26 protein-coding genes, 1 pseudogene and 1 riboswitch are annotated in these 41,258 nt (G+C 49.2%); of the genes and pseudogenes, 18 read left to right on the top strand and 9 right to left on the bottom strand.

Translation table 11 applies throughout. The features are described from left to right. Positions 1–141: 141 nt before the first annotated feature. Complete coding sequence (locus FKW19_RS12380; RefSeq protein WP_035353756.1) at positions 142–417, bottom strand: SelT/SelW/SelH family protein; 276 nt, start codon at positions 415–417, stop codon at positions 142–144. 415 nt (positions 418–832) lie between these two features. On the opposite strand from FKW19_RS12380, the gene FKW19_RS12375 reads away from it, so the two are divergent. The 5 genes from FKW19_RS12375 to FKW19_RS12355 all read left to right on the top strand — a co-directional run bounded on the left by FKW19_RS12375 (position 833) and on the right by FKW19_RS12355 (position 7,895). Then, on the top strand, positions 833–1,816 hold the full coding sequence (locus FKW19_RS12375; protein ID WP_089179918.1) for an HlyD family secretion protein: 984 nt from the start codon (positions 833–835) through the stop codon (positions 1,814–1,816). Further along, on the top strand, positions 1,816–4,551 hold the full coding sequence (gene rbbA, locus FKW19_RS12370) for a ribosome-associated ATPase/putative transporter RbbA (RefSeq protein WP_089178996.1): 2,736 nt from the start codon (positions 1,816–1,818) through the stop codon (positions 4,549–4,551). Before FKW19_RS12375 ends, rbbA begins: the two co-directional genes overlap by 1 nt. Continuing rightward, positions 4,551–5,678, top strand: a complete 1,128-nt coding sequence (locus tag FKW19_RS12365; protein WP_089178997.1) for an ABC transporter permease — start codon at positions 4,551–4,553, stop codon at positions 5,676–5,678. The genes rbbA and FKW19_RS12365 overlap by 1 nt, the downstream gene beginning before the upstream one ends. Further along, a complete protein-coding gene (locus tag FKW19_RS12360) occupies positions 5,679–7,130 on the top strand; it encodes a TolC family protein (RefSeq protein WP_089178998.1) in 1,452 nt (483 codons plus the stop codon). It begins immediately after the preceding gene. A gap of 63 nt (positions 7,131–7,193) precedes the next feature. Further along, positions 7,194–7,895, top strand: a complete 702-nt coding sequence (locus tag FKW19_RS12355) for a hypothetical protein (protein WP_162870713.1) — start codon at positions 7,194–7,196, stop codon at positions 7,893–7,895. A gap of 118 nt (positions 7,896–8,013) precedes the next feature. Here FKW19_RS12355 and shc read toward each other — a convergent pair whose 3' ends face one another. The 3 genes and pseudogenes from shc to FKW19_RS12340 form a co-directional block, all read right to left on the bottom strand. Then, on the bottom strand, positions 8,014–10,176 hold the full coding sequence (gene shc / locus FKW19_RS12350; protein WP_089179000.1) for a squalene--hopene cyclase: 2,163 nt from the start codon (positions 10,174–10,176) through the stop codon (positions 8,014–8,016). Positions 10,177–10,231: 55 nt separating this feature from the next. Continuing rightward, a pseudogene (locus FKW19_RS12345) lies at positions 10,232–10,785 on the bottom strand (TetR/AcrR family transcriptional regulator). Between the two features lie 168 nt (positions 10,786–10,953). Next, complete coding sequence (locus tag FKW19_RS12340) at positions 10,954–11,535, bottom strand: TetR/AcrR family transcriptional regulator (RefSeq protein ID WP_089179002.1); 582 nt, start codon at positions 11,533–11,535, stop codon at positions 10,954–10,956. A 136-nt stretch (positions 11,536–11,671) separates the two neighbouring features. Between FKW19_RS12340 and FKW19_RS12335 the strand changes: the two genes are divergently transcribed. Together FKW19_RS12335 and nhaA are read left to right on the top strand one after the other, a co-directional pair. Beyond that, entirely contained in the window at positions 11,672–12,856 is a 1,185-nt protein-coding gene (locus tag FKW19_RS12335; RefSeq protein WP_089179003.1) for a lipase family protein, read from the top strand. Between the two features lie 100 nt (positions 12,857–12,956). Next, positions 12,957–14,192 carry a Na+/H+ antiporter NhaA gene (gene nhaA, locus FKW19_RS12330; RefSeq protein ID WP_089179004.1) on the top strand — a complete coding sequence of 412 codons (1,236 nt, stop codon included), beginning with the start codon at positions 12,957–12,959 and terminating at the stop codon, positions 14,190–14,192. Positions 14,193–14,256: 64 nt separating this feature from the next. On the opposite strand, the gene FKW19_RS12325 is transcribed toward nhaA, so the two are convergent. After that, a complete protein-coding gene (locus FKW19_RS12325) occupies positions 14,257–16,392 on the bottom strand; it encodes a catalase (protein WP_089179005.1) in 2,136 nt (711 codons plus the stop codon). A gap of 180 nt (positions 16,393–16,572) precedes the next feature. On the opposite strand from FKW19_RS12325, the gene arfB reads away from it, so the two are divergent. The 4 genes from arfB to FKW19_RS12305 all read left to right on the top strand — a co-directional run bounded on the left by arfB (position 16,573) and on the right by FKW19_RS12305 (position 27,473). After that, a complete protein-coding gene (gene arfB / locus FKW19_RS12320; protein ID WP_089179006.1) occupies positions 16,573–16,995 on the top strand; it encodes an alternative ribosome rescue aminoacyl-tRNA hydrolase ArfB in 423 nt (140 codons plus the stop codon). A 242-nt stretch (positions 16,996–17,237) separates the two neighbouring features. Then, a complete protein-coding gene (locus FKW19_RS12315; RefSeq protein ID WP_089179007.1) occupies positions 17,238–17,456 on the top strand; it encodes a hypothetical protein in 219 nt (72 codons plus the stop codon). 52 nt (positions 17,457–17,508) lie between these two features. Then, positions 17,509–26,067, top strand: a complete 8,559-nt coding sequence (locus FKW19_RS12310; protein ID WP_089179008.1) for a GH36-type glycosyl hydrolase domain-containing protein — start codon at positions 17,509–17,511, stop codon at positions 26,065–26,067. Between the two features lie 65 nt (positions 26,068–26,132). Further along, positions 26,133–27,473: an amidohydrolase family protein gene (locus FKW19_RS12305; RefSeq protein ID WP_089179009.1), complete on the top strand. Its 1,341-nt coding sequence runs from the start codon at positions 26,133–26,135 to the stop codon at positions 27,471–27,473. A gap of 101 nt (positions 27,474–27,574) precedes the next feature. Here the strand turns inward: FKW19_RS12305 and FKW19_RS12300 are convergent, their stop codons facing one another. After that, positions 27,575–28,108: a GNAT family N-acetyltransferase gene (locus tag FKW19_RS12300; protein ID WP_089179010.1), complete on the bottom strand. Its 534-nt coding sequence runs from the start codon at positions 28,106–28,108 to the stop codon at positions 27,575–27,577. A gap of 178 nt (positions 28,109–28,286) precedes the next feature. Then, positions 28,287–28,406: riboswitch (TPP riboswitch) on the top strand. A 63-nt stretch (positions 28,407–28,469) separates the two neighbouring features. Here FKW19_RS12300 and thiD point away from each other — a divergent pair. After that, positions 28,470–29,273, top strand: coding sequence for a bifunctional hydroxymethylpyrimidine kinase/phosphomethylpyrimidine kinase (thiD, locus tag FKW19_RS12295; RefSeq protein ID WP_089179011.1), 804 nt, complete (start codon positions 28,470–28,472; stop codon positions 29,271–29,273). Between the two features lie 73 nt (positions 29,274–29,346). Here thiD and FKW19_RS12290 read toward each other — a convergent pair whose 3' ends face one another. Beyond that, entirely contained in the window at positions 29,347–29,649 is a 303-nt protein-coding gene (locus FKW19_RS12290; protein ID WP_006115485.1) for a hypothetical protein, read from the bottom strand. Between the two features lie 326 nt (positions 29,650–29,975). Between FKW19_RS12290 and FKW19_RS12285 the strand changes: the two genes are divergently transcribed. Genes FKW19_RS12285 through FKW19_RS12260 form a run of 6 tightly spaced genes read left to right on the top strand, consistent with a single transcriptional unit; the run spans position 29,976 to position 37,301 of the window. Then, positions 29,976–30,413 carry a DUF2946 domain-containing protein gene (locus FKW19_RS12285; protein WP_035353767.1) on the top strand — a complete coding sequence of 146 codons (438 nt, stop codon included), beginning with the start codon at positions 29,976–29,978 and terminating at the stop codon, positions 30,411–30,413. Between the two features lie 57 nt (positions 30,414–30,470). Then, a complete protein-coding gene (locus tag FKW19_RS12280) occupies positions 30,471–32,798 on the top strand; it encodes a TonB-dependent siderophore receptor (RefSeq protein ID WP_089179012.1) in 2,328 nt (775 codons plus the stop codon). Beyond that, positions 32,728–34,488: an ABC transporter ATP-binding protein/permease gene (locus FKW19_RS12275; RefSeq protein ID WP_089179013.1), complete on the top strand. Its 1,761-nt coding sequence runs from the start codon at positions 32,728–32,730 to the stop codon at positions 34,486–34,488. The genes FKW19_RS12280 and FKW19_RS12275 overlap by 71 nt, the downstream gene beginning before the upstream one ends. Positions 34,489–34,513: 25 nt before the next feature. Further along, positions 34,514–35,260, top strand: coding sequence for a DUF72 domain-containing protein (locus FKW19_RS12270; protein ID WP_089179919.1), 747 nt, complete (start codon positions 34,514–34,516; stop codon positions 35,258–35,260). A gap of 20 nt (positions 35,261–35,280) precedes the next feature. After that, the gene (locus FKW19_RS12265; RefSeq protein WP_089179014.1) at positions 35,281–35,928 is read left to right on the top strand and encodes an SOS response-associated peptidase; all 648 of its coding nucleotides are present in this window, start codon (positions 35,281–35,283) and stop codon (positions 35,926–35,928) included. A 56-nt stretch (positions 35,929–35,984) separates the two neighbouring features. Next, positions 35,985–37,301 carry an Hsp70 family protein gene (locus tag FKW19_RS12260; protein WP_089179015.1) on the top strand — a complete coding sequence of 439 codons (1,317 nt, stop codon included), beginning with the start codon at positions 35,985–35,987 and terminating at the stop codon, positions 37,299–37,301. 19 nt (positions 37,302–37,320) lie between these two features. Here the strand turns inward: FKW19_RS12260 and FKW19_RS12255 are convergent, their stop codons facing one another. Together FKW19_RS12255 and FKW19_RS12250 are read right to left on the bottom strand one after the other, a co-directional pair. After that, positions 37,321–38,772, bottom strand: coding sequence for an efflux transporter outer membrane subunit (locus FKW19_RS12255; protein ID WP_238331357.1), 1,452 nt, complete (start codon positions 38,770–38,772; stop codon positions 37,321–37,323). Further along, a complete protein-coding gene (locus FKW19_RS12250) occupies positions 38,769–41,153 on the bottom strand; it encodes an efflux RND transporter permease subunit (protein ID WP_238331358.1) in 2,385 nt (794 codons plus the stop codon). The genes FKW19_RS12255 and FKW19_RS12250 overlap by 4 nt, the downstream gene beginning before the upstream one ends. Positions 41,154–41,258 lie beyond the last annotated feature (105 nt).

Raw genomic sequence — 41,258 nt, 5'->3', positions numbered from 1 at the left:
ATGACCGGTGCGCTCATACCTTCATGTCTGCAATCCATATCGCAGCAAGCGTCATCTTCTATCTCAAAGAATGAGTCCTGAGCCTAATATGGACTGGAAAGATAAAAACATCTCTCCAGCCTTGCTTCTGATGTAACTATTTTATCGATCTATGTGACCGAGGTCTTTTTCTGGATCGATGATGTTTCTTACCCTTTGCTTGAGTTCTTTAGGGTTGGGGAAGCCTCCGTCCCGCTTGCGCTCCCATATCATTTCGTGATCTACACGGATTTCAAACTTTCCGCCTGTATCAGGGCAAAGAGCGACCTCGCCAAGTTGATTTCCAAAAGTAGAAAGAAGCTCTTGCGCCATCCATGCGGCACGCAAAAGCCAATTACACTGCGTGCAGTAGTGAATAGAAACGCGGGGCAAAGGCATAAGTGTGTCTTCCAATTTTTGAGTGAGCAATATCATAAAGCGAATGAACGCATTATAGAATGGCCACAGTAGGATCTATTTTTAAATCCATATAGACGCTTTAATGTAATAACTTTGTTATAGTTTATAAGAATTACGCGCTGGAAAATCAGATTTATAAAAATGAACACAATGTCAAATTATATTTTGCACGATTTCATCTGTTTTCCCCGCCTTCTTGATCAAGATCATTGAGGTATTTTTACACTTCTCTTACTTTACATGACCAAAAAATTATAGGTCTATAGATTTTACGGTAAGGGTTCATATGTATAAAATAATAACTTGACTGACGTGTCATTATTTAATCATATTGCCTTGTCTGCATGCTGCGCTTTAACGCATTGTGATCCGCTTTTTTTCAGCAAGGTTTATTGTGAAAGCTCCTGCCAAAATTACAATTATCGCCATTTCTCTCTTTGCGGTCGCGGGTGGAGCCTTCGCGTGGCATGAGCATCAAGTGGCTCAAAGTGTTCCTGATGGCATTATTTACGGCAATGGGCGGCTGGAATTTACCCGTGTGGATGTGGCCGTAAAATACCCCGGACGCATTACGCAATTGCTGGTGCAGGAAGGTGATAATGTAACCTCTGGCCAAATTCTTGCGCAGGAAGATAAAGCCACCATTCAGGCACAATACGACCAGACAAGAGCGCAGCAAAACCGCGCCACAAATGCGGCTGGTCGGGCCTCGGCTGAGCTTGTAGCGCGGCAGGCCGCATTGCAACTTGCGCATGATGAACTGCGCCATGCCCAAAAGATGCGGCAACAGAACCTGATTTCCGATATGGAAGTGACACAAAGGCGCACACAGGTTGAAACAGCACAAGCAGCGGTAAATGCAGCCTCTCAGGCTGTGCAGGAAGCCTTGCATGCCAAGGAGGGAGCCGTAGCGCAGGTTAATCAGGTTCAGACCGTGCTGGATGATATGACTATCCATGCCCCTGTTTCTGGCCGTATCGAATACCGCGTTATTGAAACAGGTAGTGTTTTACCGCCAGGTGGGCGCGTGTATTCCATGCTGGATCCAGTTGACCCTTACATGACGTTGTTTTTCCCCACTGCATCCATCAATAATCTTAAAGTAGGTGATGAAGCGCGTATCCGGTTTGATGGGATGGATATGCCTGTTTCTGCAACCGTTTCCTTTATTGATAGTCAGGCTCAGTTTACGCCAAAATATGTGGAAACAGCCACCGAGCGTGAACAGCTTGTATACCGTGTAAAACTGCGTGTAACCGCGGATGAACAGAAACGTCTTGGCGCATTGTTAAAAGCTGGAATGACGGGTGAAGGCTATATCAAACAACGGCCAGATGCAGCATGGCCTAAAGCTGCACTGTCTGGCGATGCCAGATAATGGAGGTATCTGCTGCTGGAATTCGTGTTGAAGGCGTAAGCCATGCCTATAATGGGCGTGATGTTCTGCACGATATTTCTTTCACCCTTCCCGCAGGGCAAACCATTGCGTTTATTGGGCCAGATGGTGTTGGTAAATCAACACTTCTGGGGCTGATTGCAGGCGTTCGGCATCTTCAGCAGGGGTCTATTCACACGCTTGGGGTGGATATCAGCAATAGAGCCGAACGGGAGGCTTTTCTTTCCCGCCTCGCTTTTATGCCGCAAGGGTTGGGCAAGAACCTCTACCCTACCCTTTCCGTGCGCGAGAATATCGATTTTTTTGGTCGGCTATTTGCATTGGATGCCACAACCCGCGCCAACCGTATTACGCATCTGCTGGATGCCACGGGCCTTGCCCCTTTTCCCGATAGGCCCGCAGGCCATCTTTCTGGCGGTATGAAGCAAAAGGTCAGCCTGTGTTGCTCTTTGGTGCATGAGCCAGATCTGCTTATTCTGGATGAACCCACAACGGGGGTGGACCCACTTTCTCGGCGTCAGTTCTGGGCGTTGGTGGAGCAAATGCGGGCTGAACGGCCCTCCATGACGGTTATTGTTTCTACCGCGTATATGGATGAAGCCGAGCGCTTTTCATGGCTGGTGGCCATGAATGATGGGCGTATTCTGGCTTCTGGCCCTACGGAGGAAGTTAAAAAGCAGACCCACACCACAACGGTGGAAGCAGCTTATATCTCTCTCCTACCTGCGGCAGACCAAAAAGAAATTTCGGATTTTACAATTCCGCCTTATCAGGATGATGGCAGCTCTCCCGTTATTGATGCAGAAAACCTGACACGCAAATTTGGATCTTTCACAGCGGTAGATCACGTTAGCTTCCGTATCCGTCGGGGTGAGATTTTTGGCTTTCTGGGTTCTAACGGGTGCGGTAAATCCACTACCATGAAAATGCTGACAGGGCTGCTGGATATTACCAGTGGCACGGCAACCCTGTTTGGCCGCCCGATAACACCGGGAGACATGAAAACGCGCATGCGTATTGGCTACATGTCTCAAGGTTTTTCTTTGTATGAAGAACTGACGGTACGCCAGAACCTTATGTTGCAGGCAGAGCTTTTTCAGCTTCCGCCAGCCGAGGCCAAACAGCGTGTTGACAACATGCTCCAGAGCTTTCAGTTGGGGGCAGAGGCCGATAGTCGCCCAACAGGCCTGCCCTTGGGGTTTCGGCAACGGCTGCAACTTGCGGCCGCCTGCATTAACAACCCCGATATCCTTATTTTGGATGAGCCAACGTCTGGCGTGGACCCGGCTGCGCGGGACATGTTCTGGAAGCATCTTGTAGCGCTTTCACGCCAGAAACATGTGACCATTTTTGTTTCTACGCACTTCATGAATGAAGCCGCCCGGTGTGACCGCATTTCCCTTATGGATAAGGGCAAAGTGCTGGCCATGGGCACCCCGGCAGAAATTACGCAGGAGGAAGGTGCTTCCACTCTGGAAGATGCTTTTATTGCTTGTCTAGAAAAAGCGGGCAATTCCATAGCTGTTGCCAAGCCTCAACAGGCCGCTTCAGAATCAACTGCTGCAATGCGGACAATACCGCCCTATATACGCTGGTTTTCACGCTGCTGGGCTTTTGCGCGGCGTGAGGCTGTGGAACTGATGCGTGACCGCCTGCGGCTGATGTTTGCTATTCTTGGCCCGACTATTTTGCTGTTGATTTCAGCTTACAGTATTTCGTTCGACATCAATACCATTCGCTACACCGTGGTAGATTACGATCATACCCACGCCAGCCGTGAACTTGTGGAGCAGTTTCGGGGCTCCCGCTATTTTCAGGAAACTGCGTTCTCGCCAGATCGCGAAACACTGGAAACGCGCATACAGCATGGACAGGTTGCAATGGGGCTGGATATTCCCCCCGGTTTTGGGCGTGATGTTGCTGCACGCCGTAACCCTGCCATTGGTGTGGTGATTGATGGCTCCATGCCGTTTTTAAGCGCCAATGTGCGTTCTTATACAGATGCCGTGCTGTTAACCTATATGGCCAATATGCAGAAAACCCTGCCGACATCCGTAACATCTGGGTTGATACCCGTCAGCATTGTGCCGCGCTTTGTGTACAATCAGGAATTTCGCAGTATTTACGCCATGACTCCCGGCACTATCATGCTGGCGCTTATTCTTGTTCCCACCATGCTTACAGCCCTTGGTGTTGTGCGGGAAAAGGAGATTGGTTCCATTATGAACCTGTATGCCTCCCCCGCCAGTTCCGGGCAGTATCTGGTGGGCAAGCAACTGCCCTATGTGGCCCTGGCTGTTATGGCTTATCTGGTGCTGGTAGCACTTTCTGTTACCGTTCTGGGTGTGCCTCTTAAGGGCTCTTTTATCGGGCTGAGTATTGGGGCTACGCTGTATATTTTGGCCAGCACCGGGCTGGGGCTGCTGATTTCTACTTTTGTAAGTTCTCAGGTGGCTGCCATTTTTGGCACGGCCATTATCTGCCTGATTATGTCTGCCAATTTTTCGGGTTTGCTTTATCCGGTTTCAACACTTACGGGCTTTACCTACTATCTTGGTAAAGCTTTTCCGGCTTCGTGGTTTCAGCTTATCAGCCTTGGCAGTTTTACAAAGGGTCTGGGCGTTCAGTCCTTTCTTGGCATGTATCTGGCGTTGGGCGGGTTTGCGGCCCTTTACATGGTGGGGGCTCGCCTTTTCTTGAAAAAGCAGGATACGTGATGCTGCGCTGGCTTATGAATGTCGGCCTTCTGTGCCGCAAGGAATTTCATAGCCTGATGCGCGATTTTGTGCTGATGGGCCTGATTGTTTTTGCATTTTCTGCGGCTATTGTTCTTGTGGCGCATGGGGTGCGCGTAGATGTTGCAAACGCAACAGTTGCGTTTATTGATGAAGACCACTCAGCCCTTTCCCGTCAATTGCGGTCTGTTGTGCTACCGCCTTACTTCAAGCCCCCTACTCTAACCAACCGTATTGACGGCAAAACGGGTATGGATAACGGCACGTACAATTTTGTTATTGATATTCCGCCCCGTTTTGAGGCCGATGTTCTGGCAGGCCGCACGCCGCAGATACAGGAACTGATTGATGCTACAGCCATGACACAGGCTGGGCTGGGCAGTGTTTATCTGCAACAGATTTTTCTGGGTGAAGTACAGGCACAGCTTCATTCCCCCGATATCAATAAGCTGATGCCATTTCACCCTGAAAGCCGTATCCGTTTTAACCCGAATAGTGAATCTGCATGGTTTACATCTGTTATGCAGGTTGTCACCAATGCAACAATTCTTTCCATTGTGCTGGTTGGGGCGGCTGTTATTCGTGAGCGCGAGCACGGCACCATTGAGCATCTGCTTGTTTTGCCTGTTTCTGCCAGCCAGATTGCTATTGGGAAAATTCTGGCAAATGGTGCTGTTATCTTTGTAGCCAGTATGCTTTCCCTTTGGATTATCGTACATATTGGGTTGGCCGTGCCTATTTCTGGCTCGCCGTTATTGTTTGCTGCCTGCCTTATTCTATACCTGTTTTCTGTAACTTCGCTGGGGATGATGCTGGCCACCATTGCGCCCACCATGCCGCAATTTGGGCTTTTGGTGGTGCCTGTTTATGCTGTGGCCTATCTACTTTCTGGCGCAGCTACGCCGGTAGAAAGCATGCCAGAGGCTGTGCAATCTCTGGTGCGGTTTTTTCCGACCACGCAATTCGTCAAAATTTCACAATCCATTTTATATCGCGGTGCTGGGCTGGAAAGTATCTGGCCTTCGCTGCTGGCTATTGTGTTCTCTTCTACTCTTTTTCTTGCCATGGCGCTGCTTCGCTTCCGCTCCATGCTTGCCCGTCAGGATTGAATGCTGATGTCTCTTTCCTCATTTTCTGCGCGCCTATTGCTCAGCACTTTTCTCTGCGCTGGTTTGGTAGCGTGCTCTCCTTTCCATACCACGCTACCACCTTCGCATGTGGCTATTCCGGCTCAGTTCAATGCCGCACCACAGGATGCACAGCCTACGGACTTAACAAACTGGTGGACAACGTGGCAGGATCCGTTGCTTGATCAACTTGTGCAGAATGCGCTGGCTGCTAACCCCGAAATACGGATGGCGCAGGAGCGCGTGCAGGAATCTCGCGCCTATACACAAATGGCCAAATCTGCCTTGTATCCTACCATTGGAGCCACAGGCGGCATGATGGGCGGTGGTGTGGATTGGCGGCATCCGGTGCCTCCGCTCATGAAGATGGCAGATCCGGATATTCAGGACCCAGCAACAGATGGGCATTTGGCTGGCATAACCATGGCGTGGGAGCCAGATATCTGGGGCCGCAACCGTGCGCGTAAACGGGCTGCGCAACATATGGCTCTGGCAGCAGCAGACGTGCTACATGGTACGCATATGGCTATTGCAGCAGATGTGGCTGCCAACTATCTGACAGCCCGCGGGCTGCAACAACGCATTGTGCTGCTGGATCAATCTGCCCGCACGTTGCAGGAGCTTGTGCGGTATGCCACGGCCCGGTTTGATGCAGGCCAGACCACACGAGCTGATCTGGAAACCATAACAGCGCAGGTGCAGCAAGTGCAGGCGCAAAGGCCATTATTAGTTGCCGCATTGGATGCGTGCCGCCATCGGTTGGCTATTCTATCCGGCTTATCCCCAGAACAAGCGCCAGATCTCACCGCACCAGCTCAATACCGAGTGCCCGCGCCGCCTGCTACGGAACTGCCTTCTACAGTATTAGACCGCAGGCCCGATGTATTGCTGCAAAAAAACATTGTGCAGGCCAATCTAGAACGGCTGATTAGCACTAAAACAGACCTTTTGCCGCGGTTTGGGTTAGAGTTTTTTGGTGGTGATGGGCGTTTGCGGTTTGATGGCATTCCGGGTGTATCCGGTTCTGGTGGGCTTATGGCTGTGAATGCCTATCTGCCTCTTTTTACGGCTGGGCGCATACAGGCCAAGATACGCGCGGCGGACTCTCAGCTTAAACAGGCTGTGGCATCGTATGATCAAACTGTGCTGACAGCTTTGGCAGAAGTAGAAGATGCTTATGAAAGCCGTTCCAGCGCAGACCAGAATATTGCCAGCTTGAGCAAAGAAGTTTCATCCCTCACCCTCGCCACAACTCAGGCGCAGGGGCTTTATGAGGGCGGACAGTTTACCATGCAGGATATTCTGACAACCCGGATAAAAAAGATTTCTGCACAAGATGAACTGGTAAGTGCGCAAACTCGGCAGGCCCTCTCAACAGTGCGTCTTGCCCGTGCTCTTGGTGGCGGTTGGGATACGCAAACAACCAAACGGTAAGGCCAGCACCTGATTGTTGTATTTTTAGGTATACTGTTTGCCGGATTGTATCGGGAGCCCATATTGCATAATCTAGACTTTAGTTCATGGCACAGCTTCCTGTTCACCATGATCGGGCTCTCGCTTATTACTTTGATTGGTGTTGGCATCCGGCTTTTGATGATGGTGCTGATTCAGCAACGGCGGGAGCGTATGAACCGCCAGATCAATGAGCGTTTGCGCACATTGATTGCTGCTTACCGCACATTGGGTGGCTCTTTTACCGGAGATCTGGCCGTAGATCCTAGACATAAGCGAGATTTTCGCGTGGCGGCAGATACAGAAGCCATAACAACCACTTCTGTATTGGAAGATGCCAACACATCGGATCGTACGCGGCGTATTCGTGATGCTGTAGAGGCAGCTTTATCCGATATTATTCTTCTAGGTACGGAAGAGCATGTCCGCTTAGCGGAACGCGCTGCCCGAGAACTGGTGGCGGGCCAGCGGGTGCATACGCATGATCTGGTTGTATCCTTGCGCAATTTTGTAAGGCAGGCGCTGGATCTTGCCCCCATTCCATCTGATCTGAGTATTCCTACACAAGGGCCAACCCGCGTGCAGGCATCTGGCGGGAAAGGGAAAGATGGCGGATCAGAAAAAGCTGGTGGCGGTGGTGGTAATGGAGGAGGTGGTGGAGGCGGTATGCAAGGCGGTGGTGATATGGCTATGACAAGTAGCCAAGCTGCGGAGCATCAGGACCAGATAACGCCCTCTGGCCATTAAAGCTAAGATTTGTAGCTGCAACATTTCACCCGCGCTGCGCAGTGCTATGTGTGCAGTATTTCACGCAAAAAGGATACAGGAGAGTAATCCTGTATCCTTATGGGCCACCATTGCAGCATCAGTTCCCGATTTTGATTAAACGGGAAGCACGACTAAGTGCAATAATCGGGAAAAGCTGCCGGTAAAGATCATAACGCAGCATAAAGGCGCGTGAGAGTTCGGCCCCCTGCATCAGGCGCTTTGAAATGGCTGGATCATCCAGTTTGATGGTTTGGCCCACGCCGTAGCCGGGAAAGCCCGTGCCAGTGAATTCCTTTTCATTCCAGCTTCCGTCTTCTTCTTGCAAATCAATCAAATAACGGCAGCCTTTGGCGATGGCATCATAATCCTGCGGCCGGTTGGCGGCTATCAGCCCCATAAGCGCCCATGCCGTTTGAGATGGCGTTGTGGTGCCGCGGCCAATGGATTCCACTTCCATGTAGGAAGCGCAGCTTTCGCCCCAGCCACCATTTTCCTGCTGGGAGTTAATCAGCCAATCGCACGCCTTGGAAATGTAGGGCTGTGTCATGTCCTCACCCAAGGCAGCCAGAGCGGGCAGAACGGCCCCTGTGCCATACAGGTAATTCACACCCCAACGGCCAAACCACGGCCCTGTGGGGTCTTGCTCCTTGCGGATATACGCAAGCCCACGCTGAATACATGGCAGATCACGCGGGAGGCCCAACAAGCCAAACGCTTCCAGAACATGCGCTGTTACGTCTACCGATGGCGGGTCTAGCGCTTCCCCAAAATCGCAGAACGGAATTTTGGCAAGAATGCTCTTATTGTTGTCCTTGTCAAAAGCGCCCCAACCACCGCAAGAACTCTGCATAGCTACCAGCCACCGAACACCACGGCCAATGGCTTCTTCTACGCCTTTGGCTTTCCATTCTGGCCTGTTACGGCAGGATGCAAGGGCAATGAGTGCAACGGCGGTATCATCTGTATCGGGGTATCTGTCATTGGCGTATTCAAACGCCCAGCCGCCGGGTTCTGTGTTGGGGAGCTTAACAGACCAATCCCCTTTTACGCGCACTTGGCGGGATAGCAGCCAATCCAGTGCTTTATCCATTTCTGGGGTAAAGCGTTCTTCGGCATTGGCATCATGCAGCGCCATAAGGGAGAGCATAGTATCCCACACTGGGCTGTTTGTGGCCTGAATCCAGCTGGCATCTCCTTTATCATGCCGCCAACCGGGATCATTCAGCGCATCAAGGGCCTTGGCCATAACAGGATGATGGAATTGGTAACCCTCACCATGCAGGGCCATCAGACCATACACCCACGGCGGCTGAATGCCCCCCCATCCGCCATCTGCATCCTGATGCCAGATAATCCATTCCAGCACGTCTTTAATGGCGGCTTCCCGCGAAGGAGCGCGCTTGAGGAAAGAGGTTTGGAGCCAATGCAGCCCTTTGTCAGCCATACGGAAGAAATCGGCAATAACATCCCTGCCCTCTTTGGTGGGCAGTTCGTAATCAAAGTTTTCCCGGCCACCAGGGAAAAGGGCATCCAGCCGATCCTGCGGGCGCAATGGACGGGATGGACGACGCGCAGACAAAATAGCCAGCGGCATCATGGTAGCACGGGCCCACTGCGCAAAGTTGTAAATGGAAAACACAAAATTATTGGGGAACCAGATGATTTCTGGCGGAAGATTAGGTGTTTTCTCCCACGGCCATTCCCCAATCAGGGCCAGCCAGTAACGGGTGAATACACGCACATTCTTCAGGCCGCCTTTGCTGATAATCCACGCTGCGGCTTTACTAACTGTTGGGTCATCTTCTGCGTAACCCAAAGATCTGAGTGCTGCATAGGCTTCCACCGTTGCGTTGATATCACCACTACCAGCGCCATAATATGTGCCCCAAGATCCATCTGGACGCTGCATTTCAAGGAGCGCCTTACCCAGACGTGGCCGCAAAGGGTGGTCTTCCAGCCCCAAAAACCACAGGGCCAAACACCATTCAGCTTCCATGGAGGCATTGGAACCAACAGATCCAACCCAATGTCCATCGGGCTTTTGCTGTTTCATCAGCCATTCACAGGCAGAAGAAAGCGTATGGGTCAGGCTGTTTCCCATTGCCTTAAGGGCTGACAGATCTGCCGGAACCTGTGGAGCAGGTTTTTGACGCACAATATCCGAGCTTCCAGACGTAATAAGGGTGTTAACGTTTGTTCCCTGAGTGTCTGAACCAGAACGCAAAATCTTCTTTAATGAAAAACGGCTTGCCATATTCATTGTGTCATACCTGCGCGAAATATCATGAAAGACTCATTGGTTCCTGTTTTAAAGATCACGGTGTTTCTGCTTGGGGCGTAATAAGCCGCAGGCAATCTGTAAACACTGTATCCCATCCAGACTGATCCATAGCGATAAAGCCGAAGCTTCTGAGAAGAAAAGCCCCTTCCGCGGCAAAAATTGCCGTACGCGCCTGATGCGCATCTTCCGAGGTGGCGTTACAATCCCCAAACCATCTGGCGTACCATTCCCGTATCCGGTTGAGGTATTTGGGAGATTGCAGCAAGGTAATGAGCATTCCCACCATCTGGCTTGCGTGGCGGCATCTATCTGGCGGCAGGCCATAACATAGGCGCGTGCCCGCTCTGCCAGAGAAGCCTTGGGCCCCACATATTTGGCTATTTCCAGATCAAACGCTGCTATCCAGCGATCAATCATGGCGGTAATCAGATCATCCTTATTGCCAAAGCAATACTGCAGGCCGCCTTTGGTAATTCCTGCGGCCTTGGCTACGGCATCAAGCGTTAAAGCGGTTGCCCCGCCCTTCTGAACAAGCTGTTCCGCGCTGTCCAGAACGCTCTCCCGATCAATGGTTCTGCGGCGGCCCATGCACCGTCCTTTATTATTTCAATCCGTCTGGATGGAATTAAAATGGGAGCGATGATTGTGCAACCGCATTATTGGAATGCACGGATGCATTTTTAGAATAGCAGAAAGCTATTCATTCCAAATGAAGAATCATTCATAACTATATGATAATAAATATAAAAACAAAATTTACAGCCTAAGAGCATCTTCAATAAGCGCATCCGGAGTCATGCCCTCGCCTTCTCGCGTCAGCAAGGCTTCCAAAAGGCCGTCTATCGCCAATACAGCTAGGCCATGCACCTTGGCCCACAAGGCTGCGCGTGCGCCAGCACGTGTATGGGCGGAATGCTTGCCTTTTAGGTCTCCTACACATTGAGTGAGCATAGCGGATGTTTTGGCCGCAGCCGCAGCCAGATGCGGGTCTTTTCTATCAATTACATCGCTACGGAACATAAGGGTAAACAGGCCCGGATGTTGCATGGCGAATTGTACATAGGCCACGCCAACAGCGTGTGGCCCTTTATTAAGCAGCGGTGTAAGCGTTGCTGCCAGTTCTTCATATCCTATTGTTGCCAGCGCACTGAGCAAGCCTGTTAAATTTCCAAAATGCGGAATTGCGGCTGTTTGTGAGACACCCGTATGGCGCGTAATGGCCCGCAGCCCTAGGGCTGTAATGCCTTGTTCCTCTAGAATGACGCGCGCAGAACGCAAAAGAGCGGTTGGCAGATCTCCATGATGGTAAGCTTTTTTAGGCTGAGCAGGCTGGGCCATGATGTATTTTCCGGAATATTCGCGATAGCCATTAGAGCACTTGACTTTCTTTTCTCATGCTCCATTCTTAACGTTGTTAAGTTGCAGCGTATCGGGCGGTCAAACACAAGACCAATAGCCTGAAGAAGGATATCTCTTGCGTTTTCCCCCCTCTGTTTATCATGTTTCTCGTTTGGTTGCTGGTCTTTGCCTTATGGGTGCAAGTTCCGGTGCCATTGCTGCATCGGCAACTCCATCTGGTGCGGCTGGTACGTTGACATCGTCTCAATCTTTGCCTGTGGCTTTTACATTGCCTGATGCTGGGCGATCCTTGCGCATAACCTACCTTTCCACCAATGGTATTACGGGCAAAGGGCTGGTGCCGGTTACGGCAGAAGTTATTCTACCACAAGGCAAGCCGCCTGCTGGTGGGTGGCCCATTGTTGCATGGGCGCATGGTACGGTAGGTGTTGCAGGCCACTGCGCGCCCTCTAACAATCCGTGGAGTGCACGTAACAAGCGTTATCTCTCTGAATGGATGAAACGTGGCTTTGCCGTAGTAGGTACGGATTATCAGGGTTTGGGAACCTCCGGTATTCATCCGTATCTTAACGCGCGCGTGGAAGCCTATAGCCTGCTGGACAGTGTGAAGGCAGCCTTGGCCTCGGTGCCAGATTTGCAGAACAAAATCATGATTGTTGGGCAATCTCAGGGTGGTGGGGCAGCGTTTGCCTCTGCAGCGTTTGCACCAACATATGCGCCAGATTTGAATATCCGAGGCACTGTGGCCACGGGTGCCCCGTATATTACGCCAGAACTGCTTAAGCAAATAGCAACCGCGCCGGATAATGCGCCGTATAATCCTGTTATGGTTTATACGCTTTATCTGGCACAGGGGCTTTCTGGGTATGATACAGCCTTTAAGCCAGAAAGCGTTTTTACAGCTAAAGCCATGCCAGCCTACCGTGCCGCAGCCAATTTATGTGTGCATGAGCTGACAGATAAGGTGAAGGCAGATGGGTTGAATTTTAGCAATTCACTTCAGCCTGACTTTGCAAAAAATCTCGCTCCAGCCTTAAAGGCCATGCAATATCCTACCATGCATCTGGCGCAACCACTGTTTATGGGCACAGGAGAGCTGGATAAGGATGTGCCACCACCGCTTCAGCTCGGGCTGGTAAAAGCTGCCTGTGCTGCTGGCACAGTGGTGCAGGCACATGTTTACAAAAGCCTGAACCATGATCAGACGGTAAATGCCTCGTTGCCAGATTCAGCTTCTTTCACGCAGGATGTTATGAACGGGCAAGCTGTTACGCCCCAATGCACCCCAACGCCGGAATAAAATTACCCAGACATATTGGGGTTTGCTGATAGGAAGAGAAGCGGCGGTTTTACGCTTTTCTTCCCTTGTGTGGGGCATGTAACGCCTTCAATATGCACGCATGACAGATACTTCCGCTGCGTGTTTTCATCGTATCCAACGTTTTTTGCAATCTCCCGCAGGAGGTGCAACAGCCCTGCTCCTCGCCTCGCTTGCAGGATTTGCCCTAGCAAACTCGGTTTGGTCTGATGGTTATGAAACCCTGATTACAATGCCTATGCGGCTGCCTTTTTTAGAGCAGCATATGCCAGATACACTTACGGCATGGGTATCTGATGGGTTGATGACACTGTTTTTTCTGCTGATTATTCTGGAAATCAAGAAAGAGATGGTTTCGGGCCATCTTTCATCCATGCGCCAGATTGCCTTGCCATTAATTGGCGCATTGGGGGGGATGGTTGTGCCAGCGCTTACCTACCTTTTGGTAACGCATGGGCATGCAGAAGCATTTCATGGATGGGCCATTCCTGTAGCCACTGATGCTGCATTTACACTGCCCGTTATTATGGCGCTGGGGGCGCGTGTTTCTGCTGGGGCGCGTGCGTGGCTTATGGCTCTTGCCATTTTTGATGATGTGTTGGGCATTGTTGTTATTGCCCTGTTTTACGGTTCTGCCCTTTATTGGCCCGCGCTGGCAGGTGTGCTTTTTGTAACCATGGCCATGATTGCTGCAAATCGGTTGTTGGATTGCAGATCTGTGTGGGTTTACGCCCTTGGGTGCTTGCTGCTTTGGGGCATGCTTTTATCTTCCGGCCTGCACCCAACGCTTGCCGGGGTTATTACTGGTCTTTGCCTGCCCGCCCAACCATGTGCAAAAAATACAGAACAAATAACACCGCTTGAAAAAGTATCCTCCGCACTAACACCTTTTGTTACGTGGCTGGTACTTCCCCTATTTGGCTTTATGAATGTTGGGGTTTCTCTTGCTGGCGTGCATCTGGGCACGCTTCTTGCTCCTGTTCCCCTTGGCATCATATTGGGGTTGGTGGTGGGAAAGCCCGTTGGTGTGTTTGGAGCAACCATATTGTCATTCCAGTTGCGCATAGCCCCTGCCCCAGCGGCAACATCGGTGAAAATGCTTTTTGGGCTTTCCTTGCTATGTGGCATTGGTTTTACCATCAGCTTGTTTATTGCTGGTCTGGCATTTCAGGATATGGATACGGTAGTATCAGCAAAACTGGGGATTTTTGCCGGGTCTGTTATTGCGGCCTTGGCGGGCTGGTGCTGGCTGCGCTGCTCACCCGTTACACAGCGCAGCCAGTATCCTGCAAATTATGAGGCTATGAGTAACAAATAGCTTTTGGAAAAATGGGCAGCCCTCACCCACGTTTATAAACGCGTGTGAGGGCTGATGTGTATTCTTAATCCAGCTTTTCACGTTGCCAGAAGCGGAGTGCGCCGCAGGTTTTTACAAACGCAGTGGCATCGTTTTTGCTACCAAGTTTGATGCAGCCTTTATCAACATCTTCTGCCAGACCTGCCTTTTTAAACAACGTGCCAGCTTCTGCAGAATAGCCAATAAATTTGTTATGCGTGAAAGCATCGGTCAGGAAATCTTTGGCTGCTGGATTACCGGCCAGCACTTTTGTGCCTTCCTTGGAAGCAAGAATGGCTACGGCATCGTAGAGTACAGATGGGCCGCCATCTATTTTCTGTTGCGCCGTTATCTTGGTGCCATCCGATAATGTAATGCCGCCAATTTTGGGAGCAACGACTTCATAATCGGCTTTTTCTGCCTGAAGGGCGGCAATAAGTGCCGCAAAAAGCTCTGCATCTATACCATCCGTCGCCAAAATACCCATTTTTCGGCCAGCAAATGTTTTTGGCCCATTCTTAAGGATGCTGAGCGCATCAGATGGCGGAAGATCTGTGCGTGTAGGCTGTGTTCCCTGTGCGGGTTCTGGCAATGGTAAGCCCAGCCCGTCTGCTACCGTTATTGCCAGTTCCTCATCAATATGTAGCAGATGCGACACAACGCGAGAGCGGATATCTGGCCGTTCCACCTTGCTTAGCTCAAACGTAATGGCGTCTGCTATATGCTTCTGCTCAATGGGTGTCTGGCTAATGTAAAACTGCCGGGCCTGGCTGTAATGGTCTGAAAAACTTTCAGGCCGCAGGCGCTGTTTGGGGCCAGTTTCCTCGCTCGCAAAACTGCGAAAGCCCTGTTTGGGGTTTTCACGCGGGCCACCTGCCGCCCCCCAGCTATTCGGCTCATAATTGGCGCGGCCTACGGGATTATGCATGGCCATATGCCCATCTTGCTGAAAATGCGCCATGGGGCATTTAGGAGCATTAATGGGGATATGCGTAAAATTGGGGCTACCAAGCCGTTTGATCTGTGTATCCAGATACGAGAAATTTCGGCCCTGCAGCAGGGGATCGTTTGAGAAATCAATGCCGGGTGGCACATTCTGTGTGCAAAAGGCCACCTGCTCTGTTTCGGCAAAAAAGTTATCAACAACGCGGTCCAGTACCAGGCGGCCCACTATTCTGACAGGCACCAGTTCCTCTGGAATAAGTTTGGTGGGGTCTAGCACATCGAAATCAAACTTTTCGGCAAATTCTTCATCAAAGAGCTGTACACCAAGTTCCCATTCGGGAAAGTCTCCGCTGGAAATTGCGCTCCAGAGGTCTCGTCGATGGAAATCAGGGTCCGCCCCGTTGATCTTAACGGCTTCGTTCCACACAACAGACTGCAAGCCCTGCTTGGGCTTCCAATGAAACTTCACAAAGGTTGAGCGGTCATTGCTGTCTAAAAAGCGGAATGTATGCACCCCAAATCCTTCCATAAAACGGAAGGAACGCGGGATACCCCGATCAGACATCACCCACATGATCATATGAAAGCTTTCTGGGCTTAGCGAAATGAAATCCCAGAAGTTGTCATGGGCAGACTGCGCCTGCGGAAAATCACGGTCTGGCGCTGGTTTTACAGAATGCACCATATCCGGGAACTTGATGGCATCCTGAATGAAAAATACCGGAATATTATTGCCAACCAGATCCCAGTTGCCTTCCTTGGTATAAAGCTTGACAGCAAACCCACGGACATCCCGCGCGACATCAAATGAACCTTTAGAGCCTGCAACCGTAGAAAATCGGACAAAGGCAGGCGTGCGTTCCCCCACATTCTGAAAAATGGCGGCCCGCGTAACGTCTGCAAGGCTGTCTGTCAGTTCAAAATACCCATGTGCGCCATAGCCACGAGCATGCACAACGCGTTCGGGAATACGCTCGTGGTCAAAATGAAAAATCTTTTCCCGAAAATGGAAATCCTCCATCAACGCCGGGCCACGTGCACCGTAACGCAGAGTGTTCTGATCATCCGCTATAGGAATACCCTGAGCAGAGGTGAGCGTTGCCACATCACCACCAGCTTGCTGGTGTGTTTCTCCCCCATTACCTTGTTGCTCGGTATAGCTTGGTTCAATTTTATTTTTATCTGCTTTTAAACCATTTTTAGCAGTCTTGCTTGGCGTATTTTTTTTGACAACCATGATCTTCTCCTCGCCCGTGTTTCGGCGGGAGCGTCGTCCCTTTACATAATCTTAAATCGCGCGTTTCTAAGGTTTCGTCGCTCCCCGTGTTCTTAATTTTACGCATGAGATGCAAAATGGTTCCAACGGCAGATTTTGGGCACACAAGCATAACAACACAAAACGTGTTATGCTGACCTTATGGCAATCTCTATCCTTCCCAATATTTCTCTGGCCGATTCCGAATTGGAGGTCACTTATATTTTAGCGTCTGGCCCTGGCGGGCAAAATGTAAACAAGGTTGCTACGGCTGCCCAATTACGGTTCGATGCGGCACATTCTGCTTCTTTGCCAGATCGCGTGCGTACGCGCTTGCTGGAACTGGCCGGAAGTCGGGCCACGCGTGATGGGGTTATTGTTATTACAGCACGACGGTTTCGCACACAGCAGCGCAACCGTGAAGACGCAGTGGAACGTTTAGTCGCTTTAATACGTGAGGCTGCACATCGTCCGGCTTTTCGTGTTGCCACCCGGCCTAGTCGCGCAGCGCGCCAACGGCGGTTGCAGGGAAAAGCGCATCGCGCACGTATTAAACAGGGGCGCACAGTGCGGTTTGATGATTGATATTGTAAAATAAGCCAATGTGGATGGGCTGGCATTTCCTTTGAAAATTATTTTTAGCTCTGCCTTACATAGAGCCCAATCCGTTCTGGAACGTTTCATCCGTTCCTGCGTTGAATAACGGCTCAATACTTGGCGGTTAGAATTATATTCTATCTGTCTGGTTACATGATTTTCTTTCTCGAAATCTACCTAAAGTACAATCGAAACATCTGCGGCTGACTTCTCTTGGATGGAGAAAGAATATGCGCACTCACTTTGTAAACAATCAGGCTCCTTCTGCTCCTTCAAAAACAAAAAAGAAGGTGGAGCAGAATATAACTGATGGTGGCAACGCAGCCAGTAAAAATGTTTTGCCAAATCCCACTAACACAGAAAACAAAATGGTGAAAAACCATACTTTGTTAGAAGAAAAAGTGCCTTTTCCCAGCGTAAAAACAAGAAAAAGCCTGTTCCGTAAATAACGAATAAAGGCCGCATTACAGCTTTGTACGGCCCTTATCAGGGAGTTGGTACATGCATACAGAACAACTATCAGATACCGGCCCCAAAAATGCCCGACGTTCATTTTTGCGCCGTTTGTTTGGGGGGTATATTCACGTTCACATACAGGATGACCTCTTCCCGATAAAAAGCGAAATTTTTGGTATTGAACGCTTGGAGGCTCATGCCAGAAGCCTGGCGGCCGCACAGGCTGTTGTACCCGCCAAGCATAACCGGCGCGGACAACCCCTTAAACGCAGGTTAGCTGAAAATGCCGCCCTGCTTGCAGCGGCCAATGAAACTGTTACCAAGGCTAGTCAAAGGGGCCGACTGCTACCGCCAGCAGCCCAGTGGTTGGCAGATAACTATGCCCTTATTGATATGCAGATTAGAGAGACCAGTCTGGATCTGCCGAGTGGGTATTATACGCGCCTTCCCAAACTTGCGAATGGCCCTTTTGTTGGTTTGCCGCGCGTTTTTGGCATTACGTGGGCTTTTGTTGCGCATACAGACAGTTACTTACAGCCAGATTTTCTGCGTAAGTTTCTGCTTGCCTATCAAACGGTTGCCCCGCTTACGATAGGTGAGCTTTGGGCTGTTCCCATTACCTTGCGCATTGTTTTAATAGAAAACCTGCGCCGCATTGTAAGTGCCATTATAGATAGCCACGCAAGCCAGCAAGCGGCTGATCTTTTGGCTGATCAGCTTGCATCCGCCCGAAAGAACGATGCTGCTGCATTGTCTGCCATATTATCCCAAATAGACCCACGCATTATTACGCCAGCATTTACGGCGCAGCTTGCGCATCGTTCACGCGGTATAGATCCAGAAAAAAACCCTGTTCTTGTGTGGTTAGAACAGCGATTGGCAGATAAAAAAACAGATATTGAGCAAGGAATTCAAGAGTATTTACAAACGCAGGGTGCTTTTAACGCCACTATTCGAAATATTATTACCAGTCTGCGACATATTGCAGAATCTGATTGGGCAGAGATTTTTGAACAAGTTTGCTTGGTTGATACAGTATTTGTAGAATATGCAAGTTTTACATGCGCAGATTTTGCCAGCCGAGATCTCTACCGCAAAGCTATTGAGGATTTGGCCTATGGCAGCACTGTTGATGAAATTGATATTGCCAAGAAGGCTGTTTTTTTAGCGCAAGAAGCTGCTGCTTCCAATGCGTTTGATCAACGCAAGAATGATCCCGGTTATTATCTTGTGATGGAAGGGCGTTCCATTCTGGAAGCCTCTATAGGTTTTCGTCCCAATCTTTCCAGAAAACTGGCCCAAACATTCTGCCAAAGCGGCATTACAGGTTATGCCGTGGTTGTGTTTATGCTGGCGCTTATTTTTCTGGCTGGGCCGGTGTGGCTTTCTTTTCAGGAAAATGTTTGGTTCCCGTGGGTTTTGTTGGTGGCTGTTCTGGCCTTTTCACCCGCATTGGAAGCAGCCGTTGCATGCATCAACTGGCTGGCTTTGCGTGTTACCAAGGTAACGGCATTGCCGGGGTTGGAGCTTTTAGATGGTATTCCCGTAAAATTGCGTACAATGGTGGTTATTCCTGCCCTTCTTACCAACGTCAAAACGGTGGATGAACTTTTATCCCGCTTGGAAGTCCACTATCTGGCCACTCATGATAGCGGTGTTTACTTTGCGCTTTTAACAGATTGGTCTGATCATTCAGAGGCATCTGCACCAGAAGATGATGCACTTTTCCAGTTAGCTTCTGCCGGTATTCACCGTCTTAACGAAAAATACGGATCTGTGCCGGATGGCAACAGGTTCCTCCTTCTACATCGCCACAGGGTTTGGAGTGAGAGTGAAGGTGTATGGATGGGGTGGGAACGTAAGCGCGGAAAACTGCATGAACTAAACCGCCTGTTGCGTGGTGCGTCTGACACCACTTTTTTGGCAGAATGCCGCCAGAATATTCCACAAGCTGTAAAATATATCGTCACGCTGGATGCCGATACACGCCTGCCCCTTGAAACAGTAAAAAAACTGGTGGGTAAACTGGCACATCCCCTTAATGCGCCGCAATTTAATGCAACAACCGGGCGTGTGCAGCAAGGTTATGCCGTTTTGCAGCCTCGTGTTACGCCATCTTTGCCTATCGGGCATCAAAGCACTTTGTTCCAGCGTATTTTCTCCGCGTCTAGCGGTATAGATGCCTATTCATCTGCAATATCAGACCTGTATCAGGATATGTTTGGAGAAGGGTCTTATGCAGGCAAAGGTATTTACGAAATTGATGCGTTTGAAGCCGCTTTGGCTGGGCGTGTGCCTGAAGCAACCCTTTTAAGCCATGATTTGTTTGAAGGTATTTTTGCGCGCGCCGGATTGGCTTCTGACATTGAGGTGATAGAGGAATTTCCAACAGACTATTTGGTTGCAGCCCAAAGGCTCCATCGTTGGACACGAGGAGACTGGCAGCTACTTCCCTGGATTGTTTCAGGCATATTTCGCACCCCTTCCCCACGCAATAGTTTATCTGGAATTGCGCGTTGGAAAATGGTGGACAATCTGCGCCGCACCTTATGCGCGCCCTTTACGCTTTTGGCTTTGATTATCTGCTGGGTTTTGTTGCCAGAAAACGCTGGTATCTGGACACTGTTTATTCTTCTGATTATGGCGATACCTGCTTTTTTGCCAGTTATTCCCGATATTGTGCCACGCCGGGAGTGGATCAGTTTTCGTAGTTATTTTAATGTTTTGGGGGCATCCATTTCCAATGCCGTTGTTATGACGGCACTTAACATCACGTTTCTGGTGCATCAGGCTTGTTTGTTAGGTGATGCCATTATCCGTACCCTTGGGCGTGTTTTTGTAACAAGGCGCTATTTGCTGCAATGGGTGCCAGCAGCGCAAACGGCGGATCTTCTACAGTCTGGATTGCAACAATATTACCTGAAAATGCTCTCTGGTCCACTTATTGCGGTTATTCTTGTTCTACAAGTTACCATGCAGGATGTGGGAAACCTGATTTTTATTGGCCCTCTGGCTATTCTGTGGGCGTTTTCTCCTGCTATTGGGTTATGGACAAGTCGCGCAGCCGTTTTAACGGCCCAATCGCGCCCTTCCCGCACAGATATTCGCACTTTACGTCTTACAGCCCGCAATACATGGCGCTTTTTTGAAGAATTTGTAACGGCGGATGACCACATGCTTCCGCCAAACAACTTTCAGGAAGTTCCTTCTCCTGTTATTGCCAGACGTACATCGCCTACCAATATAGGGCTTTATCTTTTATGCACAGTTAGCGCCTATGATTTTGGCTGGAACGGCTTGGCTGATACAATAGATCGGCTTGAAAATACTTTTAAAACACTAGACAAATTAGAAAAATATAAAGGGCATTTATATAACTGGTACAGTACGGCTGATCTGGAGCCGTTGGCTCCTTTATATGTTTCTACTGTAGATAGCGGTAATTTTGCTGGTCACCTTGTCGCGCTGGCACGTGCTTGTTGTGAGTGGACTGCATATACAGCCCAACCCTCCATGTGGCGCGAAGGTATAGCAGATGCCATTACCCTTGCCATTACAGATCTTACCTTCCGCAATGGAGAACGGCTGCAGAATACAAAACAGCAAAAATTTCTTATCCGAGCCCTCGCGCGGTTAAAAACATCTGTTCTGGCAGCCCCTGAAGTCAAAACAGAGGAGAGTTTGCAAATATTATTGAAACAGGCGCAAACCATAGCAGAACACGCAGCCCATCTTTATGCAGAAACCAATGCAGCCGAAGAACAAACAACGTCAGACCCACTTTTCTGGTGTGTGGCGCCATTAAAAGCGCTTGAAAGCCATTTGCGTGATTTGGATTATACGCATAACACGACCTTTGAAACCCGGCTGAAAGCATTGCAGAGCAAAGCAACCATGCTGGCTTACGGCATGGACTTTGCTTTTTTGCGTGATCCTGCACGCAAACTTTTGTCTATCGGGTTTGTTGTTACTGAAGATATCTCCGATAGTAACTGTTATGATCTGTTGGCCTCTGAATCTCGGCTCGCAGTCTTTTTTGCCATTGCAAAAGGAGACATTCCTGCGCGGGATTGGTTCCGTCTGGGTCGTGCCCTAACCTCTGCTGGCAGCGGAGCAGCATTGGTCTCGTGGTCGGGTTCCATGTTCGAATATCTTATGCCCTCTCTGGTTATGCGTGCGCCTATAGGTAGCCTGCTCCAGCAAACCAACGCGCTTATTGTGCAGCGCCAGATTGCTTATGGGCAATCTCACAATATTCCATGGGGGATTTCGGAATCCGCCTATAATGTGCGGGATGTTGATTACACCTATCAATACTCAAACTTTGGCGTTCCGGGGCTGGGGTTAAAACGTGGCCTTGGGCAGGATAGAGTTGTAGCCCCCTATGCCACCTTGCTGGCCGCTATGGTTGATCCGCAAAAAGCTGTTGCCAATCTTTTTGTTCTGGAAAAAACAGGGGCACACGGTCGTTACGGTTTTTACGAAGCGCTGGATTATACCCCGGAGCGTGTGCCGGATGGGCAGGAAATGGCTATTGTGCAGGCTTACATGGCACACCATCAGGGCATGTCCATTCTTTCCGTGGCAGATGCAGTTCTGGACGGTATCATGAGAAAGCGCTTCCATGATGACCCCGTGATTGCCTCGGCCGAGCTGTTATTGCAAGAACGTGCGCCACGCACAGGCGCTGTGGCTCATCCTCTGCCAATAGAAGAATATCCTCTGCCGCGCTCGGAATTACCACAAGCGGCATCTGGTAGGTACTACGGCACGGATTATACGCCCGCACCCATTACGCACCTTCTTTCCAATGGTCGTTATACCGTCATGCTCACAGCAGCGGGGTCTGGCTACACAATGTGGCAGGGACAGGCCGTTACTCGGTGGCGGGAAGATCCAACGCTGGATAACTTTGGGTCTTATCTTTACCTGAAAAACGTAAAGACCGGGAAAGTATGGTCTGCTGGCATTCAGCCCTGTGGAGAGGAGCCGGATGATTACGTAAGTGTTTTCCATGAAGATCGCGCCGAATTCACCCGGCGCGATGGCTCTCTAACAACAACTGTGGAGGTCATGGTTTCTGCTGAAGATGATGCTGATGTACGCTATCTGAGTGTTTTTAATGCTGGCTATGATAGTGTTGAAATAGATATCACATCCTATGCAGAACTGGCTTTGCTTGCCCCAGATTCAGATCTCGCGCATCCGGCCTTCACCAAACTATTTGTAGAAACAGATTACCTGCCGGAAGCCAAAACCCTTATAGCAACCCGTAGGCGGCGTACCCCCGATGAGCCTGAAATCTGGGCTGCGCATGTAGCCGTGTGCTCTACCCCAATTACGGTGGAAACAAACCGTGCGCAGTTTATTGGACGCGGCCGCACAGCGCGATCTCCTGCGGCTTTAACGGGTAAAACACAACTATCTGGGCAAACCGGCACGGTGCTGGACGCCTGCTTTGCTATTCGTAGCCGCGTAAGCATCAAGCCCGGTGCTACAGCACGGATAACGTTTTGGACAATGGTTGCTTCATCCCGTCAGGAGCTGGAGCGCTTGATTGAGGTGCATCAGGATGATACCGCGCTGGATCGCGCACGCACACTGGCCTGGACACAAGCGCAAATTCAGTTCCGACATTTTGATATTACCCCAGCAGAAGCAGATATGTTCCAGCGTTTGGCGGGCCATATTCTGTTTGCAAATGCTGCTTTGCGCGCATCATCCGCAGTTATCATGCAAGGTATGGCTGCCCAGCCAACACTATGGGAACAAGGTATTTCTGGTGATCTGCCTTTAATGGTTTTGCGCGTAAAGGATACGCCAGATACAGATATTATCCGGCAGGTTTTGCTGGCGCATGAATACTTGCGGCTTAAACAGGTTGCCGTTGATCTTGTGCTGATGAATGAGCACCCATCGTCCTACTTACAAGATCTACAGAACACGCTTGAAAACCTTGTGCGCTCTATGCCCAAAAGGGCAACTGTCGCAGGCTCTATCTGCATTTTGCGGGCAGATCTGATTTCCACACCGGTAAAGAATCTTTTATTGGCGGCTGCCCGCGTTGTTCTTTCGGCAGATAAGGGGCTGGCAGAACAGCTTGATCAGGCCAATGTGGCCGAAGCTCCTAAATCTGTTCTGTTTCAAACACCGCATGTGTTTACCCCCAGTGCGTTCAAGGTGCCCGATATTCCTGAGCTTGAATTTTTCAATGGTCACGGTGGGTTTGCCCAGAATGGACAGGAATATGTGGTTGTACTCGCTTCCGGCCGCACAACGCCTGCCCCATGGATTAATGTTATTGCCAATGATACTGCGGGCTTTCAGGCTTCTGCCGAAGGAAGTGGCTATACATGGGCGCTAAACAGCCGTGAGCACCAGATTACCCCGTGGTCTAATGATCCTGTCAGCAATCAACCGGGCGAAGTTTTTTACCTGCGGGATGAAGATACCAAAGTATTATGGAGCCCAACGGCTGCTATCCGCCGAGATATAGATGCCACCTATGTCAGCCGGCATGGGTATGGCTATACGCAGTATGATCGTATTGCACACGGCATAGCCAGCACGCTTTTGCAATATACGCCGGTAAAAGACCCTATAAAGATTTCTCGCATTCAACTGCACAACCTATCAGGCCATGCTCGCACGCTTTCTCTTACCGGATATGTTGAGTGGGTGCTTGGGACGGCACGCGCCAAAACAGCATCTTTCATTACAACGCAAATAGATGACGCTACGGGAGCACTATTTGCTTACAATCGCTGGAGTGCTGTTTACGGAGGCCGCGTTGCCTTTGCTGATATTGGTGGCTACGTAACCGCCATTTCGGGAGACCGCACAAACTTTGTTGGCAGAAATGGCACGCTTGATAGCCCGTATGCCTTAACACTAGCCGATACCGTGCAGGGAAGCACCGGTGCTGGGCTTGATCCATGTGGTGTTTTGCAAACCATAGTCACCCTGCCCGCAGATGGCCGCGTAGAAATTGTTTTCTTGTTAGGAGAAGCGGAAAACGAGGCAGAAGCCAGGCAGATGATTGCCCGTTATCGGACGGTTGATCTGGATACCGTTCTGGATGATGTCAAACAGCAGTGGCGCAGCATTTGCGGTTCTGTTCAGATTAAAACCCCAGATCGCAGCATGGATATCATGCTGAATGGCTGGTTGTTGTACCAAACACTTTCCAGCCGCGTGCGCGCACGTGCAGGCTTTTATCAGGCCAGTGGGGCTTATGGTTTCAGAGACCAGTTACAGGATGGCATGGCCCTTGCGGTTTCGTGCCCTGCTTTGGTGCGAGAGCATCTGATACGGGCCGCTTCCCGCCAGTTTGTGGAAGGCGATGTACAGCATTGGTGGCTCCCGCAGACAGGAGCAGGCGTGCGCACCCATATTTCGGATGATTGCACATGGCTTGGTTACACGGTTGCGCATTACGTTAACACAACGGGGGATCTTGCTGTTCTGGATGAAACTATTGGTTTTCTGGAAGCCCCTCCGCTGCCTATAACCGAGCATGATAACTTTATGGTGCCAGCGCACTCGGCACAAAGTGCTACACTGTTTGAGCATTGTGCCCGTGCGCTTGATCGGAGCCTTGCTGTAGGCGTTCATGGCCTTCCCCTCATGGGCACGGGAGACTGGAACGATGGCATGAACCGTGTAGGAGAACAGGGCCGAGGGGAAAGTGTGTGGCTTGGCTGGTTCCTCTACACCACACTTGAGATATTTATCCCCATTGCCCGTGCTCGGAATGAAGATATGCGGGCTGATAAATGGCAGCAGCATACCCGCAAACTGGCCAAGGCGCTGGAACACACATGGGATGGAGATTGGTACCTGCGAGCCTATTTTGATGATGGCACGCCGCTGGGCTCTCACTCCATGCCGGAATGTCAGATAGATGCCATTTCTCAATCTTGGTCTGTACTTTCTGGCGCAGCCACGCCAGAACGGGCCAACCATGCCATGCGCTCTGCCGTTCATAGGTTGGTACGGGAGCAGGACGGGCTTATTCTTGTGCTTACGCCACCGTTTGATAAAGCCATGCCAGACCCCGGTTATATTCGAGGATACCCACCCGGCATACGTGAAAACGGCGGCCAGTACACCCATGCAGCGTTATGGACAGTTATGGCCATTGTAGCTTTAGGCGATGGCAATCTGGCCCAAACATTATTCCATATGCTTAACCCCATCACCCATAGCCAAACACCGGAACAAGCCGCGCGTTACAGGCTGGAACCCTACGTTATTGCGGCTGATGTATATTCTGAAGCCCCGCATGTTGGGCGTGGTGGGTGGTCTTGGTACACAGGCTCTGCCGGTTGGATGCAACGGGTGGGAACCGAAACCATTCTTGGTGTACGCATTCAGGGGGACAAGCTTTTGATAGACCCCTGCATTCCGCAGCATTGGCCAGAGTTTGAGGTAACATTGCAGTGGAAAACAGCGCGTTACAGTATTCTGGTAAAAAACCCGGATCATGTTTGCCGTGGTGTAAGAAAGATCACCATAGATGGCGTGCAAAGCTACATGACGCATGAAATAAATATGAAAGATGATGGGCTTTTACATAAAGTAGAAGTGATCCTTGGTTCATGAATATCTGATAAACATGGAACGAATATCACTTTCTTGCCGTTTATGATGCTATTAGGGAGATCAATATGCGCCGTATGCTTTTCATCACAACTTCTCTTTTTATAACAACGCCGGTGCTTGCTGCCTCATCTCCCCCTATTGCGCTTACGCATGTGCGTATTGTGGATGGCACCGGAGCAGCCCCCATAGAAGATGGAACGCTTGTGATGCAGGGAGAGCATATTCTTGCGGTGGGCAAGAATGTGGATATTCCCAAAGATGCCAAAGTGCTGGGTCGTGCAGGAGATACCGTTCTGCCCGGCATTATTTCCGATCACAGCCACGTTGGACAGTATGAGGGCGTTACCACGGGTTCTCAGTTTTATACACGCGCCAATATTATGGCGGCGCTTGGTCAGTATCGTCGTTATGGTGTTACCACGGTTACGGCGCTGGGTAATAACGTGCCAGATGTGTTTGATCCGCTCCGTAAGGAAGCACATGCGGGTAAAACCCCGGCTGATCTGTTCGGTGTTGATCAAGGTATTGGTGTTCCCAATGGTGCGCCGCCTGTGAATGTGGCTCCCAACCAGCTTTTCCGCCCGAAAACCGCCAATGAAGCCCGAGAAGCCGTGGACACAATGGCAGATGAAGGCACGGATCTGGTTAAAATCTGGGTTGATGATTTTGATGGCACACTGCCTGTTAAAATGAGCCCGGATGTTATTGCCGCCGTTGTAGAGGAATCCCATAAACGCAAGCTCCGTGTGGCGGCGCATATTCATGATCTGGAAGATGCTCAGCATGTTGTGGCCGCTGGAGTGGATATTCTGGCCCACGGCATACGAGACAAACCCGTTACACCGGATTTGATTGCAACGCTTAAAGCCCGCGGGATCTGGTATATTGCCACCCTTCAGCTTGATGAAGCCACCACGGCATGGGCTGATCGCGCACCGTGGACGCAAACACCCTTTGCAACAGCCGGTCTTTCTGGCCCTCTACAAAAACAGATTAACGATCCAGCATGGCAGGCGCAGCACAAAACGGGCAAACAGGCCGATTTTGCCCGCACATCTTTGGCAATGAACCTGCAAAACCTGAAAACATTGCATGATGCGGGCGTAAAAATCGGCTTTGGCACAGATAGCGGCGCCACCCCTTTACGAGTGCCCGGCGTAGCAGAACATCGGGAACTGGCCCTTACAGTGCAGGCCGGCCTGACACCTTTAGAGACTATTCATATCGCCACACAGAACGCAGCAGATCTGCTGGATCTTTCTGACCGTGGCGTATTGGCGCCGGGCAAACGGGCTGATGTGTTAGTTGTTACCGGTAACCCCGCAACCAACATTGCAAATGCCGACAAAATTATTGAAACATGGGAAAACGGCGTCGCCATTTCTGCGCCTGTACTGCAAAAATAAAAATCTGTGTGAATATCCCAGCCATTTCAATGTATAAGGCTGGGATACTACGCTTTGCGGCTGCTGGATTGCCATTTGTGCTATAATAGGCTTGTAGCAGATTATGCGGGCTTAAAGTGGCTCAGGTTCAATTGCATGGCGCAGCGGGTTTGTTTGGAAAAACCACTTTTTACCTCATCCTGTAATATAGCCGCTAACCTTGGGCTTATTAAGCCTTCTGGAAGTATCTTGAAACCGAGACGCGCATAAAAAGGCGCATTCCACGGTAGATCACGAAAAGTCGTCAGAGTGACGGCTCTAAGGCCATATGTTTTTGCCCAACTACATGCCGTGTAAAGCAGCGCGGTGCCTATGCCCCGCCCCTGCTCTTTTTTGCAAACGGATATTTCAAGAATATGCAATTCCTGCGCGTATATTTGCGCACAAAGAAAAGCAATTGGGTGACCCTGCTTATCAATAGCAACCCAGCTTGTGCCTGTGGTTATGGCAGCAAAATGCGTATCCACCGGCAAAACCGCGTGATCGGCTATCCAGCTTAATGAAGGAATTTGCCGAAAAATCTGCGCGGCGGATTTTTCAATGAGCGGAAGAACAGGCGCATCCTTAATACACGCCGTACGTATGCTAAAAGTCATGGATAGTCATTATTCCGTAAAAAGCCTGTTCTAACCTCTTTTATACCGTAATTCTAAGAACACCTGCCTCTCATGGTGTCAAAGATATGGATATCACACAGGCCGCTGTAAAACTGAAGACGTCCTCCAAACCTACCGTTAATATTACGTGCATAAAGCCCCTTGCCCTGATACGTTGCGTGTTACCGAGGGGGGCTCCGACATGGAGCTGAGATATTGCAAGGCCAAAAGGCAGCGCAATGACCCTTTGAACCTGATCCGGGTTATGCCGGCGAAGGGACAGGTTTGGCCACCCTATCCTTTTTTTGCTGGAATTTCGCGGCAGGAAGCTACGTTCTTGCGAAAAGGGAATTGCCTGACCATGATCGCCAATGTTTTGAGTATTGCCGGCACCGACCCCACAGGAGGCGCTGGAATTCATGCAGATATTAAAGCATTTTCGGCTATGGGGGCGTATGGCATGGCGGCCATTACGGCTGTGGTGGCCCAGAACACTCAAGGCGTGCGTTCTTTTGTGGCCCTAGACCCGCAATTTGTGGGCGAACAGATTGATAGCGTGTTTGATGACGTGCGGGTGGATGCGGTGAAGATAGGGATGGTTCCTAACAGCAGCATTGCTGAGGTTATTGCAGACCGCCTGCATTATCATGGTGCAAAAAATATTGTGCTTGATCCTGTTATGGTGGCCAAAAGTGGAGATCACCTGCTGGAAAGCAACGCGGTAAGTGCTATCAGAGACTTTTTGGTGCCGCTTGCAACGCTTATTACCCCCAACCTGCCAGAAGCAGGTGTTTTGCTGAATGCTCACCCCGTATGGACGCTGGATGAAATGCGCTTACGGGTAAAAGAGTTGGCCAAGCTGGGTTCGGAATGGGTTTTGTTAAAGGGGGGACATCTTGAAGGATCAACGCAGAGTGTTGATCTGCTTTATGGTTCCGCTGGAAAAATTATTGAGTTTGCAGCACCACGCATCTGCACACGTAATGACCACGGCACAGGCTGCACGCTTTCTGCTGCAATAGCGGCTCTTCTCCCTTCTAAATCGGTTGAAGAGAGCGTGCGAGGAGCAAAAGCATATTTGCATGGTGCGCTTGCAGCGAGTGATACGCTTGATGTCGGGCGTGGGCACGGCCCCCTGCACCATTTCCATCATTTGTGGAAATAATGTTTAGTCATCTGGTAACTGTATAAGGGTTTTATCGGCATCAAATTAAGTGATGCCGATAAACAGGGCGATCTTAAAGTTCGATATCCACTTCACGAATACCAGCGCGCTGTGTGGCATCCGGGTGGCCTTGGTGAAACGGCTCGTCAGCAAGCAGCTTCACATCGTTCAGGTCAGATACGGCAAGGCAATCCCACTGCCCTTGGGCAGGTACACGCTTTTCGTGTGTATCTACACCACGATACATCAGCACCTTTTCTACGCCATCTCCTTTGCCCAGAGCGTGAGGTGAGCCTAGCTGCGGCTTGTCATGAAGCGTAAAAGCCACGGCTTTTTTCTGTTCAATGGCAGTCCGTAAAATGCTGTAAGCTGACATGGTTTGTTTCCTCTTTGTAGGAATAACAATCAGGCCTGAATTCGATTTCGAAATACAGGAAGCCGATAAAAGCCTCATGCAGGCCTTTTATTGGGTTACGCTCCTTCATTCGCAAAAGCGATAGAGTTGATATAGGAGCAGCTATACCTGCCCACACAACAGAACAGCCCTGCTGACCCCTGGCTTGTGCCAGATTATACCGTGCTTTTTACGTGTAACATGATCACGCCAACCACTCTTCCTTGACAAAAGGCAAATTATCTTCCTTTAACAAGTACACAATTTGGAGAGGATTTTTGTCTAGATCAGCCACCATGCACGCAAAAATGCGCCTGTTTGCCAGCCGATGGCTGGTGGCCATTTGTGTAATGGTGGGGCTTGTCGGGCAGCTTTTTCTTCAAAGCCATGCGCAGCTTGGGGAAATGCCCCGTGTTACGCTTGAACGCCTTACTGGCCTTCATATTGGCCCTGCACTTAAAAGCCCGGCATGTCCTGATATGGATGATGCCATGGTAATGCCTGCGGATGATGAAGGGCATGATCCCGCACACCATTCGCATGATGATAACGGGTTCTGCCCTCTTTGCCCCTTACTGCAACTGCCCGATATTGTCTTTATTGGAGTTTTTGTTGCTTTAAGCATTATGCTGTTGGCAAAGCGGCAGATCTATCATGATCGTGCACCACGGGCCCCGCCTGCCGGTGTTTTTACGGGTCTTCCCCATACACGTGGGCCGCCTCTGCTCCTGTCATGTCTTTACTGACAGGAACACGTTTTTGCGGCTGCTATTTGTAATATAGCAACTGTTATTCCCGCCTTAATGCGGGAACCAGCCTTATGTGCTGGATACATCAACTTGCCCTGTCAGCCTTTATGTATGACGCTGTCAGGACAGATATGTATGTCTCGTATTTTTCGAATACTCCCATGTTTTGGGGTTATGGTAGGCGGTCTTTCGTTTATTTGTGCGCCAGCCTCGGCTGCTTCCCTGCCCACCGCTTGCAAACCAACCTCAGCCAATGCGCCTAAAAAGTGCAGTGCTTCTGGGTCTTCATGCGCGTGTTCATCTTCGGTAAATCATGCGTCTGCTGAAACAACCCATCAGAATATTACCGTATATGGATCTGGCACCCGGCATTCCTACACCGTGCCAACAATAGAAGCATGGGGGAAAACGCCTGTTGCGCTGAAGGATATTCCGCAGTCTGTATCTGTTATTACACAGCAGCGTATGGAAGATTCCAACATGCTGACAATGACAGACGCCATGCGCCAGATTAACGGTATTCGCGTTATGCCAGCTTCTACGGCCAATTCAAATTTCTACTCACGCGGGTACCAGCTTACAACTTCTGTGGACGGCACGCCAAATGCTTCCGGAACGCTGAATAACGCCAGTTTTGATCTTTCCATGTATGATCGTATCGAGGTGTTGCGTGGGTCTTCGGGCCTTTTGCAGGGGGCTGGTGGCGCGGGTGGCGTTGTAAATGAAGTTACCAAAAAACCGGGGCAGGATTTTGCGCTAACCGGCGCTGCCAGCGTTGGAAGTTTTAACAACTACCGTGCAGATGTGGATATGACGGTAGCGCTCAACAAATCCAAAACTCTTCGTTTCCGCACGGCGGATCTGTTTGAAGATAATAATTACTTTTACAAATACGCCCATACCCGCAAATGGCAAACCTATGGGGTGTTGGAGTGGGATATAACCCCGCGCACCACCTTTATGGTTTCTCACGCTGCGCAACAGCAGGATAATCAGGCCCCTTATTACGGTTTGCCGCTTACAACGGCCAATACGTTATGGTCTGGCAGCCGCTCTGCAAACCCCAGCCAGCGCTGGGGATATTCCAATTACATGACACAGCAGACCATTGCCTCACTTAACCAGAAACTCTGGGGGGATTGGTCTGCAACCGCGCGCGGCACGTTTTATGATCAAAGCTATAATACGCTTTATAATGAACCATGGAACCAGATAGACCCCACCACAGGAACCCTACAGTATCGGGATCAAGGTATTTCCGCTTTTAAGGGTACGAACGCATCACGCTCTGCGGATATTTATGCCCAAGGCAGTTTCCATTTTCTAAACCGCATGCATCATGCGCTTTTCGGCTTCAATTATAATTCGTACGAACAGGTTACGCAGTATGCCAACAACAACTGTAACGCCATCTATAACGATGTGAGCATAAACAACACGGATGTTGTTAAAAAACCTGCGGCAAGCTGTTTTAACTATGCCACAAACGCCAATGGCTGGGGTACGGATGATTACGCCTATCAATGGGGATTTTATGGCCAACTGCGGTTTGAGCTGACTAAAAAGCTCTCTCTTATTCTGGGCGGGCGTGCCTCACGCTATTACGAGAAACTCCGCGATATTGCTCCTGCACCAGCAACACAATGGCAGACAACATCCAATATACATGGAGAGCTGACACCTTACCTTGGATCTGTTTACCAAATTACGCCTCATATCTCTTGGTATGCCAGTTACTCCAGTATTTTCACTCCTTCTGTGGGGAAGGAAACCTATCGCGGTGGCGGGCTAACGCCCCAGCGTGGCAACCAGATTGAAACGGGCTTTAAGGCAGAATATTTTCATGGTCGGTTGAATGTTTCTTCTGCACTGTTCCGGATGGAGAGCGTAAACCAACCGGTGCAAGATCCGCTGCATTCGCAATTTTACGTCACTACCGGGCCTATTCGCCGCCAAGGGTGGGAAATGCAGATTGATGGGCAAATCCTGCCTAATCTGGATGTGTCTATTGGTTATACGTACTTGGACACCAAAGTTTCCAATTCCCGCGTAAGCGATTTTGGCGGTGTTTATTCCCCACATCACATGTTCAAATCTTGGGTGCATTACACTGTGCCAGATGGACGGCTGAAAGACCTGAACATAGGGGTTGGAATAGATGCCAACAGCAATCTACGCGGAAGTTACGCCACAACCGTACAGGGCGGATACATGACAATGGACGGCATGATTGGTTATAAAATCAACCGTAACCTGCGCCTGCAACTAAATGCGTATAACCTGACAAACCGCCATTATTACGAACGCGCCAGTGGTATATGGCAGTTCAACTTTCCCGCAGCCCCTCGTAATTTTATGGCAACGCTTCGTGCTACGTACTGATAAACCTTCTCCTTCCCACTCTCTTGCGGACTGGAAAATCCTGTTTCCTTTTTGGATGTCCGCAGAAAAGTGGAAAGCATGGGGCCTGCTGGGCCTGATTATTGGGCTTTCTCTGCTTTATGTGCGTACGGCCGTATGGTTTGGTATTTGGGATCAGAAATTTTTTGATGCCTTTTTTGCGTTCCATGTGCGCAACGCCTTGGGCATGTTGCCGATTTATATTGCGGCTTGCGCTCTTTCGGCTGGCATTTACGTGCTGCAAACTTACCTGACACAGATCCTTTCCATGCGTTGGCGCTTATGGAACACAAAGGTCTATCTTCAACGCTACCTAAAAAATGTCACCTATTACCGTTTGGAGCATGATGCCACGCAGGCAGATAACCCAGACCAGCGTATTGCAGATGACCTTGCGCAAATGACAACCCTTGTCCTCAAACTGGGGTTGGATGCTATTCAGGCGGTTATGACGCTGCTGTCATTCTCTATTGTTTTATGGGAAATCGGCGGCACGTTATCTGTGCCGCTTTGGGGGCATGTTTATCATATTCCCGGTTATCTGTTTTTTGGAACAGTTATTGTTACCGTATTGGTTTCTTTGCTTATAGAAAAAGTAGGTGGCCCCTTAGTTCATGCCGATTATCAGCAACAACATTATGATGCTGATTTGCGTGCAAGCCTGCTTGATTTGCGGCGTAATTCTGAGCAGGTTGCTTTTTATAAAGGGGAAGACGCTGAACATCTGCGGTTTTCTACCCATCTTGCACACATCGCCAAAAATTGGCGCAAGGTTGTGCATTACACATGGCGCGCTAATTTTGTAGGAACGTTTTATAATCAAACAGCTTCCATTATTTTATGGGTTTTGCTTGTGCCCAAAATTATGGCGCATGCACTTACGTTTGGCACTTATGCGCGTATTAATGCCGCATTCATGCAGGTTCGAAGAAGTTTGCAATGGTTTATTGATAATTACACGGATCTGGCCGGTTTACGTTCTACATTGCAACGTCTTGCTGAATTTGAACGCATAATACAGCAGAAGCCTACTCAAGGCATTGTGTGCAAACCCACAAACGAAAATACAGTTTCAACCCATAATCTGGTTCTTAATCTGCCTTCCGGGCAAACATTGCTGGACTTTGGCAGCCTAACATTTCAAGCGGGTGAGCGATGGGCTATTTATGGTGCATCAGGCAGCGGAAAAAGCACGTTTTTACGCAGCTTAGCCGGATTATGGCCTTATGGCAGTGGAGATGTGTGCCTTAACAGTGCAAAGGCTATGTTTGTTCCGCAGCAAAGCTACGTACCAACGGGCTCTTTACGGCAAGCCCTTTCCTACCCCTTACCCCTAGAGCAACATAACCTGCACGCCTATGAGGCCGCCCTTCATGCGGTTAATCTGGGGGAATACGTATCTCGTCTGGATGAAGAGCAAGTATGGGAGAATATTTTGTCTGGTGGCGAACAGCAGCGTTTGGCCTTGGCACGGGCCTTTCTATTTCGTCCTTCCATTCTGTTTCTGGATGAAGCCACGTCTGCCATGGATACTGCCAATGAACGCTACCTTTACGATGCGCTGCTAACCCTCTTGCCGCAGTGTACAATTATCAGCGTAACTCATCACAAAGCACTGCAAGATTATCACCAGAAACAAATTATTTTGCAAAATGGCAGGGCCTTCTTTTAACCTTAGGACATTAAGGCAGATTATTATGCCTATTCGCATCGGTGTTGCGGGCTGGTCGGTTCCAAGCAAACTTGCCGCAGAATTTCCTTCAGCCGGCACGCATCTTGAACGCTACGGTACGCGTTTTTCTGCTGTGGAAATTAACAGCAGTTTCTATCGTCCTCATCAGCAAAAAACTTACGTGCGCTGGGCAGCAAGCGTACCGCCAGATTTCCGCTTTTCCATCAAACTCCCCAAGGCAATTACGCATGAGCAGCGTTTTGTGGGATGTCAGGATCTTGTTACACGTTTTGCTGAGGAAACCAGTGGTTTAGGCAATAAGCGCGGCCCCATTCTGGTTCAGCTACCTCCAAATTTTGCTTATCCTGGAGAGATTGCAGAACAGTTTCTTCATGATTTGAAAGCCATAATCAACGGCCCTGTTGTGCTGGAACCAAGGCATGAGAGCTGGTTTCAGCCAGAAGTTGATAAGATGCTGAAAAGGCAGCATGTCTCACGGGTTGCGGCAGATCCGGCCAGATTTGCTTCTGCCGCACTGCCCGGAGGTTGGAATGGGATCGCCTATTTTCGGCTACACGGTTCTCCGCGCATTTATGAGTCACTGTATAGTGTAGAAACTGTGCAGGCGCATGCAAACAGCGTTGCTACGTTGAACGCAGATGGCGCAGATGTGTGGACAATTTATGATAATACCACCTTTGGTGCAGCCACACAGAATGCACTTGAACTGATAGAAGCGTTAAAGCAGCCGCATGGTCATCTTATGGATTAATGTGCCTTTGGAGCAAGCAGATGTGTAATCTCTATTCCATGACATCCAACCCACAGGCCATTTGCAAGGTTGCAAAGGTGGCGGTAGATCTCACTGGCAATCTTCAGCCTTTGCCAGATATTTACCCCAACACAATGGCGCCAATTGTGCGCAATACTGCGCAAGGGCGAGAATTGATGATGGCGCGCTGGGGTATGCCTACGCCTCCAAATTATCTTAAGGGGCATAAGGTAGACCGGGGTGTGACCAACATTCGTCACCCGGCCTCTCTGTGGTGGAAACGTTGGGAGCATGTAGCGCATCGCTGTCTTGTGCCACTTACAGCTTTTTCTGAACCCACGCGCCTGCCAGATGGTAAATCACAACCCATATGGTTTGCTCGTAATGATGATGAGCCTTTGGCATTTTTTGCAGGTATCTGGTGCCAGTGGACATCCGTGCGCAAATTGGCGGACGGAGAAACAACGGATGACCTCTTTGGGTTTTTGACCACAGAAGCCAACCGAGAAGTTGGGGCAATCCATCCCAAGGCTATGCCAGTTATTCTCACACAGCCGGAAGAATTGGATATATGGATGAATGCGCCAGCAGAAGAAGCCCTTCAACTGCAACGGCCCCTGCCGGATGGTGCGTTGAAGGTGATTGTTCCAACTCATGCCCTGAACTAATATCCCGTTCTTTATTAGGAAAACGCAGATATCTGGCGCAGTAGCGCATCAGAGGCATAGACAGTATGCCAAGTGGGCACTATTTTCCGCCAGCCATGACTATTTCAGCCCGCCCCATCCAGATCGGCATTGATTTCGGTACGACCAATAGCGTCATCGTTATCGCACGTCCTGATCGTACCATCCAGACCATTTCATTCCCCACACCGGATGGCGGTTCCTCTGAAACCTGCCCCACACTCCTTGCTTTGTGGCAAGAAATGGAAGGTGGCAGGCGGCTGCTCCAACGTGCCGTAGGCGCTTATGCTGTTGAGGCGCATCTTGATGATCCGTCCGAAACGCGCCTTATCATGTCCATGAAGTCCTACCTGGCTCAATCCAGCTTCCGTGAGACACAGGTATTTAGCCAGCGCCTTTCGTTGGAAAATCTGATTGCCACTTTCCTGCGGGAATTGATGGCGCTTACAGATATTACCCCGGCAGAATGCCATGTTACGGTTGGGCGGCCGGTCCATTTTGTGGGCGAAAATGCAGATAATGCTTTGGGTGAAGCTCGGTTGCGGGCGGCATTTAAGCAAGCAGGGTTTGCCGATGTTAGCGTTATGATGGAGCCAGAAGCGGCTGGCTGGCGCTTTATGCAGCGGTTGGATCGGCCCGCAACAGTGCTTGTGGGAGACTTTGGCGGCGGCACGAGTGACTTTTCGATCATGCGTTTTGACCCCGCCAGCAACCAACGGGCGCAACCCCTTGGCCATACAGGTGTGGGGTTGGCTGGGGATCAGTTTGATTTCCGTATTATTGATAATGTTGTGGCCCCTTACCTTGGACGTGACTGCACGTTCCGCATCATGGGCGGCGAGCCTCTTCCGGTGCCTATTGAGTGGTATCATTCTCTAGCACGCTGGCACCGTCTCTCTCTTATGCGCACACCGCGTATTCTTAACGAGATTGCAGATGTTGCCCGAACAGCTTCTGAACCGGAAAAGTTAAAAAACCTGATCGAGCTTATTCGTGAACAGCATGGGCAGGAACTTTACAATGCAGTTTCCGCTACCAAACGCGCTTTGTCCTCTGCTGAAAGTGCTGAGCTTTCTTTCTCGCAGCCCGGTCTAGATATTAAAACAACCGTTTCTCGTGCAGATTTTAACCGCTGGATTGCCCCAGACATTGCCAAACTGGGTGAAGGTATTGACCAAGCGCTTCGTCAAGCCTCTCTGGCTCCAGAGCAGATTGACCGGGTGTTTCTAACTGGGGGCACATCTTTTGTGCCAGCAGTTAGGCAACTCTTTACCTCTCGATTTGGAGAAGATCGGGTTGAATTGGGTGGGGAGTTTGTTTCTGTTGCTGAAGGGTTGGCGTTGGCTTCTGTGTAGCTCTTGATAGAGCTACACTTTACCCGCCTGAAACGACATATAGGCGAATGTAATTTTCCATCAAACGTTGCTGCATGTTCAAAAGCTCGATCTCACAATCTAGGCTTGCGAGCTGGCTGACAAGAAATTCTACTTTGGATTCATCTCCTCGACGGTAAGAAGCCCCTACCCTTTTTTCACTTATTTTTGCATTTTCAGCCATCTGCGCAGCATCGCCGTACTGTGCGCGTGTCATATTATAATTGGCGAGTGCATCTTCTGTTTCTTTCCATGCATTTAGCACTGTTCGTTTATATTCCAGCCCAGCGTTTTTGAGTTCGGATTGGCGCAATTCCACTTGCCGCGCAATTTTGCCACCTTCAAAAATAGGTAAAGTCAGCGTTGGGCCAAATTGGGTATTTCGTGCCCCCCACCCGAACTCGGTTAATGTTAACGCATCTATCGACAATTCGCCGGAAAACGTAATGCGAGGGTAAAAGTCTGCTCTAGCAATACCAACCATAGCCGAAGCCGCGTGCAATCTTTGCTCAGCCGCATGAATATCTGGCCGGCTTTGTACCAATACGGACGGAATTTTTAAAGGTGCTGGTGTGATCTGAGTATAATCAATAGGTGAGAAACTCTGATCATTCACAGATAAAGCATCAGGACGGTTGTATACCAGAGCGGAAAGCGCTCGACGTACAGCCTGTTGCGCATTATCCAGTTCCTGATACTTCATAAAAACCTTATGAAATTGATTGCTTTGTTCAAGAAGAACTGTTTGTGATATCAAGCCCCTTTGGTACGAGGCGTTATTTATGGTCTCTATTTCTTTTAAAATATTCGATGCTTTTTTTTCAACCTCTACCATTTGGGTAAGGTTGACCCAAAGAAAATAAAGACGGCAGATTTCTGCCTCAAATGAAAGAGACACAGCCTCAATATCATCTTGAAAGGCCTGACGGTTGGCATCAGCCACCTTTCGCATCAATTTATAGCGCCCCCATAAATCTAGTTCCCATGATGCAAACATACCCGTATTAAAATTACTATAAGAAACTCCTTTAGGTTCTAGGTAAGAACCACCTTGATCTAGCCCTAATAAAGGCCGCAATACATCTCCTATGCCTGCTGTAGATGTATAATTTCTGCTATACCCTGCTGTGCCGTTAATTTCGGGCATATTTGCTGCATAGGCTATTTTTGTTTCAATACGAGATGCTTGCAGTTTTTCATACGCAATATTGATATCAATATTTTCCTGCAACCCAATACTTACAAGGTTATTCAATTTTGGCTGATGAAAGTTCTGCCACCAGTCTTTTTGTGCTTTGCCATAAAACTGTTGGGCCGGTGTATTCTCCCAAGCTTGTGGTAATGTTACTTTTGGGAGTGATGTTTTAGGCTGTAAGGAGCATGCCTCCAGAAATGCGACTGGCAATAACAATACAATTTTATTTTTCTGGGATTTAGAAAACATAAAAATCATTGTGCAGCCTTATCTTTTTGTTTGTCACTAAATATAACCAAGTAAAAAGCTGGCAAGGAAAGAAGAGTAAGAAATGTAGCAACACTCAATCCCCCAATCATGACAATGGCCATAGGCCCCCAAAAAATATTAAATGCTAACGGAATGAAGGCAAAAACAGAGGCCAGAGCGGTAAGTATAACAGGGCGTGCACGCAATATTGTTGCATCAATAACAGATGCGTTTAGCGTTAAACCATTGTGTTTGTTATATTCTATTTGATCTACCAGTAATATGGTATTGCGCATAATCATTCCGGCCAAAGCAATTAAACCTAACAAGGCAACAAAACCAAATGGTGCTTTAAAGATAAGTAAAGCCAATACGGCACCTATCAGCCCCAAAAAGCTGGAGCATAAAACCAGCACAACACGGCTGAATTTTTGCAATTGCAGCATTAAAACAAGCAGCATGATACCAATTGTTGGGGGCAATAAAGCAAATATGGCATCATTTGCTGTTTCAGAAAGTTCGGCGTCTCCCCCTACTTCTACCCTATAACCATATGGAAGATGCTTTTTTATGTTATCTATTTTCTGTTTTATCTGCTCTACAATTTCCAAGGGCTCAATACCCGGCATAACATCAGATTGAACTGTTATGCATGGTTCTCCATTTCTTCTCCATATCACAGGGAAAATCTGTTTAATTTCCAAAGACCCTAATTGGCCCAGAAATACATTTCCCATTTGAGTTTGTATTGGAAGCAGCCCCCATAATTGTGGATTATGACGGAATTTTTCTTCTGCACGGATAACTAGGCTGCGATGATTATCCGCATTAAAAATTTTACCTACCTCTTCTCCAGAAAGAAAAGCCTGCATTTGTTGTGCAATGGCAATACGGTTACTTCCAAAATGAGCCACTTTTTCTGAATCCAGTTGAAATGATTCAGAGAGTGTACGATTGCCCCAATCAATTTGTACATCAGATGTGCCGGATGTATTTTTAAGGATATCTCTTATTTCATGCGATATATTTATAATTTTATCTATGTTTGAGCCAATAATGCGATATTGCACGGGAAAATCAGCCGTTGGCCCCAAAGAAAGCCTTTGCACATGAAGGCTTGCGGGAGTAGCATTCGCGAAATTTTTTATACTTTTGAAGAGCTCTTCCCGAGCATTTAAATCTGTAGCAACTAAAAGCAATGTTGCATGTGAAGCACTTGGGCTGGCTGGTATATAAGGCAGGTAAAATCTGGGGGCGCCATCTCCGATGTGTGTTTCAATATGAGCCAAAGATGGCAAGTATAATATCTTGCTTTCAATATCGCTTACAATTTTATTGGTTTTACTAAGTGAACTTCCGGGGGGTAATGCAACATCAACAATCAGTTCGGGGCGATCAGATAGAGGAAAAAACTGCTGATTAACCAAAGATGTGCCCAATATTGCCATAACAAGAAGAGTAAGAGTTACAGCGCAAACGGTTTTTTTTCTAACAACAACCCATTCAAGAATTTTACGTAAAGCAAGAATGCTTTTTGTTTCTAAAGACGGTGTATTTTCTAATGTATTTTGCGGTTGTGGTAAAAACCATACTCCAAGCAAAGGTATAAAAATTACGGCTACAACCCAGCTACAAAGCAGTGCAGCAGCACTTACCCAGAAAATCTCACCAGCATATTCACCTGTTGTAGATTTAGCTATTCCAACAGGTAAAAAGCTTATAATTGTTATTAAAGTGCCTGTAAGCATAGGAAAAGCCGTGTGTTCCCACGCGTAGGATGCAGCATCCTCTCTGCTGGCACCGTTGGATAACTGCACAATCATGGCTTCTATACTAATAATAGCATCATCAACCAATAGGCCGAGGGATAGTATTAAAGCACCCAGAGAAATACGCTCTAAACCAATGCCAGATATTTTCATGTATAGTGCAACAAAAGATAAGGTAAGCGGCACTGAAAATGCCACAACCATTCCGCTTCGAAATCCGAGTGTTCCAAATGCTACAACCAGTACAACCAGAAGCGCAAAAAAGAATTTTAACAGGAATGTATTTACGGCTTCCTTAATAACCTTACTTTGATCCTCAACTTGAACAAATTTCAAACCTGTTGGCAGTTCACTATTTATTTTATCTAGCTCGGTATTTAGTTTTTTACCTAAGGTAAGGCCATCACCATCTTTTGCCATTGCCACGGCGATAATGAGTGCTGGTTTGCCATGATACCGCACAATACTGGATGGCGGATCAATATAGCCCCGGCTAACAGTTGCAATGTCTTTGACATGCAAGTTGCCAGATTTTGAAGATAATGTGATCTGTTCTATGGATTCCTGATTATAAACGGCACCAGAAACATCAATAGGCATGTCAATGCCAAAATCCAGCATACCGCCTGATGCAATAAGGCTAGAGCGGTTCCACTTTAATCTGGTTCATATCCAGAGGCTGTAAAGAAACTGGCGCATTGACTGGGAGTGAAAGCCGGAAGCAGT

The sequence above is a fragment of the Acetobacter sp. DmW_125128 genome (assembly GCF_008704325.1).
GTDB lineage: Bacteria > Pseudomonadota > Alphaproteobacteria > Acetobacterales > Acetobacteraceae > Acetobacter > Acetobacter oryzifermentans.
This window is presented reverse-complemented; position numbering and strand designations above follow the sequence as displayed.

Excerpts from the sequence above, each read along its gene's own strand:
- FKW19_RS12380 (WP_035353756.1), bottom strand. The coding sequence starts at position 417 with ATGCCTTTGCCCCGCGTTTCTATTCACTACTGCACGCAGTGTAATTGG.
- rbbA (WP_089178996.1), top strand. The coding sequence starts at position 1,816 with ATGGAGGTATCTGCTGCTGGAATTCGTGTTGAAGGCGTAAGCCATGCC.
- FKW19_RS12365 (WP_089178997.1), top strand. The coding sequence starts at position 4,551 with ATGCTGCGCTGGCTTATGAATGTCGGCCTTCTGTGCCGCAAGGAATTT.
- FKW19_RS12360 (WP_089178998.1), top strand. The coding sequence starts at position 5,679 with ATGCTGATGTCTCTTTCCTCATTTTCTGCGCGCCTATTGCTCAGCACT.
- shc (WP_089179000.1), bottom strand. The coding sequence starts at position 10,176 with ATGAATATGGCAAGCCGTTTTTCATTAAAGAAGATTTTGCGTTCTGGT.
- FKW19_RS12340 (WP_089179002.1), bottom strand. The coding sequence starts at position 11,535 with ATGGCCCAGCCTGCTCAGCCTAAAAAAGCTTACCATCATGGAGATCTG.
- nhaA (WP_089179004.1), top strand. The coding sequence starts at position 12,957 with ATGACAGATACTTCCGCTGCGTGTTTTCATCGTATCCAACGTTTTTTG.
- FKW19_RS12325 (WP_089179005.1), bottom strand. The coding sequence starts at position 16,392 with ATGGTTGTCAAAAAAAATACGCCAAGCAAGACTGCTAAAAATGGTTTA.
- arfB (WP_089179006.1), top strand. The coding sequence starts at position 16,573 with ATGGCAATCTCTATCCTTCCCAATATTTCTCTGGCCGATTCCGAATTG.
- FKW19_RS12315 (WP_089179007.1), top strand. The coding sequence starts at position 17,238 with ATGCGCACTCACTTTGTAAACAATCAGGCTCCTTCTGCTCCTTCAAAA.
- FKW19_RS12310 (WP_089179008.1), top strand. The coding sequence starts at position 17,509 with ATGCATACAGAACAACTATCAGATACCGGCCCCAAAAATGCCCGACGT.
- FKW19_RS12305 (WP_089179009.1), top strand. The coding sequence starts at position 26,133 with ATGCGCCGTATGCTTTTCATCACAACTTCTCTTTTTATAACAACGCCG.
- FKW19_RS12300 (WP_089179010.1), bottom strand. The coding sequence starts at position 28,108 with ATGACTTTTAGCATACGTACGGCGTGTATTAAGGATGCGCCTGTTCTT.
- thiD (WP_089179011.1), top strand. The coding sequence starts at position 28,470 with ATGATCGCCAATGTTTTGAGTATTGCCGGCACCGACCCCACAGGAGGC.
- FKW19_RS12290 (WP_006115485.1), bottom strand. The coding sequence starts at position 29,649 with ATGTCAGCTTACAGCATTTTACGGACTGCCATTGAACAGAAAAAAGCC.
- FKW19_RS12285 (WP_035353767.1), top strand. The coding sequence starts at position 29,976 with ATGCGCCTGTTTGCCAGCCGATGGCTGGTGGCCATTTGTGTAATGGTG.
- FKW19_RS12280 (WP_089179012.1), top strand. The coding sequence starts at position 30,471 with ATGCGGGAACCAGCCTTATGTGCTGGATACATCAACTTGCCCTGTCAG.
- FKW19_RS12270 (WP_089179919.1), top strand. The coding sequence starts at position 34,514 with ATGCCTATTCGCATCGGTGTTGCGGGCTGGTCGGTTCCAAGCAAACTT.
- FKW19_RS12265 (WP_089179014.1), top strand. The coding sequence starts at position 35,281 with ATGTGTAATCTCTATTCCATGACATCCAACCCACAGGCCATTTGCAAG.
- FKW19_RS12255 (WP_238331357.1), bottom strand. The coding sequence starts at position 38,772 with ATGATTTTTATGTTTTCTAAATCCCAGAAAAATAAAATTGTATTGTTA.
- FKW19_RS12250 (WP_238331358.1), bottom strand. The coding sequence starts at position 41,153 with ATGCTGGATTTTGGCATTGACATGCCTATTGATGTTTCTGGTGCCGTT.